Source organism: Microbacterium sp. NPDC089695 (genome assembly GCF_044749085.1).
Classification (GTDB): domain Bacteria; phylum Actinomycetota; class Actinomycetes; order Actinomycetales; family Microbacteriaceae; genus Microbacterium.
On sequence record NZ_JBIVHG010000002.1, the window covers coordinates 168,542 to 223,985 of the forward strand.

Sequence of the window (55,444 nt, forward strand, 5' to 3'; positions counted from 1 at the left end):
CCACGGACTGCGCGGCATGCGAGAGCGCGTGGAGCTGCTCGGTGGAACGTTCTCGGCCGCTCCGACGTCCGACGGCGGGTGGGAGGTCTCCGCCTCACTGCCGACGACCGGCCCCTCCACCGCGACCGACTCTCCGACCGATACCGAGGACTCCTCATGACGATCTCCGTGCTCATCGCCGACGACCAGGCCATGGTGCGCGCCGGCTTCGCCGCGCTGCTCGACGCCCACGACGGCATCCGGGTGGCAGGGCAGGCGGCGACCGGAGCGGAGGCCGTCACCGTCGCCGCCCGCGTCGATCCCGACGTGATCCTCATGGATGTGCGGATGCCGGAGCTCGACGGCATAGAGGCCACCAGACGCATCCTCGGCCCCGGCTACCCCGCGGCGCACGTGCCTCGCATCCTCATGCTCACGACCTTCGACATCGACGACTACGTCTACGACGCGCTCGAGGCAGGAGCGAGCGGCTTCCTCCTCAAGGATGCTCTGCCGGAGGAGCTCGTGCATGCGGTTCGGGTCGTCGCCGCCGGTGACGCCCTGTTGGCCCCGAGCGTCACCCGGCGGATGATCGAACAGTTCGCGGGGCGTCGCCCCGCGGCCCCGCGCTCGCAGACGGTCCTCGCCGATCTCACCGAGCGCGAGCGCGAGGTGCTCGTGCAGATCGGCCGCGGACGCTCGAACAGCGAGATCGCCGCAGAGCTGTTCATCGCCGAGCAGACCGTCAAGACGCACGTCGGAAAGGTGCTGTCGAAGCTCGGCCTCCGCGACCGTGTGCACGCCGTGATCCTCGCGTACGACACCGGGCTCGTCGAACCCGCCTCATAGGACGCCGACGGTCTGCAGATCACCCCACGGTAGGGGGTGGAACGGCTCCGTAGGGTGATCCTCCAGCCGATACCCTCTCCATACGCTCCTCGGACACCCCGAACCGAGGAGGACACATGCCCATCGTCGAGGCACCACCGGCATCCGCACCGCTCGCATCCGCACCGCGGGGTCGAGACACCGGCATCGACCTCCTCCGCGCTCTGTGCGTCACCGGGGTCGTGCTGTTGCACGCGATCATGGTCGGGGTCACCGTGACCGCCGACGGTCCCGTGTTCGCGAACGCGAGCGAGGGGGCGTGGTGGATCGTCCCGGTGAGCTGGGCTCTGCAGGTCATGCCGCTCTTCTTCATCATCGGCGGTTTCGCGGGGTACCTCGCGCATCGGCGAGGGCGCGAGCGTGGAGAGACGGATGCCACGTTCGTCGCCGCCCGCATCCATCGCCTCCTGGGGCCGACTGTCGTGGTAGTCGGCGTCGTCGGCGCCCTGTTGGCGGCGCTTCTGCTGGCCGGTGTCCCCGGTGATCTCGTGGCGACAGCCGGCTTCCGCTTCGCGCAGCCGCTCTGGTTCCTCGGGGTCTTCCTGCTGTGCCAGGCGCTGCTGCCCACCTTCGCCGCAGCCCACTGTCGCGCGCCGCTCGCCGCGCTCGGCCTGTTCGCCGGCGCAGCCGTGCTCGTCGACGTGCTCCGCGCCCACACCGGCATCGACGGCCTCGGGTTCCTCAACCTCGCGTTCGTCTGGCTGACTCTCCAGCAGGCGGGCTTCTTCCTCGCCGACGGCACGATCGACGCGATGAGCCGCCGCGCCCGAGGATTCATCGTCGGAGGTGCCCTCGCCGCACTGATCGGAGCCTTCGCGACCGGCGTCTACTCCCCCGATCTGGTGGCGAACATCAACCCTCCCACGGCCGCGCTGCTGCTCGTCGGCGTCGTGCACCTGGGGCTCGTGTCGCTGCTGCGCGATCGCATCGCCCGGTTCAGCCGACGGCCGCTCGCCGCGGCGTTCTCGGCATTCGTGAACCGCCGCACCATGACGATCTACCTCTGGCACATGCCCGTGCTGCTCGCGATGGCGGGCGTCACGGCGCTGGTCGCGCTCGGCACGGGTGCCGATCTCCCCGAGCCGAGCAGCCCCGCCTGGTGGGCAGGGCGTCCGCTGTGGCTGCTCACGGCTCTGGCCCTGAGCGCCGTGCTCGCCGTCGCCCTCGCCCGTGTCGAGGATCGTCGGACTCCTGAGGCGACGACGTCCGCTCGACGGCTCGCGTGCGCGACGGCACTGGGCATCGCGATGATCGCGATGCTCCTCGTCGTCGGCACGACGGTCGTCACCGCCGGGATCGCGGTCGCGGGGATGTGGACGGCACTGCGCCTCGCGCGACGGTCAGACGAGTCCGCGCGCGGCGAGGGCGTCGCCGACGTCGTCCGCGTGGCGTAGCGTGCGCACCAGCAGGGGAACGACGGCGCGGACACCGAGCCGTGCGCCGCGGGCGCGATGCGCGTCGGCGATCTCGGCCGCGAAACCCGCCACGACCGGGATCATCGCGATCGTGAGCGACACCGTCATCGCGACGGCGTCCACGTCGACCCACCGCCGTAGCGGCATCAGCATCCGGCGGAGTACGAGCAGCAGGTCGCCCATGCGCGTCGTGATGGTCAGCAGGCTCGCCAGCAGGATGAGCGCGACCACGCGGCCGGTGTTGATCCAGGCGACCTGCGGCGACACGAAGATCCAGAGCGCGAGACCCAGCACCAGCACGAGCCAGCGCAGCCGCCACGCCTCCGCGGCGAGGACTCGCAGCGGAAGACCGGCGACGACGAAGAGCACGGCGACGACCGCGAGGGTCACAGCGATGCTCCGGACATCATGCGGATAGGCGGAGAGCACGATCGCCGAGAGCGCGAGCGCGAGGAGCTTCCTCCCCGCGGGGAGGCGATGCAGGCCGCTCGCCCCCGGCCGGTAGAGCTGGATCATGCGCAGGATCTCCTATAGGCCGCCACGATCTCGGCGGGCTCTCCGGACACGGCGAGTCGCCCCTCCTCGAAGAACACCGCGTGGTCGCAGCGCGCCGCGAGGTCGAGGTCGTGAGTCACGATCACCACCTGGGCCTCCTGCGCGAGGAGGAGGTCTCCGATCCGTCGCGCGTTGCGCAGGTCGAGAAGGGTGGTCGGCTCGTCGGCCACGATGAGGGACGGCCTGGTGACGAGCACCGAGGCGAGGGCGAGCATCTGCTTCTGCCCGCCGGAGAGAGCGGATGCCGGCACATCGGCGTGATCCTGCAACCCGTGCTCGGCGAGCACCTCCCGCACCCTGGCGTCGGCCTCGCCCCGGGAGGCGCCGCGGATCGAGAGCGCAAGGTCCTCGGCCGGCGTCGGCATGAGGATCTGCGACTGCGGATCCGTGAACACGAAGCCGACGCGGCGCCGCACCTCTCGAGTCTCCCTGTGCACATCGAGGCCGTGCACCGACACGCGTCCGGCAGTCGGCGTGACGAGACCGTTGAGCAGCCTCGCGAAGGTCGACTTGCCCGATCCGTTCGCTCCGATGACGGCGATCCGCGGCGCATCGAGGGTGACGGTGACCTCGTTCAGGATGTCGCGTCCGTCGCGCCGCACGCTCACGCCGTCGAGCGTGATGAACCCGGTGGTCGTGTCAGGCCGCACGTGCGGGAGCGCGCTGCGCGAGGCGGGGCCCGAACGCGGGCGGATACGCGCGCCGCAGCGCGAGCGTCAGCGCCGTGGCGGCGGCCGCCTTGAGGAGGTCGCCGGGGAGGAACGCGAGGCTGGACAGCGCGGTCGGTGCGAGCTCGACACCCAGCACGAGCGCCTGGACGGGGATACCGAACGCGTAGACCACGATGATGCCGCCGACGACAGCAGCGAGCGCGGTGCGCCACCACGTGATGCGCGCGCGGTGCGCGATGAGTCCGATCACGACCGATCCGACGACCCATCCGAGCAGGTACCCGGCCGTGGGTCCGGCGAAGACGCCGAGTCCTCCCCGTCCGCCCGCCAGGACGGGCAGCCCGATCGCGGCGAGCACGAGCACGAGCAGCACGGCGAGCGGAGCCCGGCGGGCGCCCAGCACCGTGCCCGCCAACATCACCCCGAGGGTCTGTGCGGTGATCGGCACTCCCCCGGGCAGCGGAACGGTCACCGTGCCGAGCACGACGATGAGGGCGGCGAAGAGCGCGATGCGGGCGAGATCGCGACCGAGGTCGACTCGACGGTCAGTCATCATGGTTCCTTCTTCCTGAACGGTGTTCACGTGAACGGTGTTCACTATAGTGATCGGATGGCCTCTCCGCACACCTCGATCCGACACGACCGCGACAGCGTGGCGCGCACCGCGCTCGCGCTCCTCGACGAGGTGGGCCTCGCCGATCTGTCCATGCGTCGCATCGCCGCGCGTCTCGACGTGCAGCCGAGCGCGCTCTACTGGCACTTCGCGAGCAAGCAGGAGCTCCTCGCCGAACTCAGCGACCGCATCACCGCGACGATCGACGCTCCGGGCCCCGACGTGGTCGCGACGGCACGTGCGATCCGCGACGCGCTGTTCACCCATCGCGACGGCGCCGAACTCGTGCTCAGCACCTACGCGCTGCGCCTGGGATCGTCCCGCGCACAGTCCGCCCTCGCGCGCGCTCTCACGGATGCCGGAGCCGACGACGCCGACGACCGCGCCGCCGCCCTCCTGCAGTTCGTCCTCGGTCACGCCACGCTCGTGCAGCAGCGCATGCACGCCGACAGCTACGGCGCCCTGCCCGCCGACGGCCCCCACGACGCGACCGCGGGACTCGATCGCATCTTCGACCTCGGGGTGAATGCTCTCGCAGGCGTCACGCACTCCCCCACGCTGCGCGACTGACCCTCGGCGCTGTGCGCCGCCGGTGCGACGGTGCGGATCAGCCCCGTTCCGCCTCCGCGGCGTGCCCCAGGCGCAGCCCCGGAACCAGGCCCACGAGCGCGAGCGCGATGCAGAGCGCGAACACGACTCCGAAGGCGTCCGCCCCTCCACCGAGCGTCGCGACCGCGAGGCCGGCGACCGCGATCACGACGGCTGCTCCCGTCGAGTCCGAGATCGACAGCGCCGAGGAGTTGAACCCCTGGTTGCGCGGGGTCGAGTACGCGAGCGTCAACACTGTGAGGCGCGGATACAGCAGCCCCATGCCCGCACCCGCGAACGCCCACCCGACGATCACGAGAGCGGGTGACACCGCGCCGAGAGCGGCGACCAGCACCGCGATCGTCGCGACGAGCAGACACGAGAGGCTGATGAGCGTGATCCGCGTGTTGCCGAGACGGTCACCGTACCGGCCCTGCATCTGCGACGCACCTGCCCAGGCGAACGCCGCGAGCATGAGGGCGATGCCCGCCCAGGTCGCGCTGAAACCGTAGCGCTCGATGAGCAGATAGGGGATGTACGCCTCGGCCGCGAAGAACGCACCCGCAGCGATGCCCCTCATGAGCACGACGCTCGGCAGGCCACGCCCGGCGCGCAGGGTGCGGCGTGGGAGCAGCGGCAGCACGGCCACCGCGATCACGGCGATCGCGCCGACGGCGACGGGCCAGCCGAACGCCACCGGCATGTCGGCGCTGAACCCGACGACCACCGCGAACAGGGCGACCACGACTGCGAGCGCGAGGCGCACGATCAGAGCTCGGCGATCCTGCGGCTCACCATGCCCCAGGTCGAGGTTGCGCAGACGAACCGCGATGATCAGGAACGCGATCGCCGTCAGCACGGCGACGCCGAGGAACGCCCATCGCCAGTCGAGGTACTCCGCGACGGCGCCGGCGAGGAACGGACCCACCATCGACGGCACGACCCATGCGGCCGCGAAGGCTGCGAACACCCGTCCGTGCAGGTGCGCGGGGTACAGGCGGGCGACCACCACGTACAGGGCGACGGTCTGACCGCCGGCGCCGAGCCCCTGAACGAGACGCCCGGCGAGGAACTGATGCATCGTGACCGCGAAACCGGACAGCAGCAGGCCGACGATGAACAGCGAGACCGCGACGTAGAGCGCTCCGCGCGGACCTCGGGCATCCGCCCAGGCACCGGCGGCCACCATGCCGATCACGCTCGTCGCCAGAGTGCCGGCGAACGCGACCGCGTACAGCGCCTGGCCGTCGAGCGCTTCGCTCACGATCGGCATGACGGTGGTGACGGCCAGCGCCTCGATCGCGGCGAGGAAGATCAGTGCGACGGACCCCGCGGTGACCCAGAGCCTCTGCCGATCCCAGATCGACGCGGTCGCGGCGGTGTCGCTCATCGGCCGACGAGCGCGGCGATGCGCTCGATGGCCTCGGTGAGGATCTCGGGGCTCGTCCCGAAGTTGAGCCGCACGTGCCCGGCGCCCTCGGTGCCGAACGTCGGCCCCGAGCTCACCGCCACCCGCGCGTCCTTCAGGATGCGCCGCGCGGGCGCGTCGCCCCATCCGAGCGCGGACAGGTCGATCCACGCCAGATACCCGGCATCCGGGATCCGGTATCGAGCCTGCGGGATGCGCTCCGAGAGGAGATCGCCGACGAGCATCCGATTCGCGTCGAGCGTGTGCAGCAGTCCGTCGAGCCAGGCGTCGCTGGCCTCGGAGAATGCGGCTGAGGCGGCGATCGAGCCGAACTGGCCCGTGCGCCACTCGACCTCGATCGGGAGCGACCGCACGACCGCGCCGGTCGTGTCGTCCGCCGTCACCATGAGTGCGCACTTGAGTCCGGCGAGGTTGAACGCCTTGCTCGCACTCACGACGGCGTAGCCGACGCGGCGAGCGGCATCACCGGCCTCGAGGAACGGCGTGAACCCTGTTCCCGGCTGTGCGAGCGGCGCGTGGATCTCATCCGAGACGACAGCCACGCCGAACTCCTCGGCGACCTCGCCGAGCGCCGTGAGCGCCTCGCGGGCGTGCACCGTGCCGGTCGGGTTGTGCGGGTTGCAGAGCAGCACGGCAGACGCGCCGTCCTCCAGAGCCGCGCGGATGCCGTCGAGATCCATCTCCCACGCCGCTCCGGTGTCGCGCAGCGGGACGCGCACCACGTCGGCGCCCGCTTCCTCGACGAGATCGAAGAAGGGAGGGTAGATCGGCGGCATCACGACGACGCGCTCCCCCGGCTGCGTCACGCGGCGGAGGATCTCGACGATCCCCATGCTCACGTCGGCGGTGGTGCGGATCCGCTCAGGGTCGACCTGCCACCCGAAGCGCCGCTGCGCGAATGCCGCGTAGGACGCGGCCAGCGGGGTGCGCGATGCGACGTATCCGGTGTCGCCCGCGTCCAGGGCGCGCTGCAGCGCCGCCGTGATCTCCGGGGCGAGCGGGAAGTCCGTCTCCGCGACGAACAGCGGCAGTACGTCGTCCGGGTACTCGCGCCACTTCTCGCTCGTGCGCTCCCGCAGTTCGTCCAGCGGGAGCGCGGTGACCTCGAGCATCCTCAGATCGCGAAGCCGAGCGCGCGCATCATGTCGCGCCCGTCGTCCGTGATCCGCTCGGGGCCCCACGGCGGCATCCACACCCAGTTGATGCGGAAGCGGTCGACGACCTTGTCCAGCGCCTGGGCGGTCTGGTCTTCGAGCACGTCCGTGAGCGGGCAGCCGGCGCTGGTGAGCGTCATGTGGATGACGAGGGCGTCGTTCTCATCGTCCCAGGCGAGATCGTAGATGAGTCCGAGGTCGACGACATTGATCCCGAGTTCGGGATCCATGACGTCTTTGAGAGCCTCGGTGACCTCGTCGTACTTCGCGTCGGTGAGGGTGGCTGTCATACGATCAGCCTACGCCTCGATGGGGGCTGCGGGGTCGAGGAAACGGTCGTATCCCTCGTCCTCCAGCCGGTCGGCGAGCTCGGGGCCGCCCTCCTCGACGATCTTGCCCGCGACGACGACGTGCACGAAGTCGGGACGGATGTAGCGGAGGATGCGCGTGTAGTGCGTGATGAGCAGCACACCGAGACCGGTGGACTCCTTCGCCCGGTTCACGCCCTCGGAGACGATCTTCAGCGCGTCGACGTCGAGACCGGAGTCGGTCTCGTCGAGAACCGCGAACTTCGGCTTGAGCACCTCGAGCTGCAGGATCTCGTGGCGCTTCTTCTCGCCGCCCGAGAAGCCCTCGTTGACGTTGCGCTGCGCGAACTTCGGGTCCATGCGCAGGTTCGCCATCGACGCCTTGACGTCCTTGGTCCACTGACGGATGGCGGGGGCCTCGCCGTCGAGCGCGGTCTTCGCGGTGCGCAGGAAGTTGGTCACGGTGACGCCGGGGATCTCCACCGGGTACTGCATGGCGAGGAACAGGCCGGCGCGGGCACGCTCGTCGACGCTCATCTCCAGCACGTCCTCGCCGTCGAACGTGATCGAGCCCGAGGTCACGGTGTACTTGGGGTGACCGGCGATCGTGTAGGCCAGCGTCGACTTGCCCGAGCCGTTGGGGCCCATGATCGCGTGGGTCTCACCGGTCTTCATGGTGAGGGTGATTCCGTTGAGGATCGGGGTGGTCCCGGCCTCGGTCTCGACCGTCACGTGCAGGTCGCGGATTTCGAGAACAGACATTCAGACTTCCTTCGTCACAGTCGGGTCGATGAGCACGTCGTCGCCGTCGATCTCGACGACGTAGACCGGCACGGGCTCATAAGCAGGGAGGTTCTGGGGCTTGCCGGTGAGCAGGGAGAACGCGGAGCCATGGGCCCAGCACTCGACAGTGTCACCCTCGACGAACCCCTCGGAGAGGGAGATGTCACCATGCGTGCAGGTGTCGCCGATGGCGTGGATGACGCCCTCGGAGTCCTTGATCACGGTGATCGGCACGCCGTTCGGCTCGACGCGGATGGGCGTGTCGAGCTCGAGCTCGTCGACGCCGCAGACGCGCTGAGCGCTCACGCGTCGACCTCGGCCAGCTCGGCCTCGATCGCGGCGAGGAGCTCTTCCTCGAGTGCCGGGATGCCGAGGCGCTGCACGATGTCGCTGAGGAAGCCGAGCACGACCAGACGGCGGGCCTCCTCCTCGGTGATGCCGCGGGCCTGCAGGTAGAACAGCTGCTCGTCGTCGAATCGACCGGTCGCGCTTGCGTGTCCGGCGCCGACGATGTCGCCGGTCTCGATCTCGAGATTCGGGATCGAGTCGGCGCGTGCGCCCTCGGTCAGCACGAGGTTGCGGTTCGCCTCGTAGGAGTCGGTACCCGTGGCATCAGGGCCGATCAGCACGTCGCCGATCCACACCGAGTGGGCGCTCTCGCCCTGGAGCGCGCCCTTGTAGAGCACGTCGCCCTTGGTGTGCGGGCCCTTGTGGTGCAGGTAGACCTGGCTCTCGAGGTGCTGTCCGGCATCCGCGTAGGACAGGCCGTACATGTACCCCTCGGAACCGGCGCCCGTGAGCTCGAGGCTCGGGTTCACGCGCACGACACCGCCGCCGAAGCTGATCACGAAGTGCTTGAGCGTCGCGTCGGCACCGACCGTGGCCTGGTGCGCCGCGGCGTGCACGGCGTCGTCGTCCCAGCGCTGCAGGCTGATGACCGTGAGGCTCGCACCGTCGCGGACGACGATCTCGACGTTCTGCGCATATTGCGCCGAACCGGAGTGATCGAGCACGACCGTCGCACGCGAGTGCGGCTGCGCCTCGATGAGGATCTGACCGAAGCCGCGCTTGTCCGCGCCCGCGCCCTCGATCGGGACGAGGATCGGCTCGCCGAGCTCGGCCTCGGCCGGGACGCGGATGTGCAGCCCGCGCGCGGCATGCTTCCACGCCAGGGCGCTCGGGAGGTCTTCCGGACGGAAGAACTCGCCGTAGGCGTCTCCTTCGCCGGGCTGCAGGAGCGCCTCGACCGCGTCGAGACCGTAGGTCACGGCATCCGGGTCACCGGGCTCGTCGGAGAGCAGACCCGCGAGCTTCGCGACCGGGGTGTGCTTCCAGTTGACCTCGCGTCCGGTGGGCGCGTCGAAGTCCGAGGGCTCGAACGAGTGCGGGCGCTCGGACCGGGTCTGCACCGGCACGAAGCCGGCATCGGCCACCTGGGCGGCGGGGTCCACGTGCGCGCTCGAATAGTGCGACGCGGTCGGCGTCGTCGTCTGGGCCGTCATCTCAGCCGACCGATCCTTCCATGCCCATCTCGATGAGCTTGTTCAGTTCCATCGCGTACTCCATGGGCAGCTCGCGCGCGATCGGCTCGATGAAGCCGCGCACGATCATCGCCATCGCCTCGTCCTCGGGCATGCCGCGGGACTGCAGGTAGAACAGCTGCTCCTCGCTGACCTTCGAGACCGTCGCCTCATGCCCGAGCTGCACGTCGTCCACGCGGATGTCGATCGCGGGATACGTGTCGGACCGCGACTTCGTGTCGACGAGCAGCGCGTCGCAGCGCACGGTGTTCGCCGAGTGGTGGGCGTTCGCGTCGACGCGCACCTCACCGCGGTAGCCGGCTCGGCCTCCGCCGCGAGCGATCGACTTCGAGACGATCGACGACTGCGTGTACGGAGCCATGTGGATCATCTTCGCGCCGGCATCCTGGTGCTGACCGGGGCCCGCGAAGGCGACCGAGAGCGTCTCGCCCTTGGCGTGCTCGCCCATCAGGTAGATCGACGGGTACTTCATGGTGACCTTGGAGCCGATGTTGCCGTCGACCCACTCCATGGTGGCCCCCTCGTGCGCGACCGCGCGCTTGGTCACGAGGTTGTAGACGTTGTTCGACCAGTTCTGGATCGTCGTGTAGCGCACGCGGGCGTTCTTCTTCACGATGATCTCGACGACGGCCGAGTGCAGCGAGTCCGACTTGTAGATCGGGGCCGTGCAGCCCTCGATGTAGTGGACGTAACTGTCTTCGTCGGCGATGATCAGGGTCCGCTCGAACTGGCCCATGTTCTCGGTGTTGATACGGAAGTACGCCTGCAGCGGGATCTCGACGTGCACGCCCTTGGGGACGTAGACGAACGAGCCGCCCGACCAGACGGCGGTGTTCAGCGCGGCGAACTTGTTGTCACCGGCGGGGATGACCGTGCCGAAGTACTCCTCGAAGAACTCGGGGTGCTCGCGCAGCGCGGTGTCGGTGTCCATGAAGATGACACCCTGCTCCTCCAGATCCTCACGGATCTGGTGGTAGACGACCTCGGACTCGTACTGCGCGGCGACACCGGCGACGAGACGCTGCCGCTCCGCCTCGGGGATCCCCAGGCGCTCGTAGGTCTCGCGGATCTCCTCGGGGAGGTCCTCCCACGACTGCGCCTGCTTCTCGGTCGAGCGCACGAAGTACTTGATGTTGTCGAAGTCGATCTCGCTGAGGTCGGCGCCCCAGGTCGGCATCGGCTTGCGTCCGAAGAGCTGGTATCCCTTGAGGCGGGTCTTCAGCATCCATTCGGGTTCGCTCTTGAGCGCCGAGATCCCTCGCACGACCTCCTCGGAGATCCCTCGTTGCGCGACGGCGCCTGCGGCGTCCTCATCGTGCCAGCCGAATTCGTACACCCCCAGGCCGTCGAGTTCCGGGCGGTCGATCAGCACATCCGACATCACACACTCTCCTCACAGGTCCCAAAACGGTGTCATCCGCCCCGGCACACCTGATCCCCGTCGAGTCTGCGGGAGCGGGTGCCGTTGGTGGGCCCTCATCACCGGCGCTTCCATCGCGCCTAAACTGTTGACGATGCTTCAGCGCGGTCAGCGCTCATCGCAACAATCCGATTCTACAGGTTCCGCCTGACGACAGGGCCGCTCGCCGTGTCCGCCGCGGTTCGGAGACACCAATGCCCGACACCACCATCGCGTCCTCCTCCCCCACCTCCGCACCGGCGTCGTCGCGCGCCGATGTCTGGGGTCGGATGCTGCGGATCTTCGCGTGGCTGTCGTTCCTGGCCGAGACGATCATCATCGGCACCGGGGGCGCGGTGCGCCTCACCGGATCGGGTCTCGGATGCTCCGAGTGGCCGCTCTGCACCCCGGAGTCGCTCGTGCCGATCTACGCCGATCAGGGCGTCCACGGACTCATCGAGTTCGGAAACCGCCTGATGACCGGAGTGGTCGGAGTGATCGCTCTCGCGGTCGTGCTTCTGGTGCTGTTCACGATCGGCGGCGCCCGAACCCTGGTGCGCACGCTCTGGTTCGCGGTCGGCGGCATCGTCGCCGCAGCCGTCGCCTATCTGATCGTGTCGCAGTTCTTCGAGCACGCCTTCCCCGTCGCCACCGGCGTGCTGCTGCTCGCCGTGATCGCCGCCGCCGTGTATTCCACGCGCACGGCCACCGACAGACGAGACCTGCACGCGCTCGCCTGGATCGTGCTCGTCGGCGTCGTGGCACAGGCCCTGGTCGGCGGCATCACGGTGCTCACGGGCCTCAACCCCTTCATCGTCGGATTCCACTACACGTCGTCGCTGCTGCTCGTGTGCGTCACCGCGGCGTTCCTGTCGCGCCTGTACGCCGTTCCCGGGCCGCGCGAGCGCGTGGTGCCCGCCTGGTTCGCGATCCTCAGCCACGTCACCGGCCTCGCCCTCGCGGTCACGATCGTGTTCGGCGTGCTTACCACCGGGTCAGGCCCGCACTCGGGCGACGCCGAGGTGCTGCGTCACGGCTTCGACGCGACCGTGCTGGCGCACGTGCACTCCTGGCCCGGCTACATCCTCGCGGCACTCGTGCTCGCCATGACCGTCGCTGCGTGGGTGCTGAAGCTCGAGCCGCGGAAGTGGCTGCTCGTGCTCGTCATCGCTATCGCCGTGCAGGTCGGCGTGGGCGTGTGGCAGGCGCGAGAGGGCCTCCCGCCGCTGCTCGTCGGCATCCACATGGTGCTGGCGTCGCTCTCGGCCGCGACGTACACGATCGTCGTGCTGCACCTCAAGAAGGCGACCGCCGCGATCGACCGGGTCGACGCCTGAGCACAGGTGATGCATAGGCGGCACACCAGCGCCTCATCAGTGACTCCTGCATCGTGGCGGGCATGAACAAGTCACTCACCCGCAGCATCGGCTTCTGGCTCCTCCTCGTGCTCTCGCTCGTCTCGACGGGCATCGGCGGCTGGCTCATCGCCGGCCAGGTGGGCTCGATGACCAGCACGCTGCTCGACAACACCGCCACCGGCGTCGACGTCTACGTGGGTCAGTCGCTCATCGTCGTGGGCTCGGCGCTGCTCGGCGCCGGCATCATCGGCATCCTGATCTCCGTCGCGCTCACCGCCGTGCAGGCGATGCTCCCCGCCGCCGCGCCCGTCGTCGTCGAGCCGATCGACTGGACGGCCGAGGAGCCCGCGCCCGAGATCGCAACCGACGCTCCGGTCGCCGAAGAGACGGTCGCCGACGACGCGTCCGCCGACGGTTCAGCGGAGGAGGTCGCCGAGACCACCGACGAGGACGACGCTCAGAAGGGCAGCAGCGGGTCGACCGCGACCGCGACGAAGATCAACGTCAAGTAGGTGATCGAGGCGTGGAAGACCCGCATGGGCCGCGCCTCGTTCCCCCGCACGGCCTGGTTGTACAGGCGGTGCGACTCGTAGATGAACCATCCGCCGAACACCAGGGCGGAGACGGTGTAGACGAGGCCCATGCTCGCGATCGGGATCAGCAGCAGTGAGCAGGCGACGGTCGCCCAGGCGTAGAGGATGACCTGGAGGCCGACCTGCGAGGCGTTGCGGGTCACACCGAGCATGGGCACGTCGACGTCGTCGTAGTCGTCCTTGTACTTCATCGACAGCGGCCAGTAATGCGGCGGCGTCCAGAGGAAGATGAGGGCGAAGAGGATGAAGGCCGGCCAGTCGAGCGAACCGGTCACGGCCGACCAGCCGATCAGCACCGGGAAGCATCCGGCGATGCCGCCCCAGATGATGTTCTGCTCGGTGCGGCGCTTGAGGATCATCGTGTAGATCACGACGTAGAAGAAGATCGCGGATGCCGAAAGCGTGGCCGCGAGCCAGTTGGTCGTGAACCACAGCCACACGGTCGAGACGATGGCGAGAGTCCACGAGAAGATGAGCGCGCCGCGCGGCGTGATCTCGCCCGTCACGAGCGGACGGTTCTCGGTGCGGTGCATGTGCGCGTCGATGTCGCGATCGAGGTACATGTTGAAGGCGGCGGCCGACCCGGCGCTCAGGGACCCGCCGATGACGGTCGCGAGCACCAGCCACATGTTCGGGAGGCCGCCCTGTGCGAGGAACATGACCGGGACGGTCGACACGAGGAGCAGTTCGAGGACGCGCGGCTTGGTGAGGGCGACGTACGCCTTCACGGTACGACCGAAGGACTTCTTCACAACGGTCTGATCAGACATCGTCGAGATCTCGATCGCCTCCTCCACACGCGTCACGACAGCTTTTCCAGTCTACGACACGCGGACGGACCTCCCGAGCACGTGCGCACACCCGACGGGCCGATCCGGGCCTGTGGATAGATCGCTCGCGCGAACCGTCGATCCGGCTACGGTGACCGGATGCTCCATCGCCGCCCTCCCCTCCTCGCCCTCGCGGCGCTCGCTGTCGTCGGCACGCTCGCCGGGTGCGCCGCGTCGCCCGCACCGACGCCGACCCCCACGCCCGCCTTCGCGAGCGACGAGGAGGCCTTCGCCGCCGCCGAGGAGGTCTACCGTGCGTACAACGATGCGGGCAATGCGCGAAATGCAGGTGAACCGGAGCCAAACCCTCAGGACTTCCTCGTCGGCAACGCACTTGAGGGAGACATTGAGGGCGTGAGGCTACTTGAAGAGGGCCAGTTGACCGTTGACGGCGAGGTCAAAGTTGATTCGGTCGCACTTGAAGAAGCACCCGTCCGGAGCCAACAAACAAAGGTCGTCGTCCTTGTCTGCTTGGACGTGTCGCAAGTTCGACTGATGGACGCGAATGGAAACGATGTCACTCCACGGGGGCGCGCAGACGTCGTCGCGCAAGAAGTAACCTTCACCAGCGATGGCGATGATCTGCGAATCTCATCCGAAGCATCTGCGGACGTAAGTCAGTGCTGACGCGAGCTGCCGCCATCTCGCTCGCGGCACTAACACTCGGAACGACTGTCCTGGCCCCGACAACTGCAATGGCGCCCGCCTGCACGCGAACCCTCGAAACCGTGGGCGGATGCAGCTTTACGAACGACGGCACCACCCTCACGATCACCGACACCCGCCAGCAGCCGGGCACCACCACGCCCGGCGACCGTCGCCGCACCGACTCCGGGCCGACGACGCCTCCGCCGCCGAGCAAGCGCGCGCAGGAGCTCGCGGAGTGTCTGAACGACCTCGGCACCACGCGGTGCGCCGAGTTGATGCGGCCCGACGATCCGACACCCGCTCCCCCGGGGCTTCCGACGGTGACCATCGCCGATCTCGCCAGTTTCGCTCCGGCGCCCGTCGTCGTCGCCGCAGAACCCGGAGACATCGCGATCGTCGGGATGCCCGCGAACTTCGTGAGCGCCGCATCCGCGCACACCGCGGCCGGCACACTGTTCGGCGTGCCGATCTCGGTGCGGTTCACGCCGGTGGCCTACGACTACACCTACGGCGACGGCTCCACCGCCACGCTCGCCACGCCCGGGCGCACATGGTCGTCGCTCGGTCAGGCCCAGTTCACGGCGACCCCGACGAGTCATGTGTACCGCGAACGGGGCACCTATGTCGCCGACGTCGACGTACGGTACTCGGCCGAGGTCGATCTCGGTCTCGGATGGGTTCCGGTGGCGGGCGAGCTGCGCTCCGACGGCCCCGGTCGCGAGATCCGTGTACTCGAGGCGCGCACCGCTCTCGTGGCCCACACCTGCGCGGAGAGAGGCGACGCGCCCGGGTGCTAGACATCCCGTTCCACACGTCATGGAACGGGATGTCAGCGTGCCCGGAATCACCTCCGGTCGGAGGGAATTACACGCGCCCCGTCACGTTGTAAAGGGAGGAAATCGGGTCGAGCCCCAACGCTATGCTGGGGGGACTCGCGCGCCCAGCGCACATTCACCTTCCTCCGTGACGATGCGGACCGATGCTGCGGCCAGGGCGCTATCGAACTGTTGAAGAAGGGCTTCACCGTGTCGGAATTGCAGTGGGATGAGATCGATCGGCGCGCGGTGGACACCGCTCGCGTGCTGGCTGCGGACGCCGTGGAGAAGGTCGGCAACGGCCACCCCGGCACCGCGATGAGCCTGGCCCCCGCCGCCTACCTCCTCTATCAGCGGGTCCTGCGTCACGACCCCACCGACACCGACTGGCTCGGCCGCGACCGCTTCATCCTCTCCGCCGGCCACTCCTCGCTCACGCAGTACGTGCAGCTCTACCTCGGCGGTTTCGGCCTCGAGCTCGGCGACCTCGAGGCGCTCCGCACCTGGGGCTCTCTCACGCCGGGCCACCCCGAGTACGGCCACACCAAGGGCGTCGAGATCACGACCGGCCCGCTCGGCCAGGGTCTCGCCTCCGCCGTCGGGTTCGCCTACGCCGCCCGCTACGAGCGCGGCCTGTTCGACCCCGAGGCCGCAGAGGGCACCAGCCCGTTCGACCACTTCATCTACGTGATCGCCGGCGACGGCGACCTGCAGGAGGGCGTCACCAGCGAAGCCGGTTCGCTCGCAGGCCACCAGCAGCTCGGCAACCTCATCGCGATCTACGACTCGAACCAGATCTCGATCGAGGACGACACGAACGTCGCCTTCACCGAGGACGTCGCGAAGCGCTATGAGGCCTACGGCTGGCAGGTGCAGACGGTCGACTGGAAGAAGACCGGCGAGTACGTCGAAGACGTCGCCGAGCTCCACGCCGCGATCGAGGCCGCCAAGGGCGAGACCTCCAAGCCGTCGCTCATCATCCTCAAGACCATCATCGGCTGGCCGTCGCCCGGCAAGCAGAACACCGGCAAGATCCACGGATCCGCCCTCGGCGCCGACGAGCTCGCCGCCACGAAGAAGGTGCTCGGCTTCGACCCCGAGAAGAACTTCGTCGTCGCGGACGACGTCATCGAGCACACCCGCGGTCTGGCGGCGCGTGCCGCCGAGGAGCGCGCCGCGTGGCAGCAGTCGTTCGACGCGTGGGCCGCGGCGAACCCCGAGCGCAAGGCCCTCCTCGACCGCCTCGAGGCCGGCGACCTCCCTGAGGGCATCGCGTCCTCGCTCCCCGTGTTCGAGAGCGGCAAGGACGTCTCGACCCGCGCCGCCTCCGGCCAGGTCATCAACGCGCTCGCCGCCGAGCTCCCCGAGCTCTGGGGCGGTTCGGCCGACCTCGCCGAGTCGAACCTCACCACCATCAAGGGCGCCAAGTCGTTCATCCCCGCCGAGTGGTCGACCCATGAGTGGTCGGGCAGCCCCTACGGTCGCGTGCTGCACTTCGGCATCCGCGAGCACGCCATGGGCGCGATCGTGAACGGCATCGTCCTGCACGGCAAGACCCGCGCGTTCGGCGGCACGTTCCTCATCTTCAGCGACTACATGCGCCCGCCGGTGCGTCTGGCCGCCCTGATGAACGTTCCCAGCATCTTCGTGTGGACGCACGACTCCGTCGCCCTCGGCGAAGACGGCCCCACGCACCAGCCGATCGAGCAGCTCGCGACGCTCCGTGCGATCCCGAACTTCACGCTCGTGCGCCCCGCCGATGCGAACGAGACCTCGGCCGCATGGCTCGAGATCCTCCGTCGCACCGAGGGCCCGGCCGGTATCGCGCTGACCCGCCAGAACATCCCGGTGTTCGAGCGCGGCGAGGGCGCGGCATCCGGTGACGTGTTCGCGTCGGCGGAGAGCGTCGCCAAGGGCGCGTACGTGCTCGCCGAGGCGCCGAACGGCACGCCCGATGCGATCATCGTCGCGACCGGTTCCGAGGTGCAGCTCGCGGTCGCCGCGCGCGCCGAGCTCGCGAAGGAGGGAGTCAACGTCCGCGTCGTCTCCGCTCCCTCGCTCGAGTGGTTCGACGAGCAGGATGCCGCCTACCGCGAGTCGGTGCTGCCGAAGAGCGTCACCGCCCGCGTCTCCGTCGAGGCCGGCTCCGTGCTGAGCTGGCGCGGCATCGTGGGCGACCGCGGCCGTTCCGTCGGCATCGACCACTTCGGCGCCTCCGCCGACTACAAGACCCTGTTCGAGAAGTTCGGGATCACCACCGAGGCCGTCATCGCGGCCACCCGCGAGACCCTGGCCGACAACGCCAACTGATCAAGGAGAACTCATGAGCACCCCCACCGCAGACCTCGCAGCCGCCGGCGTCAGCATCTGGCTCGACGACCTGTCGCGCACGCGCATCTCCTCGGGCAACCTGCAGAGCCTGATCGACACGAAGAACGTCGTCGGCGTCACCACCAACCCGACGATCTTCGCGAACGCCATCACCGACAAGAACGACACGTCGTACGACGCCCAGGTCACCGAGCTCGCCGCGTCGGGCGCGACCGCCGAGGAGGCCGTGTTCGCGGCCACCACGCAGGACGTCGCCGCCGCCCTCGACGTCTTCCGCCCCGTGTGGGAGGCCTCGAACCACGTCGACGGCCGCGTGTCGATCGAGGTCTCCCCCGACCTCGCGCACGACACCGCCGGTACGGTCGCCTCGGCCAAGGAGCTGTGGGCCAAGGTCGACCGTCCGAACCTGCTCGTCAAGATCCCCGCGACCAAGGCCGGGCTTCCGGCCATCGCCGAGGCGATCGGCGCAGGCATCAGCGTCAACGTCACGCTGATCTTCAGCCTCGAGCGCTACGCGGAGGTCATCGAGGCCTACCTCACGGGACTCGAGACCGCGAAGGCGGCCGGTATCGACCTGTCGACGATCCACTCCGTGGCGTCGTTCTTCGTGTCGCGCGTCGACACCGAGACCGACAAGCGTCTTGCGGCGATCGGCACCGAGGCGGCCGAGGCGCTCAAGAGCAAGGCCGGACTCGCCAACGCGCGCCTCGCGTACGAGCTCTTCGAGAAGACCTTCGCCGAGGATCGCGCGCAGGCTCTCGTGGCCGCCGGCGCCAACGCCCAGCGTCCGCTGTGGGCGTCGACCGGCGTCAAGGACCCCGCCCTCCCCGACACGCTCTACGTGACCGAGCTCGTCGCCGACGGCGTCGTCAACACGATGCCCGAGAAGACGCTCGACGCGACCTTCGACCACGGCGTCGTCACGGGCGACACCATCACGGGCGGCTACGAGGAGGCCCGCGAGGTCTTCGCCGGCCTCGCCGAGCTGGGTATCGACTTCGCCGACGTCACGCAGGTGCTCGAAGACGAAGGCGTCGCGAAGTTCATCGACTCGTGGCACGACCTCCTCAGCCAGGTGGCCGAGGGCCTGGAGGCCCAGCGATGACATTCGCGATCCACGCGTCGGGACCGGCGCGTGTCGCGATCGATGAGACCGTTCCGGGTCTCGTCAGAGATCTGATCGCCTCCCGCCTCACGAACGGGGACCCCACGCTGTGGGGCCCCGCCGCTGAGGCGGAGGCATCGATCCGGCTCGGGTGGGTCGAAGCGGTCTCCGTCTCGCGCCCGCTCGTCGCCGAGATCGTGGCCCTGCGCGACGAGCTGCGCGCCCAGGGCGTGAGCCGAGTCGTGCTCGCCGGCATGGGCGGATCGTCGCTGGCACCCGAGGTCATCGCGCAGACGGCGGGAGTGCCGCTGACGATCCTCGACTCGACCGCTCCGGGTCAGGTGCTCTCGGCACTCGACGACGGACTGCGTGAGACCGTTCTGGTCGTCTCGTCGAAGTCCGGGTCGACGGTCGAGACCGACTCGCAGCGGCGCACGTTCGAGGCGGCGTTCCGCGATCTGGGCATCGATCCGGTCTCGCGCATCGTCGTCGTCACCGACCCCGGATCACCCCTCGAGACGTCGGCGCGCGAGGCGGGGTACCACGTGTTCACCGCCGACCCGAACGTGGGCGGTCGCTACTCGGCCCTCACCGCGTTCGGCCTGGTCCCCGCCGGGCTCGCGGGCGTCGACATCGACGAACTCCTGAACGAGGCCGAGGCTTCGTTGCTCCCCGTCGCGGTCGACTCCGCCGAGAACCCCGCCCTGCGCCTGGCCGCCGCGATCGCCGCGACCTCGCCGCGCCGCGACAAGCTCGGCCTGATCACCGACGGCACGCACATCAAGGGACTGCCCGACTGGATCGAGCAGCTCATCGCCGAATCGACCGGCAAGGACGCCACCGGCATCCTGCCCGTCGTCCTGCTGCCGGTCTCCCCTGAGCTCGACTCTCGGCCCGCCGATCTCCAGATCGTGCGCCTGGTCGACGACGCGGAGGAGTTCCACCTCCGTGAGCGCCACCAGGACGAGATCCTCGTCAGCGGCTCGCTGGGCGCCCAGCTCATCGTGTGGGAGTTCGCGACGGCAATCGCCGGTCGACTGCTCGGCATCGACCCGTTCGACCAGCCCGACGTCGAGTCGGCGAAGGTCGCCGCGCGCGGTCTCCTCGACGAGCGCCCGCAGCCCACGGCTCCCGTGTTCGTCGAGAACGGCGTCGAGGTGCGCGTGTCCGACCCCGCTCTGGCCGCGTCCGGCACGATCGAGGGCGTGATGGATGCGCTCTGGGCGCGCCTCGCGGACGACGGCTACGTGTCGATCCAGGCCTACGTCAACCGCCTCGATCTCCCGCAGCTCCAGGGACTCCGCGAACTCGTGGCCGCCGACTCCGGTCGTCCGACGACGTTCGGCTGGGGCCCGCGCTTCCTCCACTCGACCGGCCAGTATCACAAGGGCGGTCCTGCGCAGGGTGTGTACCTCCAGATCCTGGAGCGCACCGACGTGGATCTCGAGATCCCCGAGCGTCCGTTCACCTTCGGACAGCTCATCGAGGCGCAGGCGGCCGGAGACGCGGCCGTCCTCGCCGAGCACGGCCGTCCGGTCGTCTCCCTGACGATCACCGATACTTCGGCCGATGTGCTCACCCTCTTCGAAGCAGCTCAGAAGTAACACCCAGGAGAATTCCCCACTGATGTCCGTTCCCATCTCGCGCGCGCACAACCCGCTGCGCGACCCCGACGATCGCCGTCTCAACCGCATCGCGGGGCCCAGCGCCCTCGTGATCTTCGGTGTGACCGGAGACCTCTCCCGCAAGAAGCTCATGCCGGCCGTGTACGACCTGGCCAACCGCGGTCTGCTGCCGCCCGGGTTCGCACTGGTCGGATTCGCCCGCCGCGACTGGGAGGACCAGGACTTCGCGAAGGTCGTCTACGACGCTGTGAAGCAGCATGCGCGCACCCCGTTCCGCGAGGAGACGTGGGCGCAGCTGCTGCAGGGGATCCGATTCGTCTCGGGCGAGTTCGACAACCCCGAGTCGTTCGTGAAGCTCCGCGAGACCGTCGAGAAGCTCGACGTCGAGCGCGGCACGATGGGCAATCACGCCTACTACCTGTCGATCCCGCCGAAGGACTTCCCGCTCGTGGCGAAGCAGCTCAAGGACTCGGGTCTTGTCGGAGAGAACGCCGACGACGACGAGCACTGGCGCCGTGTCGTGATCGAGAAGCCGTTCGGGCATGACCTCGAGTCGGCGCGTGAGTTGAACGCAGCCCTCGAAGTGGCCTTCGCGCCCGACTCGATCTTCCGCATCGACCACTATCTCGGCAAGGAGACGGTGCAGAACATCCTGGCGCTGCGCTTCGCGAACGAGCTGTACGAGCCGATCTGGAACCGCAACTACGTCGACCACGTGCAGATCACGATGGCCGAGGACATCGGTGTCGGCGGCCGTGCCGGCTACTACGACGGCGTCGGCGCCGCGCGCGACGTGATCCAGAACCACCTGCTCCAGCTGCTCGCGCTGACCGCAATGGAGGAGCCCATCAGCCTCTCGGCCGAGCACCTGCGTTCCGAGAAGGAGAAGGTGCTCGCGGCCGTCCACGTACCCGACGACCTCTCCCTCGCCACTGCTCGCGGCCAGTACGCCGGCGGCTGGCAGGGCGGCGAGCAGGTCACCGGATTCCTGGACGAGGAGGGCATGAACCCCCAGTCCGCGACGGAGACCTACGCGGCCATCAAGCTCGAGATCGACACGCGCCGCTGGGCCGGTGTGCCGTTCTACCTGCGCACGGGCAAGCGCCTCGGACGTCGCGTGACCGAGGTCGCCGTGGTCTTCAAGCGCGCCCCCGAGCACCTGTTCGGTCGCTCGAACGCCTCGGAGCTCGGTCAGAACGCCCTCGTGATCCGTGTGCAGCCCGATGAGGGCGTCACGATCCGATTCGGCTCGAAGGTGCCCGGCAACGGCACGAACGTGCGTGACGTGACGATGGACTTCGGATACGGCCACGCCTTCACCGAAGCCAGCCCCGAAGCCTACGAGCGCCTGATCCTCGACGTGCTCCTGGGCGACCCGCCTCTGTTCCCGCGTCACGAAGAGGTCGAGCTCTCCTGGAAGATCCTCGACCCGGTCGAGGAGTACTGGGCTTCCGAAGGCGGCCCCGTGGATCAGTATGCACCGGGATCGTGGGGTCCGGCATCGGCCGACGACCTCTTGGCCCGCGACGGACGAGTCTGGAGACGACCGTGATCATCGACCTTCCCGACACGACCGTCAGCCAGGTCGCGAAGCAGCTCGTCAAGGTGCGCGAAGAGGGTGGCGCCGTCGCTCTCGGTCGCGTGCTGACCCTGGTGATCTCGGCGCGCAACGGCGTCGCCGAGGCCGCGATCGACGCGGCGAACGACGCCTCCCGCGAGCACCCGATGCGCGTCATCGTGCTCACCACGGGAGAGGGCGACGCTCGCCTCGACGCGCAGATCCGCGTCGGCGGTGACGCCGGAGCCAGCGAGGTCGTCGTGCTGCACGCTTACGGCGCCGCCGCCAGCAACGAGGAGAGCATCGTGACCGGTCTGCTGCTGCCCGATGCACCGGTCGTCGCGTGGTGGCCCGAGGAGGCCCCCACGTCGCCTGCGACCTCGCCGCTCGGCAAGATCGCCCAGCGTCGCATCACCGATGCGGCGACGTCTCCCGACGTGCGCGACCGCCTTGCGCTCCTCGGCCGCACCCACGCTCCCGGCGACACGGACCTCGCCTGGACCCGTCTGACGCACTGGCGCGAGCAGCTCGCCGCCGTTCTCGATCAGCCGCCGTTCGAAGAGGTCACCGGCGTCGAGGTGCGCGGCGCGTCCGCGTCGCCGTCGACCGCCCTGCTCGCCGCGTGGCTGCAGATGGCGCTCGAAGTGCCCGTGAAGTGGTCGTACGAGAACCCGAAGGACTGGGAAGAGGGCATCAAGTCGGTGCGCCTGACCCGCCCCTCGGGTGACATCCTGCTCGAGCGGCCCTCTCCGGGCGACGCCGTGCTCACGCAGCCCGGCCAGCCCGACCACGACCTGCACCTGCCGCGTCGCACGCTGCGGGAGTGCCTCGCCGAGGAGCTCCGTCGCCTCGATCCCGACGTCCTGTACGGTCGAGTGATCACCGAGGGCTGGGAGAAGCTGGGTCCGCCCGAGACAGGAGCATGATGTCGTCGCAGTCAGCGCCCGCAGAGAAGCGGGTGGTGGTCGAAGCCACGCCCGGAGCCGTCGCCGAGAGGGTCGCTGACCGCTTCCTGACGCGTCTTCGTGCGCGCACGCGCAACGGCCGCATCGCCCACGTCGCCCTCACCGGGGGGTCGATGGGCGGTGCGGTCCTGCGCGCCACGCTCGAGCATCCGCGGTCGGCTTCCATCGACTGGTCCCTCGTGCACTTCTGGTGGGGCGACGAGCGCTTCGTGGCGCGCGACGACGCAGACCGCAACGCTGTGCAGTCGCGTGCCGCGCTGCTCGATCACATCGACGTGCCTGCGGAGAACGTGCACGAGGTCGCCGCCGCCGGCGAGGGAGTCACGCTCGACGAGGCCGCTGCGGCGTACGCGGCGGAACTGGCACGTTACGGCACCGATGAGCAGCCATGGCCGTCTTTCGCGGTCTGTTTTCTCGGCGTCGGGCCCGACGGCCACATCGCCTCGCTCTTCCCGGATCGCCCCGAGGTCACCGTGACCGATGCCGCCGCGCTACCGGTGCGCAACTCCCCGAAGCCGCCGCCCGAGCGTGTGACGCTCACTCGCCCGGTGCTGAACGCATCCAAGCGCGTCTGGCTGGTGCTCACGGGCGCCGACAAGGCCTCCGCCCTGGGACTCGCATTGGCCGGGGCCAGCTACTCCAGCGTGCCCGCCGCCGGCGCGAAGGGACGCAAGCGCACCGTGTTCTTCGTCGATGACGCGGCGGCGTCGGAGGTCTCTCCCGACCTCATCGATCCCGCCTACTGAGAGAGACCCGCGCTCAGTGCTGGTCGCCCGCTGAGGGGCGCTCGGAATCCGCGTCGTCGACGGTCGGGGTGTTGTCGGACGACGCTGCACGGTCGGGAACGCCCGCTCCATCGCTGCCGCGGGTGATGCCCAGCTCCTGGCTGTCGCTGAGCACCTGCGGGTGGTACCGCGCGAGGCCGACGACTCCCCAGACGGCGATCGCGCCGGCGACGCCGAAGATCACGAGGACCCACGGTGGAGCCGCCGCGGCCTCGCCCAGCACGACCATGCCGATGAGCACGGCGACCAGCGGGTCGACGACGGTGAGTCCGGCGATGACGAGGTCGGGCGGTCCCGAACTGTATGCGGTCTGCACGAAGTACGCGCCCACGGCGGCGGCGGCGATCAGGGCGATCACGCAGACGAGGGTGATCCACTCGAAATTGCCCGCCTCGATGCGGCTGATGACCGCCTTCGCGAGGGTGGCGACGAAGCCGTAGAGGATGCCGGCGCCGATGACGTAGAACAGGGCGCGCATGCGGCGACGCAGCACGAGCCAGCAGGCACCGAGCACGATGATCACCACGAGAAGGATCGCGAGGATCGTGAAGAGCTCGCTGTCGCCGATCTTCTTCTCCGTGGCGAACAGAGCGGCGAACGAGACGAACAGGAAGATGCCGCCGACGCAGCAGACGATCGCGGTGATCGACTGCCGGGTGGGCGAGTGGCCGGAGATGCGGGCGTTCAGCAGCGTCGTGATGACGAGCGCGATGGCGCCGAGGGGCTGCACGACGATCAGCGGCGCCTGCGAGAGCGCGGCGAGCTGGCAGACGATCGCGAGTCCGAGCATGAGAGTGCCCGCGAGCCACGACGGGCGGGTGAGAAGCGCTTTGAGCTGCCCGCCGCTCAGTCCGCTGGTGCCCTGTGCGCCGCTGAGGCGCTCGACCTTCTCGACGCCGCGGTGCTGATACTGCGCGCCGAGCGACATGAAGACGGCCCCGGCCAGAGCCAGCGGAATGCCGAGCAGGAGTTTGGGGTTCTGAAAGACACCGACCAGCTGGTCGGTGATGTCCTCAGCCCCAGTCATCCACACCGCAATGCTCACATCACGACCCTACCCGCCGATGCGCGCCGAGTAGGGTTATGGCGTGGCTGTACTTCCGATTCGTATCATGGGCGACCCCGTTCTGCACTCCCCCGCCTCACCCGTCGAGAACATCACCGACGACGTCCGCATGCTCGTGGCCGACATGTTCGAGACCATGGACGCGGCTCCCGGCGTCGGTCTCGCCGCACCCCAGGTCGGGGTGCCGCTGCGGATCTACACGTACGCCTATGTCGATGATGAGGACCAGCCCTGGCGCGGCGTGCTCATCAATCCGGAGCTCTGGATGGTCCCGCTCGAACCGGGGTCCCCCGACGACGAGATCGAGTCGGAAGGCTGCCTGTCGTTCCCGGGCGAGCGCTTCGCCCTGCGGCGCTCCGAGCGCGTGCGGGTGACCGGCATGGATCTCGACGGGCAGCCCGTGGAGATCGCGGTGGACGGATGGCGTGCACGCATCATGCAGCACGAGTTCGACCATCTCGACGGCATCCTCTACATCGACCGTCTGTCGGACGGCGACTGGAAGACCGTGCAGAAGATCGCGAGGAAGCGCGGCTGGGGGCGTCCCGGCGCGAGTTGGATGCCGGGCGTCGACGACCTCGAGAGCTGACTCCGCGCTCCTCCCTCCCAGCCAGACCACAGGGTCTTCGGAGTTGCATCACAGACTCTCCCGCCGCTAGCGTGCTCCCGGGGGATATACCGATATTTCCCTGTGGACGTTTCTGGGAGGGAAATCATCATGACAACACTGCGCATGCGACGCGCACTCGCACTCGCCGGTGCGGCTGTGGCGCTCTCGGTCGCTCTGACCGGCTGCAGCGCACTGAACAGCATCCTCGCAGGAGGCGCAGGAGACGCGGATCGCGACGAGGAGACCGGCCAGGTCACCGAGAGCGCGAACATCGACATCTTCTCGCTCGCGCTCGGAGACTGCACCGTGGGCAGTTCCACCGGTCTGCTCGAGGACATCGACGTCGTGCCGTGCTCCGAGCCGCACGACCAGGAGGTCTTCCACGAGATCACCATGCCCGACGGCGACTTCTCGCAGGACGATGTCGACGCTGCCGCTCTCCAGTGCTTCGAAGACGCGTACACGAGCTTCGTCGGCGTGGCCTACGCGGACTCGATCCTCGACGCGTCGACGATCACTCCGACCAAGGACACCTGGGAGCAGCTCGACGACCGCATCGTGCAGTGCGTGATCTACGACCCCGAGGGCCAGACCACGGGTTCGCTCGCCGGCTCGGCCCGCTGATCCGTCGACAGCACGAGAGAGGGCCACGCCGGTTTCGGCGTGGCCCTCTCTGTGTTCTCACGTCTCCGTGTCGTCGGAGCGACGCTCCGGAAAAGGGAAAACCCCTGACTCTCGATGAGAATCAGGGGTATTGGCTCCCCGGCTTGGACTCGAACCAAGAACCTGCCGGTTAACAGCCGGCTGCTCTGCCAATTGAGCTACCGAGGAATGTGCTCCGCTGCGCGGGCAACTCGTCAATCCTAGCAAACTCCCGAGCGTGCTCGTGACACGGGCGGGACATCGGGCGTGTCGACGGTCCTGCGTCTCAGGGCTGGGAATCGGCCTCGGCGTTCGGTGCCCAGAGCAGGTCTTTGCCGACCCCGCGAGCGACCACGTGGCCGCTGCGGAGCATGAGCGTCTCGGCGTTCAGCTCGCGGATGAAGTCGGCGTCGTTCGTCACGAGCAGTGCCCCCATCCCCTGCTCCTTGCGACGACGGGTGATCGCATCGAACACCACGGGGCGCACCTCGAGATCGAGGTTCGCGAGGATCTCGTCGGCGATCAGCACACGTGGCTCGAGCACGAACGAGCGTGCGATCGCGACCCGCTGACGCATCCCGGCGCTGAGCTCGTACGGGAACTTGGCCGCCGTGCCGAGCGGCAGGTGCAGTTCGTCGAGCAGCGTGGCGATGCGGATCGAGAGCGCCTTGGTGTTCACCCGCTTCTCGCGGATGAGGATCGGCTCGGCGATCACCTCGTTCACGGTGAGCTGCGGCGGCAGGTCGGCACCCGCCCCCTGCGGCACGAAACCGGTGCGGTACGTGAGCAGACGGTGCCGCCGACCGGGGCGCCGGATGTCGACGTCGCACACCTGGGCACTACCACCCACAACCCGCACCGAGGGGTCTGTAGAGCCTGCCAGAGCCGCGACGAGTGTGGACTTGCCCGATCCCGTCGGACCCGCCACGCAGATCAGCTCACCCGGCGGGAGCCGGAAGGTCACGCCGTCGATCGCACGGGTCGGACCGCTGTGCCCGATGCGATCGATGACCAGATCCGAGCAGTCGATCGCGTAGGTCGATTCGGGCCGAGAGAACATGTCTCCATCCTGCCCTGCGCCTCGCCACGCGAGCCGTTACGACTCGGTGAAGCGCTGCCGTTCGACGTCGAGGTCGCGCAACCGCATCCGCAGGGCGCGTCCGCCGTCGGAGTCCGCAGGCACTCGCTGGACGGCGCCGAGGAGCTCCTGCTTCTCGTGCTCGAGACCGCGCAGGATCAGGCGCCGAGCGAGATCCGTCGCCGATGCGACGGCGCCGTCCTCATCGCGCGCAGGGAACGGGGTCATCAGCAGCTCACCCGCGAGCGATCGGTACGGCTCCCGCACCGCGTTGACGGCCTCGGTCACCCATCCCGCTCTGGTGCGGTCCGGGGCTGCCGCGACCGCTTCACGCACCGCATCGAGCCCCGGCGTGCGGAACGGAGCGCCGAGGGCACGCGAGAGCAGGGCTTGATCGAGCCGATGGCCGTACTGCAGAACGCCCATCAGCGCATCGCGCTCCACCGCGACATCCGCATTGCGCGGAAGGCTCGCGAGCGTGACCGGTGCGAAGCCCGAGCCACCCTGAACCGACTCCACCGACACGGGATCGTGTCGGTTCGTCTCCGGACGCGGGCTCGACGAGCCGGTGCGCGCGGCACGCTCGACCTCTCCGTGGACTTCGGTCGGATCCATGCCGAGGCGCCGCGCGAGCACGCGCTCGTACCCGGGACGCAGCAGCCGGTCACGGATCTCGGCCACGATCGGAGCCGCCGCGCGCAGGGCGCCGACGCGACCCTCGACCGTCGAGAGATCGAACCCGCCGAGCTTGCGGTCGATCGCGAACTCGAACATCGGCTGCTTGGAGTCCATGAGCGAGCGCACGGCCGCATCGCCCCGCTGCAGGCGCAGGTCGCACGGGTCGAGACCGTCGGGCGCCACCGCCACGAATGTCTGGGCATTGAAACGGTCGTCCTCGGTGAACGCGCGGAGCGCCGCCTTCTGCCCGGCCTCATCGCCGTCGAACGTGAACACGACCTCTCCCGAGGCGTTGTCGTCGCCCATCACGCGCCGCAGCACCTTGATGTGCTCGGTACCGAAAGCCGTGCCGCAGGTCGCGATCGCGGTGGTGAGCCCGGCGAGATGACAGGCCATGACGTCGGTGTACCCCTCGACCACGACGACCCGACGAGGGTCACCGCGAGAGATGTCGCGCTTCGCCAGATCGAGCCCGTAGAGGACCTGTGCCTTCTTGTAGATCGGGGTCTCGGGGGTGTTGAGGTATTTCGGCCCCTGGTCGTCATCGAAGAGCTTGCGCGCTCCGAAGCCGATCGTCTGCCCCGAGACGTCGCGGATCGGCCACACCAGCCGTCCGCGGAACCGGTCGTAGACACCCCGCTGCCCCTGCGACACGAGGCCCGCCGATACGAGCTCGTCCCGGGTGAACCCCTGGGCGCTGAGCGCCTTCAGCATCCCGTCCCATCCGCGCGGTGCGAAACCGACGCCGAAGTGCGCCGCCGCCCCCGCGTCGAAGCCTCGCTCCCCGAGGAAGCGGCGCCCGGCCTCGGCATCCGGCGTCAGCAGCTGTGCCCTGAAGAACTCGGCCGCCGCGGTGTTAGCCGCATACAGGCGGCTCCGCCCGCTGGTCTCGGGTGCCGCTCCGCCGTCTTCGTAGTGCAGGGTGTAGCCGATGCGGCCGGCGAGGCGCTCGACGGCCTCGGTGAAGCTCACGTGGTCCATCTCGCGCAGGAACGAGTACACGTCGCCCGACTCCCCGCAGCCGAAGCAGTGGTAGTACCCGACCTGCGGGCGCACGTGGAAGCTCGGGCTCTTCTCGTCGTGGAACGGGCAGAGGCCCTTGAGCGAGCCGACGCCGGCGGACTTCAGCGCGACGCGCTCCCCCACGATGTCGGCGATGTTCGTGCGGGCCTTCACCTCGTCGACGTCGGCCTGCCGGATGCGGGGCATCAGCGCGCGCCTTCGATGACCGCGGCCGGCGGTGTGTGCACCCGAGCGCCGGGGCGCGCGTGACGCGGCGTCCAGATGCCCACCTCGGCGGGGTCGATCTCTCCCACGAGGCGGTTGTGCCAGTCGATCGCGCTCTGGTCTGTCAGGCTCGCGATCTGGTCGACGACGACCCGTGCACGTTCGGCGTCCGACTTCGCCGCGCGGAAGTCAGCCGAGAAGGCGGGCTCGAGCACGTCGGCGCCTGCCGACCACAGAGCGTCGGTCGACCACAGCGCGTCGGCGAGGCGCGTGAGCACCCGACGCTGCTCCTTGTAGACGCCCTTGCGCGCCTCGATCGTCACGATCGCCTGGCCCATGATGCCCTTGAGCACGGCGATCTCGGCCTCGACGACGCGCGGCACCACGACGTGGGCGTTGTAGCGCACGAGCACCGGCCCCGCGTAGGCGTCGCGCGTCGCGGAGACCGCGGCGCGGGCGAAGCGGCCGATCAGGTCACTCGTGAGGTTCTTGAGATTGGCGAGATCGCGGCGCGACCGGTCGAACGAGGTGAGCCACATGGGCTGCGACGACAGGCGGTAGAGCGCGTCGGCGAGCTCGTGACGGGTGAAGTCGTAGCCGACCCACTGCTGGATGCGGTCGATCAGCGCCTCGTGCGCTCGCGGATCCGCCAGCTGGGCGACGTCGACATAGCCGTTGACGATCGCGTCCTCGAAATCGTGCACGGAGTAGCCGATGTCGTCGGAGAGATCCATGATCTCGGCCTCGATGCAGCGGAGCCGTTTGGTCGCGCCCTCACGCATCCAGCGGAAGACCGCCTCATCATCGGGGTAGACGCCGAACTTCAGCCGTCCACCGGGATCGGGCACCGGGCTGTCGACGGTCCACGGGTACTTGCACGTCGCGTCGAGGCTCGCCCGCGTGAGATTGAGACCGACCGAGTGGCCGTCGTCGTCGATGACTTTGGCCTCGAGACGCGTGAGGATGCGCAGCGACTGCGCGTTGCCCTCGAAGCCGCCGATGGGCTCGGCCCATTCGTTGAGCGCGCGCTCGCCGTTGTGCCCGAAGGGCGGATGGCCGAGGTCGTGGCTGAGACACGCGGTGTCGACGACATCGGCGGACACACCGAGCGCCGACGCGAGTTCACGGCCGACCTGAGCGACCTCGAGCGAGTGCGTGAGACGGTTGCGGGCGAAGTCCGCGGTGCTGGCGGGGCTCAGCACCTGGGTCTTGGCCGCGAGGCGGCGCAGAGCCGCGGAGTGGAGCACGCGGGCGCGGTCGCGCGCGAAGTCGTCGCGCTCGGATCGATGGGTCTCCGCGAAGAAGCGCTCCGCGTCGCGATCGTCGTACCCGTCGGCCCGCACGGACGCCGAGACCTCAGCCGCCACTGTTCTCGATCTCCGCACCTCGCATCATCTCGGATGCCGACGCCGCGAGCTCCCGCGACTCCAGCCACTTGTCCGGCAGGGCAGGACGCTTGGGGCGACCGGACCGGCCGCGCTGCCCCTCGGCATCCGCGCCGGGATAGGGGGCCGAGTGATCGAGCTGTCCGAGCAGATCGTCGATCTCCTGCAGGCTGGACGCCGTCGCGAGCCCCGTGCGGATGTCGCCGCCGACCGGGTAGCCCTTGAAATACCACGCGACGTGCTTGCGGACGTCGCGGCATCCGCGATCCTCGTCCTCGAAGAACTCGACGAGCAGTTCGGCGTGGCGCTTGAACGCATCCGCGACGAAGCCCAGGGTCGCGTCGACCGTCTTGCCCTCCCCGCCGAACGCGTTCGCGAGCTCTCCGAACAGCCACGGGCGTCCGAGGCAGCCGCGCCCGACGACCACGCCGTCGCAGTCGGTCTGCGCCATCATGCGCACGGCGTCGTCGGCCGACCAGATGTCGCCGTTGCCGAGCACGGGGATGCTGGTGACGGCCTGCTTGAGCTCGCCGATCGCGTTCCAGTCGGCGAAGCCCGAGTAGAACTCGCTCGCGGTGCGGGCGTGCAGCGCCACCGCCGCGGCGCCGGCGTCCTCCGCGGCCCGGCCGGCATCGAGGAACGTCAGGTGATCGGGGTCGATCCCCTTGCGCATCTTGACCGTGAGCGGGATGTCACCCGCGGCCTTGACGGCCTGCGTCACGATGTCGGCGAAGAGCGACGACTTCCACGGCAGCGCGGCGCCGCCGCCCTTGCGGGTGACCTTGGGCACCGGGCATCCGAAGTTGAGGTCGATGTGGTCGGCGTGGTCCTCGGCGACGATGATGCGCACCGCATCCGCGATCGTCTTGGGGTCGACACCGTAGAGCTGAATGGACCTCGGCGTCTCGGACTCGTGGTGACGGATCAGACGCATGGTGGTCTCGTTGCGCTCGACCAGTGCGCGCGAGGTGATCATCTCGCTCACGTAGAGCCCGGCGCCGTACTCGCGGCACAGGCGGCGGAAGGCCGTGTTCGTGATCCCCGCCATGGGCGCGAGCACGACGGGCACGTCGAGCGCGATCGGGCCGATGCGGAGCGTGGGAACGGGGGCGGTTGCGACAGTCATGACCCGTCCATTCTCCCAGACACGGAGCCCGGGGCGGCGCATCGACCTAAGCTGTGAACATGACCGATTCCGCAGTGCGTTCCATCCCCTTCCTCGACGCCGACGGCAACGAGAAGACGCTCGACGATCTGGGCGAGGTCGTGCTCGTCGTGAACGTCGCGTCGAAGTGCGGACTCACTCCGCAGTACGAGCAGCTCGAGGAGTTGCAGCGCCTCTACGGCGACCGCGGATTCAGCGTGATCGGGTTCCCCTGCAACCAGTTCTTCGGCCAGGAGCCGGGATCGATGGAGCAGATCCTCGACTTCTGCTCCACCACGTACGGCGTGACCTTCCCCATCAACGATAAGGTCAAGGTGAATGGCCGCAACGCCGCCGACCTCTACAAGGCGCTGAAGCAGACCGAGGATGCCGGCGGCAAGGCCGGGCGCGTCGAGTGGAACTTCGAGAAGTTCCTGGTGCTCCCCGACGGCGACGTCATCCGCTTCCGTCCGAAGCAGAAGCCCGACGCCCCCGAGATCGTCGGTGCGATCGAGGCCGCGCTGACGCGCTGATCATCCACTGCTTGCCCCCGGTCGAATCGCGTGCACGACGAGGACGAGCTGACCGGCGGCAACGCTCTCTGCCGCGACGTCTGGCTCGCCGCGCTCACGGCGCCGGAGTCGCGCCGCACTCGCTGATCAACTCGTCTAACCCTCGCTACCCCACCGCGTTCACCCGGGCTTCACCCTCGCACTCGGCGCACCGGTCGACGAAGGCGGCGCCGCATTCACCCGCCGGTCGGTTCGCGGCCATGTGTCCTGCCTAGTCTCGCCGGGCGATATCCGTTCGAAGACAAGGAGAACGACCATGCCCGACCGCGTGCCGATCAGCCGGCGAACCGTCCTCACCGCAGGTGCGCTCGGTGCGCTCAGCACCGCCCTCCCACTCGGTGCTGCCTCGGCGCACGCCTCTGCCCCCGCCGACGCCTGGTCGTCTGCGCGTCCGACGAAGCCCGGCAAGGTCGGGCGCCTGCAGTTCCGTGCGGACGGAACCTTCAAGATCGTGCAGTTCAACGACACGCAGGACGACGAGCTCACCGACCGTCGCACCGTGGAGCTCATCGAGAAGGTGCTCGATCAGGAGACACCGGACTTCGTGGTGATCAACGGCGATGTCATCACGGGCGGATGCGAGACCCGCCTCGCCGTCAAGCAGGCCATCAACAACGTCGTCTGGCCGATGGAGTCCCGGAAGATCCCGTGGGCGGTCACCTTCGGGAACCACGATGAGGACTCGCTGCCGGAGTCGGGCGTCGACGAAGCGGGGATGCTGGCGATCTACCGCTCCTACGACTACAACATGAACGCCGAGAACACCCGCGGCGTCACGGGCACCAGCAACACCCTCGCGACGATCGCCTCGTCCGCGAAGAAGAACCGGGAGGCCTTCGCGCTGTGGCTGATGGACTCCGGTCGCTACGCCCCCGAGGTGCTGAGCGGCCAGGACTTCGCCGGCTATCCGACCTGGGACTGGCTGCGCATGGATCAGGTCGCCTGGTATCGCCAGCAGTCGCAGGAGCTCGAGAAGCGTCGTGGCAGGAAGCTACCGGGACTGATGTTCCTGCACATCGCCCTGTCGGAGCACCGCTTCATGTGGTGGGGCGGCGTCGACACCCGCACCGAGGCCGACGCCGCGCGCGGACGGCTCCGCCACGGCATCATCGGCGAACGGAACGAGGACGAATGCCCCGGACCCTTCAACTCGGGGATGTTCAACGCGATCCTCGAACGCGGCGACGTGAAGGGCGTGTTCGTCGGGCACGACCACATCAACGACTACGTGGGCGACTACTACGGAGTCAAGCTCGGGTACGCGCCCGGCACGGGCTTCGGGGCATACGGCCTCGACGGCGCCGACCGCAATCGCATGCGTGGCGGCCGCGTGTTCGAGCTCACGGAGACGGGTGACGACGTGGCGATCGCGACGCGCGTCGTCTACGCCCGCGATCTCGGCATCGACCTCACCGCGAATGACCAGCCGATGGAGCCGCTTCCGCTGGCACCCGCACAGGAGCGCATCTGACGCCCCGAGACGCGTCGAGGCGGCGGGAGCGTGACTCCCACCGCCTCGACGTCTGATGGCAGCGGCTCAGGCCTGAGCTGCCGACTTGTCGTCTTCGGGGGCGCCGCGCTGGGCCCACAGGTCGCGCAGCACGTTCTCGAAGGCTGCGGGAGGCTGGGCGCCGCTGATGCCGTACTGGCCGTCGATCACGAAGAACGGCACGCCCTGGATGCCGTAGGCCTGGGCCTGCGCCTGGTCCTGGCGGACGTCCTGGAGGTGCCGGGAGGTCTCGAGCGCCTCACGCACGGCCTCCGCCTCGAGGCCCACCTCGACGGCGAGCTCGACGAGGTCATCGACGCGACCGACGTGCTTGCCCTCGGTGAAGTACGCGGACATGAGCCGCTCCTCCATCTCGTGCTGCAGGTCGTTCGCCTTCGCGAAGTGCAGCAGCTCATGGGCCTTGACGGTGTTGGTGTGCTGCAGCAGATCGAACCGGTATGCGAGGCCGGCGTTCTCGGCGACGCCGGTGACGTGCGACAGCATCTCCTCGACCTGTGCGCGCGGCATGCCCTTGTGGCCCGACAGGAAGTCGATCTCGTCGCCGTCGAAGTCGACGGGGGTGTCGGGTGCGAGCTCGAAGGAGTGGAACGTGATGTTCACCTGTGGGGCGTCATCATCGCCGGCGACGGCTTCCAGCCCCTTCTCGAGGTTGCGCTTGCCGATGTAGCACCAGGGGCAGGCGATGTCGGACCAGATGTCGATGGAGATGGCGTCAGTCACAACATGATCCAACCGCATCCTCGTCCGGCCTATTCCGCTGGGTAGGATTCTCGGATGCTCTCCGCCGATGATCCGCTCCCCCGCGTTCCCGAACGGGTGCTCGTCGCGGGCGTGACCGGGTCGGGCAAGACGACGCTGTCCCGGCGCGTCGCCGCTGTCTGGAACCTGCGCCACACCGAGATCGACGGGCTGTTCCACGGCGAGAACTGGACACCGCGGCCGACCTTCATCGACGACGTGCGCGCGTTCGCCGCCGAGGACCGCTGGATCACCGAATGGCAGTACACGAGCAAGGGCACCGACCTGATCCTCACGCCCCGCGCGCACCTCGTGATCTGGCTCGACTATCCGTATCGCGTCGTGCGCTCGCGCCTCCTGCGGCGGACACTGAGCAGGAGCATCCTGCGCACGAGGATGTGGAACGGCAACGTCGAGAAGCCGATCTGGCGCATGTTCCGCGGCACCCCCGAAGACAGCATCCTGGCCTGGCAGACCGCGACGCTGCACAAGTGGACCGAACGGATGCCGGTGGCCGAGGCCGAGTTCCCGCACCTGACGATCGTGCGCCTGCGCCATCCCCGCGAGACCGAGCGGTGGCTGCGCGCTCAGGCCGGGGCGTCGGGTGTGTCGATCGCGCCGCCGAAGCGTCGGTCGCGCGACAGGTAGAGGCCGATGGCCCGCCACAGCTCCTCGCGCGAGAAGTCCGGCCACAGGGTGTCGAGGAACACCATCTCGGCGTAGGCCGACTCCCACAGCAGGAAGTTCGAGGTGCGCTGCTCCCCCGAGCTGCGCAGGAACAGGTCGACGTCCGGCATGTCGGGCACGTAGAGGTGGCGACGGATCATCTTCTCGGTGATCGCGGTCGGCTTGAAGCGTCCGGCGGCGACATCCGCGGCGATCGATCGCATCGCGTCGACGAGCTCGACCCGTCCGCCGTAGTTCACGCACATCGTGAGAGTGAGTCCCGTGTTCCGCTTCGTGAGCTCCTCGGCGCGCTGCAGCTCGGTGATCACGCTGCCCCAGAGCCGCGGCTTGCGGCCCGCCCAGCGGATGCGCACGTTCCACTCGTTGAGCTGATCGCGGCGGCGGTGGAGCACGTCGCGGTTGTACCCCATGAGGAAGCGGACCTCCTCGGGCGATCGCGCCCAGTTCTCCGTGGAGAACGCGTACACCGACAGGTGCTTCACGCCCGCCTGGATCGCTCCGGCGACGACGTCGAGCAGCACCTCCTCGCCGGCCTTGTGCCCCTCGATGCGGGTGAGTCCGCGGCGGTTGGCCCAGCGCCCGTTGCCGTCCATCACGATCGCGACGTGCTCGGGCACCGCCGGGAAGGCCGGCGGGTAGACGCCCGTCCAGTCGAGCGGACGGTAGGCCACGGCATCCTTGTGCGTGTACGGCTTGGGACTCACCGTGCTCCTTCTCGGGGGTCGTCTTTCACGTGCGCGAGCGAGCGGATGCCGCGCTCGAGGTGCCACTGGACGTAGGCGGCGATGAGGCCCGACGCCGCCGAGGTCTCGGCCGTCGATGCCGCGTCGATCACGTCCCACTCCCCCGCCATGAGCGAGCGGAGCAGCTCGAGCGTGCGGTCGGCGATGCGCGGGCTGCCGGCCGGGGCGTCGTTGCGGCACACGAGACCGCCGAGCTGGGCGACGAACGTCGTGTGCGGGCCCGGTGCACCGCAGCGGGCGCAGTCGCCGAGCGACGGGGCCCAGCCGGACAGCGCCATCACCCGCAGCAGGTACGAGTCGAGGATGCTGCGGGGCGCGTGCTCGCCGCGAGACAGCGCACGGAGTCCGCCCACGAGCAGGAGGTACTGCTCCGGCGTCGCCTCGGAGTCGCTGAGGCGGTCGGCCGTCTCGACCATCGCGCTCGCGGAGGTGAAGCGATCGTAGTGCGAGGCGATGTCGGCGCCGTACGCGCCGAGCGATTCCGCCTGCTGCACGATGTCGAGCGAGCGCCCCTGGTACAGCTGCACATCCGCGACCATGAAGGGCTCCAGCCGCGAGCCGAACTTCGACGAGGTGCGGCGCACGCCCTTCGCGACCGCGCGCACCTTGCCGTGGCGTCTGGACAGCATCGTGACGATGCGATCGGCCTCACCCAGCTTGTGGGTGCGCAGGATCACCGCTTCGTCTCGATACGTGGGCACCCCTCGATTATCCTCCGTGCGCGACAATGGACGGGTGACCGAACCGCTCTTCATCATTCCGTTCTGGGCGGATCTCCTCGGCGTCGGCCTCGGCGGGGTCCAGGGGGCGCTCTTCGCCTCCGGGTTCCAGGGCCAGCGGCGCCTCGACTGGCTGGGCGTCGCCATCATCGGGATCATGATCGGCATGGGCGGCGGTCTCATCCGCGACATCCTGCTCGGTCAGACTCCGGCGACGCTGCAGAACCAGTGGTATCTGGTGACCGCGACGGGAGCCGCGCTGTTCGGGATGCTGCTCGCCGGACTCTTCACGCGACTGAACAAGGTCATCGTCGGACTCGACGCGATCGTGATCGGCATGTTCGGCGCCTTCGGCACGAGCAAGGCGCTCGCGCTCGGCATCCCCGAAGTGCCCGCCGTGTTCATCGGCGTGTGCGCGGCCGTCGGCGGCAGCGTGCTGCGCGACATGCTCATGGGCCTGCCGACCGCCATCATGCACGTCGGCTCGCTCTACGCGGTGGCTGCGGGCGGAGGGTCGGCCTTCATCGTGATCGCGCACGCGCTCGGGATGTCGATCCCCCTCGCTGCCGTGATCGGCATCGCGGTGACCGCGGTGATCCGCGTGCTCGCCGTGAGCTTCGACGTGTCGCTCCCCGAGCAGCGCCGCCTCTACCGACGCAAGGTCGCCGCCGAGACGGGCGTCATCCCCATCGTCAAGCCCGGGCTCGACTGAGGTCGGCGCAGCACGTTTCGTCTCCTCACTCCGCTCCTCGCTCAACGACCGGGAGGGGGTCCCCCGGTCGTTGAGCGAGCGAAGCGGTTCAGACCGCGGCGAGCTCGTGCTGGCGCGTGCGGATCGAGCGGTTCACGCCCGAGACGATCGCCTTGAGCGACGCGGTCGAGATGTCGCCGTCGATGCCGACGCCCCACAGCCGCTGGTCGCCGACCTGCAGCTCGACGTAGGCCGCGGCCTGCGCGTCACCGCCGGAGCTGAGGGCATGCTCGACGTAGTCGTACAGCGTGATGTCGAAGCCCTGGGCGCGCAGGACCTCGATGAACGCGGCGATCGGACCGTTGCCCGAGCCCGTGACCGAGAACTGCTGCTCGTCGTCGCGCAGGGTCACGTCGAGCTCGACGTCACCCGACATGTCGCTGCGCGTCTGCGTCGCCAGGAGCTCGAACCGACCCCACTTGGCAGCCGTGTCGGCGGCGGGCAGGTACTCGTCGTTGAAGACCGACCAGATCTGCTCGCTCGTGACCTCGCCGCCCTCGGCGTCCGTCTTCGCCTGCACGACGCCCGAGAACTCGATCTGCAGCTTGCGGGGCAGGTCGATCGCATGGTCGGCCTTCAGCAGGTACGCGACTCCTCCCTTGCCGGACTGCGAGTTCACGCGGATCACTGCCTCGTATGATCGTCCGAGGTCCTTCGGGTCGACCGGCAGGTACGGCACCGCCCACTCGATCTCGTCGACCGTGACGCCCTTCACGTCGGCGGTGACGGCCATCGCCTCGAAGCCCTTCTTGATCGCATCCTGGTGCGATCCGCTGAACGCCGTGAACACCAGGTCGCCGGCCCACGGACTGCGCTCGGGGACGGGCAGCTGGTTGCAGTACTCGACCGTGCGCTTGACCTGGTCGATGTCGCTGAAGTCGATCTGCGGATCGATGCCCTGCGTGAACATGTTGATGCCCAGCGCGACGAGGTCGACGTTGCCGGTGCGCTCGCCGTTGCCGAACAGGCATCCCTCGATGCGGTCCGCGCCGGCCATGTAGCCGAGCTCGGCGGCCGCGATCGCGGTGCCGCGGTCGTTGTGCGGGTGCAGCGACAGGATGACGTTCTCACGGTGCGCGAGGTGACGGCTCATCCACTCGATCGAGTCGGCGTACACGTTGGGCGACGCCATCTCGACCGTCGCCGGGAGATTGATGATGACCTTGCGGTCGGGCGTCGGCTCGAAGATCTCGATGACCTGGTTGCAGATGTCGACCGCGAACTCGAGCTCGGTTCCCGTGTAGCTCTCGGGCGAGTACTCGTAGTACACCTGCGTGTCGGGGATCGTCTTCTCGAACTTCCGGCACAGGCGCGCGCCTTCCAGCGCGATGTCGATGATGCCCTGCTTGTCGGTGCGGAACACGACCTCGCGCTGCAGCACGCTCGTCGAGTTGTACAGGTGCACGATCGCCTGCTTCGCTCCGGCGATCGCCTCGTACGTGCGCTCGATCAGGTGCTCTCGTGCCTGGGTCAGCACCTGGATCGTGACGTCATCGGGGATCAGGTTCTCTTCGATGAGCTGACGCACGAAGTCGAAATCGGTCTGACTCGCCGACGGGAACCCGACCTCGATCTCCTTGTAGCCCATGCTGACGAGCAGCTCGAACATGACGCGCTTGCGCTCGGGTGACATGGGATCGATCAGGGCCTGGTTGCCGTCGCGGAGGTCGACGGCGCACCAGCGCGGGGCCTCGGTGATGCGGGCATCGGGCCACGTGCGGTCGGGCAGGTGCACCGAGATCTGCTCGTGGAACGGCCGGTACTTGTGGATCGGCATCGCGGACGGACGCTGAGTGTTCTTCATGAGGGGCTTCTTCTCTCGTCAGAAATGTGTTCGGGCCAACACGAGCGCCGCGACGAGGAAGGCCCTAGCTCTCAGGACTCGTCGCGGCAGCTAAGAAGAAGCAGACCGCCGAAAGGCATGCGGCCATGCTAGCAGGATGCTCGGGGCGGATCGACACGATCTGAGACGATCCCGGTTCCGTCGACACTCTCGGTCATGAGCATCTCGCAGCGTCGCCTGTCTCTCGCCGCCGGCCTCGTGCCGGGGCTGATCCTGCTGTCGGCGTGCGCGTCGGGTCCGGGAGATTCACCCGCCCCGACGAGCACCGCGACACCCGTCTGGGGAGCGATCGAGGTCTCGCCGTCCGAGGGGCGGGTGATCGGCGTCGGCACGGTGCTCGATGAATCCGGCAGCGTGCAGCTCTGCCTCGGGGCGGTCATGGAGTCCTACCCGCCGCAGTGTCTCGGCATCCCGGTCGACGGGTGGACATGGGACGGCGTGGACGGGAGCGAATCGAGCGGCGCGACGCGGTGGGGATCGTATGCCGTCTACGGCACATACGACGGCGAGCGGTACACGATCACCGACCCGCCCATCATGCTCGCTCTGTACGACACCGTCGCGCCGGAGGATCCGACCGGAGGGATCGACGGGACGACCGCGGACGACGAGCTCGCCCGGATCCAGGACGAGGTCTCCGCAGGATTCGGCGACGACGCGCTCACGCTCGGCATCGAGCGCGGGTACCTGTGGGTGCAGGTCGTCTGGGACGACGGGACGCTCCAGGATGCGGCGGACGATGCCTACGATGAGGGCGTCGTGATCGTGACCTCGGCGCTGCGCGAGATCGACTAGACGCGTCGACGGCGGGACGAACGGCTCACGGGATGAGTGCGAGCTTGCCGCCGGGGTGACCGGTGGCGAGGATGTGATGCGCCTCGACGGCCCGGTCGAGTGCGAAGGTATGCGCCACCGGTACGACGAGGTGGCCGCTCTGCGCCAACGCCACGAGCTCGCCCCGCACCTCGTCGCGGAAGCGCGCGCTGTCGGGCATCGATCCCGCGATCGCGAGGATGCCGGCGGTCTCGGCTCGACCGAACGCGGCGATGGTGACGATGCGGCGTCGATCGGCCACCAGTTCGAGAGAGACGTCGACGGCTTCGTCGGTGCCGACGGCGTCGAGGGCGGCGGCGATCTCCGCGCCGGCCGCGTCGCGCGCACGGCCCGCGAGACCGGCGCCGTACGGCACCGGGATGCCGCCGAACTCCCGCACGACGTCGGCACGTTCCGCGCTGGCGGTGCCGATCACCCGGATGCCGCGCAGACGCGCCTGCTGGAGCACGCTCACCCCGACCGCGCCCGAAGCACCGTGCAGCAGGATCGTCTCCCCCGCGGCCGCGCCGGTGACGGCGAGCATCTCCGCCGCCGTCGTGCCCACGAGAAGCAGGTTCGCCGCTTCGGGGTGGGTGAGTGTCGACGGCTTCGCGAACACCTTCTCCGCCGGGACCGTGAGCGCGGTCGCATAGCCTCCGCGCACGCGGAAGGCCACGACCTCGTCTCCGACGCGCGCCTCCCCGGACCCGATCGAGGTGTTCGGACCGATCGCCGCGATCTCACCGGACACTTCATAGCCGATCGCCACCGGATACTCGACCCCGCCTCGGGTGGAGGCGACATGCTTGGCGTCGGCGGGGTTCACGCCCGCGGCGTGCACACGGATCGTCACTTCCCCTTCGACGGGTTTCGCGGGATCGTATGAGGTGAAGTCCCAGGTCTCGGGTGAGCCCGCGGCCCGTGCGATCCAGTGCTGCGCCATCTCGGGACCCCGCTCAGAACCCGAGTCGACCGAGCTGCTTGGGGTCGCGCTGCCACTCCTTGGCGACCTTCACGTGCAGTCCGAGGAACACGCGGGTGCCGAGGAGTCCTTCGATCTCGGTGCGCGCCCGCGCGCCGACGTCGCGCAGGCGACTGCCCTTGTGACCGATGATGATCGCCTTCTGGCTGTCGCGCTCGACCACGATCGAGGCGTGCACGTCGGTGAGGTCGCTGTCCTCACGCGGAGCGATGTCGTCGACGACGACGGCGATCGAGTGCGGGAGCTCGTCGCGCACACCGTGCAGGGCGGCTTCGCGGATGATCTCCGCGATGCGATCCTCGATCGACTCGTCGGTGGTGATGTCCTCGGGGTAGAGCGCAGGGCCTTTCGGCATCAGCGTGAGGATCTCGTCGGTCAGCACCTCGAGCTGGTCGCGGGTCAGCGCCGACAGCGGGATCACTGCCGCCCAGTCCTCGCGCAGCGCATCGGCTTCCATGAGGCGCTCGGTGATCTCGTCGCGCGACGCGGCATCCGTCTTCGTCACGATCGCGATCTTCTTCGCGCGCGGGTATCCGTCGAGCGACGCCGCGATCCGCCGGTCGCCCGGACCGATCTTCTCGGTCGCTGGCACGCAGAAGCCGATCACGTCGACGTCGCCTAGCACCTGCTCGACCAGGTCGTTCAGACGCTCGCCGAGCAGCGTGCGCGGTTTGTGGATGCCGGGGGTGTCGACGATCACGAGCTGCCCGTCTGGGCGGTTCACGATCCCGCGGATGGCCCGACGCGTGGTCTGCGGCTTCTCGCTCGTGATCGCGATCTTCTCGCCGACGAGAGCGTTCGTGAGCGTGGACTTCCCGACGTTCGGTCGCCCGACGAACGTCACGAACCCGCTGCGTGTGTGCTCAGTCATCGTTCCGCTCCCTGTCGTGATCCTCTGTCGTATGCGGCGCGGCCCTCTCGACGAACACCGTCGCGATGCCGCGGCCTCGTCCGCGGGACGCGCCTCCGGTGAGCGCGAGACCGTGCACCGTGGCCGTCGCGCCCGGCTGCGGAACCTGTCCGAGCGTCTTGCCGAGCAGGCCGCCGATCGAATCGACGTCCTCGTCCTCGAGCTCGAGGCCGAACAGATCGCCGACGTCCTCCAGCGAGAGCCGCGAACTGACACGGTACTTGCCCTCGCCCAGCTCGACGACTTCCGTCGCCACCTGATCGTACTCGTCGGCGATCTCGCCCACGAGCTCCTCGATGAGGTCCTCCAGGGTCACGAGACCCGAGATGCCGCCGTGCTCGTCGATCACCAGGCACACGTGCACGGCATCGCGCTTCATCTGCTGCAGCAGCGTCTCGGCGCGCATCGACTCCGGAACGAAGGTCGCCGGACGCGAGATCGGGCGGATCGACGCCGCACGCCAGGCGTTGTCGTCACGGTACGCGAACTGCACGAGGTCTTTGAGATAGAGGACGCCGACGACGTCGTCGGCCTCGTCGTCGACCACCGGCATGCGCGAGACACCGCGCTGCAGGAACAGCGTCATGGCCTCGTCGGTGGTCGCGGTCGCGTCGACCGTCACCAGCTCGGTGCGCGGCACCATGACCGCACGCACGAACTGGTCGGTGAAGTCGAACACGGAGTGGATGAGATCGCGGTCGTCGGCCTCGATGAGGTCGTTCGACGCGGCCTCGTCGACCATGCTGAGCAGCTGCTCCTCCGAGGTGAACGAGCTGCGTCCGGTGCCGGGGGTCACCTTGTTGCCGAGGAGCACGAGTCCCTGGGCGAGCGGACCGAGGATGATCCGCAGCCCTCGTACGATCGGCGCATTCGCCCGCAGGAGGCCGTCCGCGTGCTGCCGACCGAACGACCGGGGACTCGCTCCGACCAGCACGAAGGTGATACCGGTCATGAGCACGGCGGCCGCGAGCATCGCGAGCCAGTTGTTCTCGATGAGGATCGTGAACGCGACGGCCACGAAGACGGCCGCGGTGACCTCCGCGAGCACGCGAATGAAGGCCACCGAGTTGACGTGCGCGTCGGGGTCCGCCGCGATGCGCGCGAGTTGGCGGGCGTTGCGCCCCTCACCCGCCATCTCCTCGATGTCCGAGCGCGAGGTGACGCCGAAGGCGGCGTCTATCGCCGCCATGAGACCGCCGAAGGCGACCAGCAGGAGGGCGCCTACCAGCAGGAGAACAGCGGTCATCGGCGACGTTCGGCCGCCGCGAAGCCCTGGATGAGCTCCTTCTGCAGGCCGAACATCTCACGCTCCTCGTCGGGTTCCGCGTGATCGAAGCCGAGGAGGTGCAGCAGCCCGTGCGTCGTGAGCAGGATGAGCTCGTCCATCAGCGTGTGACCGGCGGCCTGCGCCTGCGTCTCGGCCACCTGCGGGCAGAGCACGATGTCGCCGAGCAGACCGGGAGCGGTGGGTCGATCCTCGGTGCCGGGGCGCAGCTCGTCCATGGGGAAGCTCAGGACGTCGGTGGGGCCCGGCTCATCCATCCACTGCACGTGCAGCGCCTCCATGGCGCCCTCGTCGACGAGGACGATCGCGACCTCGGCATCGGGGCTCACGTGGAGCTGGGCGAGGTTGAAGTCGGTGAGACGCTGCAGCACGGTCTCGTCGACGTCGATCGCCGACTCGTTGTTGATCTCGATCATGACTGCGCTCGTTTCTTCAGGGCCTGTGCTCGTGTCATCAGGAGAGGCCTCGCTTCGGCATCCGGTCTCGGGGTCCCGGTCGTTGCGCGCCGCGACGCTCGGCCCGGTTCGCGAACTCCGCCGCCTGCTCGCGCTCGTGCCGCTGCGCCGTCCGGCGCTCGTCGTACTCGCTGTACGCGTCGACGATGCGTCCGACAAGCGAGTGGCGCACGACGTCGTCGCTCGTGAGCCGGGAGAAGTGGATATCGTCGATGCCGTCGAGCACGCGCGTGACGAGTCGAAGCCCGGATGCGCCCTGCGGCAGGTCGACCTGCGTGATGTCGCCGGTCACGACCATGCGCGTGCCGAAGCCGAGGCGCGTGAGGAACATCTTCATCTGCTCTGGCGTGGTGTTCTGCGCCTCGTCGAGCACGACGAACGAGTCGTTCAGCGTGCGGCCGCGCATGTACGCCAGAGGAGCGACCTCGATCGTGCCTGTGGCCATCAGGCGCGGCACGATCTCGGGATCCATCATCTCGTTGAGCGCGTCGTAGAGGGGACGCAGATACGGGTCGATCTTGTCGGTCAGCGTGCCGGGCAGGAACCCGAGCCGCTCCCCCGCCTCGACGGCCGGGCGCGTGAGGATGATCCGCGTGACCTCCTTGCGCTGGAGCGCCTGCACGGCCTTCGCCATCGCGAGGTAGGTCTTGCCGGTGCCGGCCGGGCCGATGCCGAAGACGATCGTGTTCTCCTCGATCGCGTCGACGTACTCCTTCTGGCCGAGCGTCTTGGGACGGATGACCTTGCCGCGTGTCGACAGGATCGCCTCGCCCAGCACCTCGCTGGGTCGGGGTCCGCCGTCCGCCCGGAGCATGCGCGCCGAGCTCGCGACGTCGCTCGGGGCGAGGTCGTGTCCGGCCTTCGTCATGGTGAGCAGCTCGTCGACGAGGTTCTTCGCGCGCGCCACGGCGTCGGGCGCGCCGCTGAGGGTGATCTCGTTGCCGCGCACGAGCACCTGCACATCCGGATGCTCCTTCTCGAGCATCCGGAGCAGGCGGTCCTGCGGGCCGAGCAGCTGCACCATGGCGACGCCGTCGGCGTAGATGCGCTCCGAAACGTCGCGGTCGGTGGGGGTGTTGTCGTCGTCAGAAGCCAACGAGCTTGTTCTCCTCGATGTTGCCGAGCACATGGGCGTGCACGTGGAAGACGGATTGGGCGGCGCTCGCGCCGTTGTTGAAGATGAGGCGGTACTCGCCGTTCGCATGCGCGGTCGCGAGCTGCTTGGCGGCGGCGACCATCTCGGCCAGGAGACCGGGATCACCGGCGGCGAGCTCCGTGACGTCACGGTACTCCGCGGTCTTGGGGATCACGAGCGCATGCAGCGGCGCCTGGGGGTTGATGTCGCGGATCGCGAACACCCGGCCGGTGTCCAGCAGGATCTCACCCGGGATGTCGCCGTCGAGGATGCGCGTGAAGATCGAGGGTTCGGACATGCTGTCAGTCTACCGACCGTGCACCCGCCGGGCCCGGAGCGCGATCACCAACGTCCGAGGGCCACCGAGAGCACGGCGATGGCCGCGGGTCCGGCGGTCGACGTCCTCAGCACGGTGTCGCCGAGGAGCACACGCTCCGCGCCCGCCTCGACGAGCGCTGCGAGCTCGGCGTCGGAGATCCCGCCCTCCGGGCCGACCACCAGGACGATGTCCCGGCCGTCCGGCACCAGCGCCGACAGGCGCGCGGGAGCCGTGGGGTCGAGGACCAGCACGCGCTGCGCCGCCGCGCGCGCCGCGAGGTCCTTCGTGGACGCCGGCGCAGCGACCTCCGGCACCCAGGGCCGATGCGCCTGCTTGGCGGCCTCGCGGACGATGCTCGCCCAGCGCTCGCGCCCCTTGACGGCCTTCGGACCCTCCCATCGCGACACGCTGCGACTCGCCTGCCAGGGCACGATCTCGTCGACCCCGAGCTCGCACGCCGCCTGCACCGCGAGTTCGTCGCGGTCGCCCTTCGCGAGTGCCTGCACGAGCACGAGGCGCGGGGATGGTGCAGCGTCGACCCAGCGTGCGGACACGCGCACGTCGACGAGCGACGGCGACACGGCTTCTGCCGTGCCCGTCAGCCACACTCCGGAGCCGTCGCCGACCGTGACCTCCTCGCCGACGCGGAGGCGCCGCACGACGGCGGCGTGCTTCGCCTCGGCGCCGGTCAGCGACACGAGGTCGCCGACGGCGGCATCCGACGAGGTCTCGACGAGGAAGTGCAGGGCCATGTGGTCGTCCCGGTCAGTGCGAGCGGAAGCGGTCGCGGAGCTTCGAGAACAGCCCCTGCTGGAACTGGGCGAGCTGCGGCTCCGGCGCCTTGGTCTTCTTCGCGAAGTCCTCGATCAGCGCGCGCTGCGCCGAATCGATCTTGGTCGGCGTCAGAACCTGCACGCCGACGCGCAGGTCGCCGCGCTGGCTGCCGCGCAACGGCGTGATGCCTCGACCCTTGATCGTGAGCACGTCGCCCGACTGCACGCCGGCGCGGATCTCGAGATCCACCTCGCCGTCGAGGCCCTGGATGGTCGTCTCCGTGCCGAGGATGGCGTCGGTCATCGCCACCTCGAGCGTCGCGAGCAGATCGTCGCCGTCGCGGCTGAACGCGGGATGCGGGTTCACCGTCACCTCGACGTAGAGATCGCCGTTCGGGCCGCCGGCCTTGCCGACCTCGCCCGAACCGGGGAGCTGCAGCCGCAGACCGGTCTCGACGCCCGCCGGGATGTCGAGCGAGACCGTACGACGCGAACGCACGCGCCCCTGACCGCCGCAGGTGCCGCACGGGTACGGGATCGTCGTGCCGTATCCCTCGCACGTGCCGCAGGGCTGCGAGGTGACGACGTTGCCGAGCAGGCTGCGCACCTGGCGCTGCACGTGACCGCTGCCGCCGCAGATGTCGCACGTGACGGGCGAGGTGCCCTCCTGGCAGCACGAGCCGTTGCACGTCTCGCACAGCACGGCCGTGTCGACCTCGATGTCCCGATGCGCACCGAACACGACGTCGCCGAGGTCGAGCGTGACCCGCACCAGGGCATCCTGACCGCGCTCGCGACGGGAACGGGGCCGAGCGCCCCGACCCCCGCCCTGAGCCGCGCCGAAGAACGTCTCGAAGATGTCGCCGAACCCGCCGAAGCCCTGGAAGTTGCCGGACGCGCCGTCGCCGCCGCCCATGTCGTAGCGGCGCCGCGAGTCGTCGTCGCTCAGCACGTCGTACGCGTGCGTGACGAGCTTGAACTTCTCGGCCGCTTCCTCGCCCGGGTTCACGTCCGGGTGCAGCTGCCGCGCGAGTCGCCGGTACGCCTTCTTGATCTCGTCGGTGGAGGCGTCGCGTGAGACGCCCAGTACCTCATAGTGGTCCGCCACGATGGCCCTTCTGCGTGTGTTCTCTGGGCGCCCGCGTCAGCGGGACGCCTCGTCCTCGTCGAGCATCCGCGAGAGGTAGCGGGCCACGGCCCGCGCCGCCGCGAGATTGCTCGGATAGTCCATGCGCGTGGGGCCCATGACCCCGACGCGTGCCGTGCCGCTGCGCGCCGCGTAGTTGCTCGCGACGATCGACGCCTCGTCGAGCCCGAACGACGCGTTCTCCGCGCCGATGCTCGCGGCGAGGCCGTGCGCGTCGGCCTCCATCTCGCTCATCAGGCGGATGAGGGTCACCTGCTCCTCGATCGCCTCCAGGAGCGGATGGATGCTGCCGCGGAAGTCGTGTTCGCGACGAGCCAGTGTCGCCGCTCCTGCCATGACGAGGCGTTCCTGGCGGAACGTGCCGAGTTCCTCGACGATCACGGCGGCGACGGCCCGCAGCACGGCGTCGTTCGCATGCTCGTCTCCGCCGAGCAGCGCGTCGAGTCGCTCCGCCGCTTCGCTGACCGCGCGGCCGGCCAGCAGCGACGACAGCCGTGCACGCAGCAGCGCCATGTCGGACTCGTCGATGTCGGCGGGAAGCGGAGCCATGCGCTGCGACACGCCGCCGGCGTCCGTGACGAGCACGATCAGCAGCCGGTTGGGTGCCAGCGCCACGAGCTCGATGTGCGTGAGCCGCGCACGCGCGAACGACGGATACTGCGCAAGAGCCACCTGCCCCGTGAGCTGCGTCAGCACGCGGACGGTGCGCGCCATCAGATCGTCCAGGTCGGCGGGATCGGTCAGGAAGGACTCGATCGCGGTGCGCTGCGCGACCGACAGCGGGCGCAACTGGGCGAGGTGATCGACGAACACCCGGTAGCCCTTGTCTGTGGGGACGCGTCCCGACGACGTGTGCGGGGCCGCGATGAGCTCTTCGTCCTCGAGGAGGGCCATGTCGTTGCGGATCGTGGCCGCCGACACCCCGAACGAGTAACGGTCGACGATCGACCGGCTGCCGACCGGTTCGTGCGTCTCGACGTAGTCCTGCACGATGGCGCGGAGCACCTGGAGGCCTCGTTCGCTGACCATCGCTTCTCCCCTCGTCCGTTGCATGTGTCTGGCACTCACGTGCGTCGAGTGCCAATTCTACCCGCCGCAGCCGCCGACACGCGGAAGGCCCCTACGATGACGACCATGAGCGATGCCGTCGACGCCACTCTGACCGCGGGGACCGTGCGTGGAGAGGAGGTCGACGGCATCCGTCTGTTCCGGGGCATCCCGTACGCCGCGCCGCCCTTCGGAGACCACCGGTTCCGTTCCCCGCGTCCCGCGGATCCGTGGGACGGCGTGCGCGAGGCGCGAGCGTTCGGGCCGACCGCCCCGCAATCGCCGTACCCCGGCGCCATCGGCGATCTGCTGGGTTCGGTCGAGATCCCGGGTCGCGACATCCTCACCGTCAACGTCTGGGCGCCGCGCGACGCGCGCGATGCTCCGGTCGTGCTCTGGATCCACGGCGGAGCGCTGGAGCGCGGCACCGCAGCCCTCTCGCTCTACGACGGCAGCGGATTCGCCCGTGCGGGCATCGTGTTCGCCTCGATCAACTACCGGCTCGGCTCCGAAGGGTTCTCTGTGCTCGACGGCGCACCGCGCAATCTCGGGCTGGAGGACGCGGCGGCCGGTCTCGCATGGGTGCACAGGGAGATCGCGGCGTTCGGCGGCGATCCGGCGCGCATCACGGTCATGGGCGAGTCGGCGGGCGGGGCGATCGTGGCAGGACTCCTCGCGAGGTCGGAGTCACGGGGCCTGATCGCCCGGGCGATCATCGAATCCGGCCCCCTGGAGGCGCAGACGTCGACGAAGGCCGGTCGCGTCACGGTGCAGTTGGCGAAGCGGCTCGGCATCGCGCCCGAGCGGTCGGCCTTTCTCGGGGTGAGCCCGGAGCAGTTGCTCGATGCGCGTCGGCAGCAGGCGGCGGGATCGTCGCCGCTCGGCGGGGCGCCGGGGTTCCAGTTCGCGCTCGACGAGGAGTCGCTCCCCCGCTCTCCGCACCAGGTGATCCCCGACATCGACGTCCCGCTGCTTATCGGCACCAACACCGACGAGTACCGCCTCTGGTTCACCCCCGAGGCGCTCGCCGGGATCAGCAGGCTGAAGCTCCTTCTCGCACGACTGGCCCTGCGCATCCCCCGCCGCGCGGTCGCCGCCTACCGGGCCGCCTTCCCCGGTGCATCCACGGGCGAGATCTTCGGCCAGCTCGCGACCGACATCATGCTCCGTGCTCCCCTGACCCGGGTGGCGCGTGCGCGACGCGCTCCGACCTTCGTCTACGAGTTCGCCTGGCGCAGCCCGGTGCGCGACCTGCGCGCCGCGCATGCGCTCGAGCTCGGATTCGTATTCGATCGACTCGACGACCCCGAGACCCGGCGGCTGGCCGGCGACGACGCGCCGCAGCGCCTCGCCGACGAGATGCACGCGGCGTGGATCTCGTTCATCACGACAGGCGACCCCGGATGGCCCGCGTACGGCGCCGAGCGGACGACACGGCTGTTCGACGCCGAGAGCGCCACCGTGCCGCAGCGACGCACGGTCGCGCTCGATCTTCTTCCCTGACGGGCCGTTCGATTCAGTCCGTGAGCTCGCGCACCACGGCGTCCGCCAACAGGCGCCCCCGCAGCGTGAGCTGCACGCGTCCGCGCACCGCGGCCGACGCATCCACGAGGCCGTCGGCGATGAGGCCGGCGACCCGCTCGCGCCGCTCCGGCGGGAGTTCCGAGGTCGCGATCCCCTCACGGATGCGGCTGAGCAGCAGGATGCGCTCCAGCATCCGGGATTCGGCGTCCGGCCGTTCGGTGCCCGCCGCCGGCGACTCGGATGCCGCGAGGCGCTGTGCGTACGCAGCGGGATGCTTCACGTTCCACCACCGCAGACCCGCGACATGGCTGTGTGCCCCCGGACCGAAACCCCACCAGTCGCTCCCCCGCCAGTACGCGAGGTTGTGCCGTGATCGCTGATCGAGGCTCCGCGACCAGTTGCTGACCTCGTACCACTCGAACCCGGCCGCGGCGAGGCGCGCATCGGCCAGCTCGTACATGTCGGCCTGGAGGTCGTCGTCGGGCGTGGGCACCTCACCGCGGCGGATCTGCCGCGCGAGCTTCGTGCCGTCCTCGATGATGAGCGCATACGCCGAGATGTGGTCGGACTCGAGGTCGAGCGCCGCATCGATCGACGCCTCCCAGTCGGCGAGCGACTCGCCGGGGGCACCGTAGATGAGGTCGACACTGACCGCGAGCCCGGCATCCTTCGCGGCCGCGACCGCCGTGCGCACATTCTCGGGCCGGTGCGTGCGGTCGAGGGTCGCCAGCACGTGCGGCACGGCGGACTGCATGCCGACCGACATCCGCGTCACGCCCGCGTCCGCGAGAGTGCGCGCGACCTCGGGCGTCACGGTGTCGGGGTTCGCCTCCACCGTGACCTCGGCACCGTCGACGAGTCCGAACGCCTCGGTCGCGGCGCCCAGCATCCTGGCCAGGTCACCGGCGGGAAGCAGGGTCGGCGTGCCGCCTCCGAAGAAGACCGTGTCCATGGGGCGCACGGCGCCGGCATCCGACATCACACGTCGCGCGAGCTCGATCTCGGAGATCAGGGTCGAGGCGTAGTCCTCCTGCTTCGCGCCGCGGAGCTCGCTCGAGGTGTAGGTGTTGAAGTCGCAGTACCCGCAGCGCACGCTGCAGAACGGGATGTGCAGGTACGCCGAGAACGGCACGGTCGGATCGATCGGAAGGTCGTGCGGCAGGCGCCCGTCGGCCGGAGCCGGATCACCGAGAGGGAGGGGACCCGCCATCTCAGACGGGAGTCGCGTAGAGCGGTGAGATCGAGCGCAGGTACCGCGCGAACAGCTCGCGCCGACGCCGCTTCACGAGCGCGGGGACTGTGCGGTACAGCAGTGCGTTCGGCGCGTCGAACGCGCGCACGGTGAACCACACCTCGTCGTTGTCCTCGCGCCACTCGACGTCGAACGACTCCTCGCCGCGCACGACCGAGCCGCCGACCGTGCCCAGCACGAGACCGATGCGACGCTTCTCCTCCGTGACCGAGATCACGCGCAGCTCGGCGTCCGCGCTCATGCCGGCGATGCGTCCGCGCAGCTTCAGCGTCATGCCGGGGCCCGCGTACGGCGTGCCCTCGGTGTCGAAGCGCTGCTCGACCTCGTTCTTGCTCGGCGCGATGGGGGTGCCCTCCGCGTCGAAGCTCACACCTGCATACGCGGGGCCCGGTGCGGGACGCACGTCCTCCACGCTCAGACCCGATGCGCGCTGCGCCGTCCACGACAGCAGCGACTCGCCCGCGGTCTGGAAGCGTTCCGCTCCGCTGCCGATGCGCCACGAGTTCTCCGCCGGGATGCTGCGCTCCGGCGGGTACTGCATGAGATCGGGCGCGTGGGTCGCACCCACGGCCGCATAGTCCACCGTGTCGTCTCGGAAAGTCCCGCGCCGCATGATGACCAGCCTACCGGGGGTCACCTGGACGGGGACCCGACCGATGGCCACGCGTGCTCGGACGCGAGTCGCGGAGCCGCGTCACCTACTTCTTGTCCTTGCCCTCGACGTCTCCCGACAGCGCGGCGATGAACGCCTCCTGCGGGACCTCGACGCGACCCACCATCTTCATGCGCTTCTTGCCCTCCTTCTGCTTCTCGAGGAGCTTGCGCTTGCGGGTGATGTCACCGCCGTAGCACTTCGCGAGGACATCCTTGCGGATCGCCCTGATGGTCTCGCGGGCGATGATCCGCGCGCCGATCGCCGCCTGGATCGGCACCTCGAACTGCTGGCGAGGGATGAGCTTGCGCAGCCGCTCGGCCATCATCGTGCCGTAGGCGTAGGCCTTGTCGCGGTGCACGATCGAGCTGAACGCGTCGACCTTCTCACCCTGGAGGAGGATGTCGACCTTCACGAGGTCGGCCTCCTGCTGCCCGGCGGGCTCGTAGTCGAGTGAGGCGTAGCCCTGGGTCTTGGACTTGAGCTGGTCGAAGAAGTCGAACACGATCTCGCCGAGCGGCATCATGTACCTCAGCTCGACGCGCTCCTCCGAGAAGTACTCCATGCCGAGCAGAGAGCCGCGCCGCGACTGGCACAGCTCCATGACCGTGCCGACGTAGTCCTTCGGCAGCAGGATCGCGGTCTTCACCATGGGCTCGGCGACCGAGCCGATCCGTCCGTCGGGGTACTCGCTGGGGTTCGTGACCGTTACGGTCTCGCCCGTGTCGGAGGTCAGCACCTCGTAGATCACACTGGGCGCGGTCGTGATGAGGTCGAGTCCGAACTCCCGCGAGAGACGCTCGGTGATGATCTCGAGGTGCAGCAGCCCGAGGAATCCGCAACGGAAGCCGAAGCCGAGCGCCACCGAGGTCTCGGGCTCGTACTGCAGCGAGGCGTCCGACAGCTTGAGCTTGTCGAGCGCCTCGCGGAGCTCGGCGTAGTCGCTGCCGTCGATCGGGTAGATGCCCGAGAAGACCATGGGCTTGGGGTCGGTGTAGCCCGCGAGCGCCTCGGTCGCGGGCTTGCGTGCCGCCGTCACGGTGTCGCCGACCTTCGACAGACGCACGTCCTTCACGCCCGTGATCAGGTAGCCGACCTCGCCGACGCCGAGACCCTTGGTGGGGATCGGCTCGGGGCTCGACACGCCGACCTCGAGCGCGTCGTGGTTCGCGCCGGTCGACATCATCTGGATGCGCTCGCGCGGCGACAGGTTGCCGTCGACCATGCGCACGTAGGTGACGACCCCGCGGTACGCGTCGTACACGGAGTCGAAGATCATGGCTCGAGCCGGAGCATCCGCATCGCCCACCGGGGCCGGGATCTCCTGCACGAGACGGTCGAGCAGCTCCTCGACGCCGACGCCGGTCTTGCCCGAGACGCGCAGTACGTCCTCCGGCTTGCCGCCGATCAGCGAGGCGAGTTCCTTCGCGTACTTGTCGGGATCGGCCGCGGGGAGGTCGATCTTGTTGAGCACCGGGATGATGTGGAGGTCGTTCTCGAGCGCGAGATACAGGTTCGCGAGAGTCTGCGCCTCGATGCCCTGCGCGGCGTCGACCAGGAGGATCGCGCCCTCGCACGCCGCGAGCGAACGGGACACCTCGTACGTGAAGTCGACGTGCCCCGGGGTGTCGATCATGTTGAGCGCGAAGGTCTCCCCCTCGAGCTCCCACGGCATCCGCACGGCCTGGCTCTTGATGGTGATGCCGCGCTCGCGCTCGATGTCCATTCGGTCGAGGTACTGCGCGCGCATGTCCCGATCCGACACCACGCCGGTGATCTGGAGCATGCGGTCGGCGAGCGTCGACTTGCCGTGGTCGATGTGCGCGATGATGCAGAAATTGCGGATCTGCGTCGCTGGCGTCGCGGCAGGCTGAAGCGGAGTGAGAGCGCGTGGTGACATGTCCCGACGATTCTACGGTGAGGGGAGGCTAATGCCCGATTCGGGCGATCCGGTGATATTCTCGCGAAGTTGCCCGGGAGCCATCCGTGACACCGGATCCCGTGAGCGATAAGACTCCGTCACAGACCAGGTGCAGGTGTCGTGTCGCGCAGAACGGCAGATGGTGATTGACTGTCCTCCGGCTCAGCGTTGCGTCGGCAGACCCCGCGCGCGTCTGTAGAAGAGAAAGAATCATCACCTTGATCAAGTATCTCGTGCGCCGCCTGCTGGGGTGGTTGATGATGATCGTCATCGCGACGAACATCACCTACTTCCTCGCCTGGCTGTATCTCGATCCCGAGAACAACTACGTCGGCCGACGCCCCCCGCTCTCCGCCGATCAGATCGACAATCTCCTCCGTCCGCGCAACCTCAGCGAGTCCGTTCCGCTCATCGAGCGCTGGTGGACGTGGTTCTCGGGGATCATCTTCCGCTGGGACTGGGGCCTGGGCCCGACCGGCGAGTCCGTCAACGAACAGGTCGCGTACCGGGTCTGGGTCAGCGCTGAGCTGGTGCTCGGTGCGACCATCATCACGACTGTGCTCGGCATCGCGCTCGGCGTGTACACCGCGTCGCGGCAGTACAAGCTCGCCGACCGCATCGGCCAGGGCACGAGCATCATCACGATGAACATCCCGACGGTCGTCGCGGGCTTCGCTCTCGTGCTGCTCGCGATCGGCTTCAACAACGCCGTCGGCACCACCGTCTTCTACGTCACCGGCTCCTCCAGCCCGGGTGTCCAAGGCTTCTTCCCCGTGCTCCTCGATGTGATCCAGCATCTGACCTTGCCGACCTTGGGCCTCGTGATCACGGGGTACGCGCAGATCCACTTCCTGCAGCGCTCGCTCCTGCTCGACAACATCAAGGCCGACTACGTGCGCACCGCCCGCGCCAAGGGCCTCACCAAGCAGCAGGCGATCCGCAAGCACGCGCTGCGAACGTCGCTCATCCCGGTCACGACGCAGGTCGCCTTCACGATCCCGGCCGTCTTCACCGGCGCGGTCCTGACGGAGACGATCTTCAACTGGAACGGCATGGGTCGATACTTCATCACGACCCTCAATAACAACGACATTCACGGCGTCGTCGCGGTCGCGGCGTTCGGCGCCCTCATGACAGCCATCGGCGCGATCCTCGCCGATGTCGCGGTCGTCGTCCTCGATCCGAGAGTGCGGGTGAGCTGATGTCCCTGGAAGCCATCGGGGTGTCCCCCGAGATCGCCGAGAAGCCTGACAAGCCGAAGAATCGCAAGCGCACCACGATGCTGTCGCTGTACACGCGACGCTTCATGCGCAACCGCGGCGCCGTGATCGGAATCGTGATCCTCGTCGCGCTCGTGCTGTTCGCTGTCGTCGGGCCGCTCATCGCGCCCTACAGCCACACCGAGCTCGACTTCCTCAACCTGCGCAAGGGACCATCGGCCGACCACTGGTTCGGCACGAACGGTTCCGGTAATGACAACTTCGCGCAGGTCGCCGTGGGGCTGCAGCGCTCCATGATGATCGCGGCACTCGTCGCTATCGGCACCACGGTCGTGTCAGCGATCGTCGGAACGACGGCTGCGTACTTCGGCGGGTCGTACGAGCGCATCATGCTCGCGATCATCCACTTCATGATGGTCGTGCCGAACTTCCTGATCCTCGCGATGATCTCGAACGACGCCGGCGGCAATTGGCTCGTGATCTCACTCGTGATGATCTTCGTCGTGGGCTGGTTCTTCCCCGCCCGAATCATCTGGACGCTGTCGTTGTCGATCCGCGAGCGCGAGTACGTGCACGCGGCCCGCTACGCCGGCCTTTCGGGTATGCGCGTCGTCATCCGGCACATGCTGCCGAACATCGGATCGCTTCTCGTGATCAATTTCACCCTGGGTGTCGTTTCC

56 protein-coding genes and 1 tRNA gene (2 of these 57 cut by a window edge) are annotated in these 55,444 nt (G+C 68.8%); 24 read left to right on the plus strand and 33 right to left on the minus strand.

The window, feature by feature from the left end; all coding sequences use genetic code 11:
• The 3 genes from ACIPYT_RS13935 to ACIPYT_RS13945 form a co-directional block, all read left to right on the plus strand.
• Window positions 1–160, plus strand: the 3' end of a protein-coding gene (locus ACIPYT_RS13935) for a sensor histidine kinase (protein ID WP_401075347.1). 1,097 nt of this gene lie to the left of the window's left edge; the window shows 160 of its 1,257 coding nt (coding positions 1,098–1,257); its start codon lies beyond the left edge, outside the window; its stop codon occupies window positions 158–160.
• Window positions 157–828 (plus strand): response regulator, encoded by a 672-nt coding sequence (locus ACIPYT_RS13940; protein ID WP_401075349.1) that lies wholly within the window; start codon window positions 157–159, stop codon window positions 826–828. Before ACIPYT_RS13935 ends, ACIPYT_RS13940 begins: the two co-directional genes overlap by 4 nt.
• A gap of 116 nt (window positions 829–944) precedes the next feature.
• Entirely contained in the window at window positions 945–2,261 is a 1,317-nt protein-coding gene (locus ACIPYT_RS13945; protein ID WP_401075352.1) for an acyltransferase, read from the plus strand.
• Here ACIPYT_RS13945 and ACIPYT_RS13950 read toward each other — a convergent pair.
• From ACIPYT_RS13950 to ACIPYT_RS13960, 3 genes are read right to left on the minus strand one after another with little or no spacing between them, the layout of a single operon-like run.
• Window positions 2,208–2,798, minus strand: a complete 591-nt coding sequence (locus ACIPYT_RS13950) for an energy-coupling factor transporter transmembrane component T family protein (protein ID WP_401075356.1) — start codon at window positions 2,796–2,798, stop codon at window positions 2,208–2,210. The two genes, ACIPYT_RS13945 and ACIPYT_RS13950, sit on opposite strands and share 54 nt — an antisense overlap.
• Complete coding sequence (locus tag ACIPYT_RS13955) at window positions 2,795–3,487, minus strand: energy-coupling factor ABC transporter ATP-binding protein (RefSeq protein ID WP_401075359.1); 693 nt, start codon at window positions 3,485–3,487, stop codon at window positions 2,795–2,797. The genes ACIPYT_RS13950 and ACIPYT_RS13955 overlap by 4 nt, the downstream gene beginning before the upstream one ends.
• Complete coding sequence (locus ACIPYT_RS13960; RefSeq protein ID WP_401075361.1) at window positions 3,477–4,061, minus strand: biotin transporter BioY; 585 nt, start codon at window positions 4,059–4,061, stop codon at window positions 3,477–3,479. Before ACIPYT_RS13960 ends, ACIPYT_RS13955 begins: the two co-directional genes overlap by 11 nt.
• 57 nt (window positions 4,062–4,118) lie before the next feature.
• Between ACIPYT_RS13960 and ACIPYT_RS13965 the strand changes: the two genes are divergently transcribed.
• Window positions 4,119–4,691, plus strand: a complete 573-nt coding sequence (locus ACIPYT_RS13965) for a TetR family transcriptional regulator (protein ID WP_401075364.1) — start codon at window positions 4,119–4,121, stop codon at window positions 4,689–4,691.
• Window positions 4,692–4,728: 37 nt separating this feature from the next.
• Here the strand turns inward: ACIPYT_RS13965 and ACIPYT_RS13970 are convergent, their stop codons facing one another.
• The 7 genes from ACIPYT_RS13970 to sufB are packed head-to-tail and all read right to left on the minus strand — an operon-like array spanning window position 4,729 to window position 11,305.
• Window positions 4,729–6,099: an MFS transporter gene (locus tag ACIPYT_RS13970; RefSeq protein ID WP_401075366.1), complete on the minus strand. Its 1,371-nt coding sequence runs from the start codon at window positions 6,097–6,099 to the stop codon at window positions 4,729–4,731.
• Window positions 6,096–7,250 carry a MalY/PatB family protein gene (locus tag ACIPYT_RS13975; protein WP_401075369.1) on the minus strand — a complete coding sequence of 385 codons (1,155 nt, stop codon included), beginning with the start codon at window positions 7,248–7,250 and terminating at the stop codon, window positions 6,096–6,098. Before ACIPYT_RS13975 ends, ACIPYT_RS13970 begins: the two co-directional genes overlap by 4 nt.
• Window positions 7,251–7,252: 2 nt before the next feature.
• Complete coding sequence (locus tag ACIPYT_RS13980) at window positions 7,253–7,582, minus strand: metal-sulfur cluster assembly factor (RefSeq protein WP_050720744.1); 330 nt, start codon at window positions 7,580–7,582, stop codon at window positions 7,253–7,255.
• Between the two features lie 9 nt (window positions 7,583–7,591).
• Window positions 7,592–8,362 (minus strand): Fe-S cluster assembly ATPase SufC, encoded by a 771-nt coding sequence (gene sufC, locus ACIPYT_RS13985; RefSeq protein ID WP_401075372.1) that lies wholly within the window; start codon window positions 8,360–8,362, stop codon window positions 7,592–7,594.
• Window positions 8,363–8,689 carry a non-heme iron oxygenase ferredoxin subunit gene (locus ACIPYT_RS13990; protein ID WP_400820535.1) on the minus strand — a complete coding sequence of 109 codons (327 nt, stop codon included), beginning with the start codon at window positions 8,687–8,689 and terminating at the stop codon, window positions 8,363–8,365.
• Window positions 8,686–9,885, minus strand: coding sequence for a Fe-S cluster assembly protein SufD (gene sufD / locus ACIPYT_RS13995; protein ID WP_401075375.1), 1,200 nt, complete (start codon window positions 9,883–9,885; stop codon window positions 8,686–8,688). The genes ACIPYT_RS13990 and sufD overlap by 4 nt, the downstream gene beginning before the upstream one ends.
• Window position 9,886: 1 nt before the next feature.
• On the minus strand, window positions 9,887–11,305 hold the full coding sequence (gene sufB, locus ACIPYT_RS14000; RefSeq protein ID WP_050720740.1) for a Fe-S cluster assembly protein SufB: 1,419 nt from the start codon (window positions 11,303–11,305) through the stop codon (window positions 9,887–9,889).
• Window positions 11,306–11,538: 233 nt separating this feature from the next.
• On the opposite strand from sufB, the gene ACIPYT_RS14005 reads away from it, so the two are divergent.
• A complete protein-coding gene (locus ACIPYT_RS14005) occupies window positions 11,539–12,660 on the plus strand; it encodes a heme A synthase (protein WP_401075379.1) in 1,122 nt (373 codons plus the stop codon).
• A gap of 62 nt (window positions 12,661–12,722) precedes the next feature.
• Window positions 12,723–13,193 (plus strand): hypothetical protein, encoded by a 471-nt coding sequence (locus ACIPYT_RS14010; RefSeq protein ID WP_401075382.1) that lies wholly within the window; start codon window positions 12,723–12,725, stop codon window positions 13,191–13,193.
• Here ACIPYT_RS14010 and ACIPYT_RS14015 read toward each other — a convergent pair.
• Window positions 13,139–14,053, minus strand: coding sequence for a heme o synthase (locus ACIPYT_RS14015; protein ID WP_401075671.1), 915 nt, complete (start codon window positions 14,051–14,053; stop codon window positions 13,139–13,141). The two genes, ACIPYT_RS14010 and ACIPYT_RS14015, sit on opposite strands and share 55 nt — an antisense overlap.
• Before the next feature lie 150 nt (window positions 14,054–14,203).
• Here ACIPYT_RS14015 and ACIPYT_RS14020 point away from each other — a divergent pair, with 150 nt between their 5' ends.
• The 8 genes from ACIPYT_RS14020 (at window position 14,204) to pgl (ending at window position 23,897) form a co-directional block, all read left to right on the plus strand.
• Window positions 14,204–14,731 (plus strand): hypothetical protein, encoded by a 528-nt coding sequence (locus tag ACIPYT_RS14020; protein WP_401075385.1) that lies wholly within the window; start codon window positions 14,204–14,206, stop codon window positions 14,729–14,731.
• A 101-nt stretch (window positions 14,732–14,832) separates the two neighbouring features.
• The gene (locus tag ACIPYT_RS14025) at window positions 14,833–15,549 is read left to right on the plus strand and encodes a hypothetical protein (RefSeq protein ID WP_401075388.1); all 717 of its coding nucleotides are present in this window, start codon (window positions 14,833–14,835) and stop codon (window positions 15,547–15,549) included.
• Window positions 15,550–15,777: 228 nt separating this feature from the next.
• Complete coding sequence (gene tkt / locus ACIPYT_RS14030) at window positions 15,778–17,877, plus strand: transketolase (RefSeq protein ID WP_401075390.1); 2,100 nt, start codon at window positions 15,778–15,780, stop codon at window positions 17,875–17,877.
• A 13-nt stretch (window positions 17,878–17,890) separates the two neighbouring features.
• A complete protein-coding gene (gene tal / locus ACIPYT_RS14035) occupies window positions 17,891–19,003 on the plus strand; it encodes a transaldolase (RefSeq protein WP_401075393.1) in 1,113 nt (370 codons plus the stop codon).
• The gene (locus tag ACIPYT_RS14040; RefSeq protein WP_401075395.1) at window positions 19,000–20,607 is read left to right on the plus strand and encodes a glucose-6-phosphate isomerase; all 1,608 of its coding nucleotides are present in this window, start codon (window positions 19,000–19,002) and stop codon (window positions 20,605–20,607) included. The genes tal and ACIPYT_RS14040 overlap by 4 nt, the downstream gene beginning before the upstream one ends.
• 22 nt (window positions 20,608–20,629) lie before the next feature.
• Window positions 20,630–22,180, plus strand: a complete 1,551-nt coding sequence (gene zwf / locus ACIPYT_RS14045) for a glucose-6-phosphate dehydrogenase (RefSeq protein ID WP_401075398.1) — start codon at window positions 20,630–20,632, stop codon at window positions 22,178–22,180.
• Complete coding sequence (locus ACIPYT_RS14050) at window positions 22,177–23,112, plus strand: glucose-6-phosphate dehydrogenase assembly protein OpcA (RefSeq protein ID WP_401075401.1); 936 nt, start codon at window positions 22,177–22,179, stop codon at window positions 23,110–23,112. Before zwf ends, ACIPYT_RS14050 begins: the two co-directional genes overlap by 4 nt.
• Window positions 23,112–23,897: a 6-phosphogluconolactonase gene (pgl, locus tag ACIPYT_RS14055; RefSeq protein WP_401075404.1), complete on the plus strand. Its 786-nt coding sequence runs from the start codon at window positions 23,112–23,114 to the stop codon at window positions 23,895–23,897. Before ACIPYT_RS14050 ends, pgl begins: the two co-directional genes overlap by 1 nt.
• 13 nt (window positions 23,898–23,910) lie before the next feature.
• On the opposite strand, the gene ACIPYT_RS14060 is transcribed toward pgl, so the two are convergent.
• A complete protein-coding gene (locus ACIPYT_RS14060; protein WP_401075407.1) occupies window positions 23,911–24,963 on the minus strand; it encodes a DMT family transporter in 1,053 nt (350 codons plus the stop codon).
• A gap of 61 nt (window positions 24,964–25,024) precedes the next feature.
• Here ACIPYT_RS14060 and def point away from each other — a divergent pair, with 61 nt between their 5' ends.
• On the plus strand, window positions 25,025–25,591 hold the full coding sequence (gene def / locus ACIPYT_RS14065; RefSeq protein ID WP_401075410.1) for a peptide deformylase: 567 nt from the start codon (window positions 25,025–25,027) through the stop codon (window positions 25,589–25,591).
• Between the two features lie 129 nt (window positions 25,592–25,720).
• Window positions 25,721–26,236: a hypothetical protein gene (locus ACIPYT_RS14070; protein ID WP_401075413.1), complete on the plus strand. Its 516-nt coding sequence runs from the start codon at window positions 25,721–25,723 to the stop codon at window positions 26,234–26,236.
• 131 nt (window positions 26,237–26,367) lie between these two features.
• On the opposite strand, the gene ACIPYT_RS14075 is transcribed toward ACIPYT_RS14070, so the two are convergent.
• From ACIPYT_RS14075 to dusB, 5 genes are all read right to left on the minus strand, one after another.
• Window positions 26,368–26,443 (minus strand) — tRNA-Asn (locus ACIPYT_RS14075).
• Window positions 26,444–26,540: 97 nt separating this feature from the next.
• The gene (locus ACIPYT_RS14080; protein WP_401075416.1) at window positions 26,541–27,314 is read right to left on the minus strand and encodes an ATP-binding cassette domain-containing protein; all 774 of its coding nucleotides are present in this window, start codon (window positions 27,312–27,314) and stop codon (window positions 26,541–26,543) included.
• 36 nt (window positions 27,315–27,350) lie between these two features.
• On the minus strand, window positions 27,351–29,219 hold the full coding sequence (gene dnaG / locus ACIPYT_RS14085; RefSeq protein ID WP_401075418.1) for a DNA primase: 1,869 nt from the start codon (window positions 29,217–29,219) through the stop codon (window positions 27,351–27,353).
• Window positions 29,219–30,604, minus strand: coding sequence for a deoxyguanosinetriphosphate triphosphohydrolase (locus ACIPYT_RS14090; protein ID WP_401075421.1), 1,386 nt, complete (start codon window positions 30,602–30,604; stop codon window positions 29,219–29,221). The genes dnaG and ACIPYT_RS14090 overlap by 1 nt, the downstream gene beginning before the upstream one ends.
• Window positions 30,594–31,748 (minus strand): tRNA dihydrouridine synthase DusB, encoded by a 1,155-nt coding sequence (gene dusB / locus ACIPYT_RS14095; RefSeq protein WP_050720728.1) that lies wholly within the window; start codon window positions 31,746–31,748, stop codon window positions 30,594–30,596. The genes ACIPYT_RS14090 and dusB overlap by 11 nt, the downstream gene beginning before the upstream one ends.
• A 59-nt stretch (window positions 31,749–31,807) precedes the next feature.
• Here dusB and ACIPYT_RS14100 point away from each other — a divergent pair, with 59 nt between their 5' ends.
• The gene (locus ACIPYT_RS14100; protein ID WP_401075425.1) at window positions 31,808–32,299 is read left to right on the plus strand and encodes a glutathione peroxidase; all 492 of its coding nucleotides are present in this window, start codon (window positions 31,808–31,810) and stop codon (window positions 32,297–32,299) included.
• Between the two features lie 295 nt (window positions 32,300–32,594).
• Window positions 32,595–33,809, plus strand: a complete 1,215-nt coding sequence (locus ACIPYT_RS14105) for a metallophosphoesterase family protein (protein WP_401075428.1) — start codon at window positions 32,595–32,597, stop codon at window positions 33,807–33,809.
• Window positions 33,810–33,875: 66 nt separating this feature from the next.
• Here the strand turns inward: ACIPYT_RS14105 and ACIPYT_RS14110 are convergent, their stop codons facing one another.
• Window positions 33,876–34,568, minus strand: a complete 693-nt coding sequence (locus ACIPYT_RS14110) for a DsbA family protein (protein WP_401075431.1) — start codon at window positions 34,566–34,568, stop codon at window positions 33,876–33,878.
• 54 nt (window positions 34,569–34,622) lie between these two features.
• On the opposite strand from ACIPYT_RS14110, the gene ACIPYT_RS14115 reads away from it, so the two are divergent.
• Window positions 34,623–35,234 (plus strand): AAA family ATPase, encoded by a 612-nt coding sequence (locus ACIPYT_RS14115; protein ID WP_401075434.1) that lies wholly within the window; start codon window positions 34,623–34,625, stop codon window positions 35,232–35,234.
• On the opposite strand, the gene ACIPYT_RS14120 is transcribed toward ACIPYT_RS14115, so the two are convergent.
• Complete coding sequence (locus ACIPYT_RS14120; RefSeq protein ID WP_401075436.1) at window positions 35,174–35,977, minus strand: isoprenyl transferase; 804 nt, start codon at window positions 35,975–35,977, stop codon at window positions 35,174–35,176. The genes ACIPYT_RS14115 and ACIPYT_RS14120 overlap by 61 nt on opposite strands.
• Window positions 35,974–36,717, minus strand: coding sequence for a DNA repair protein RecO (gene recO / locus ACIPYT_RS14125; RefSeq protein WP_401075439.1), 744 nt, complete (start codon window positions 36,715–36,717; stop codon window positions 35,974–35,976). The genes ACIPYT_RS14120 and recO overlap by 4 nt, the downstream gene beginning before the upstream one ends.
• 34 nt (window positions 36,718–36,751) lie before the next feature.
• On the opposite strand from recO, the gene ACIPYT_RS14130 reads away from it, so the two are divergent.
• Window positions 36,752–37,447: a TRIC cation channel family protein gene (locus ACIPYT_RS14130; protein ID WP_363370577.1), complete on the plus strand. Its 696-nt coding sequence runs from the start codon at window positions 36,752–36,754 to the stop codon at window positions 37,445–37,447.
• Window positions 37,448–37,535: 88 nt separating this feature from the next.
• On the opposite strand, the gene leuA is transcribed toward ACIPYT_RS14130, so the two are convergent.
• Window positions 37,536–39,290: a 2-isopropylmalate synthase gene (leuA, locus tag ACIPYT_RS14135; RefSeq protein WP_401075443.1), complete on the minus strand. Its 1,755-nt coding sequence runs from the start codon at window positions 39,288–39,290 to the stop codon at window positions 37,536–37,538.
• A gap of 195 nt (window positions 39,291–39,485) precedes the next feature.
• Here leuA and ACIPYT_RS14140 point away from each other — a divergent pair, with 195 nt between their 5' ends.
• Window positions 39,486–40,124 carry a hypothetical protein gene (locus tag ACIPYT_RS14140; RefSeq protein WP_401075446.1) on the plus strand — a complete coding sequence of 213 codons (639 nt, stop codon included), beginning with the start codon at window positions 39,486–39,488 and terminating at the stop codon, window positions 40,122–40,124.
• 25 nt (window positions 40,125–40,149) lie between these two features.
• Here the strand turns inward: ACIPYT_RS14140 and ACIPYT_RS14145 are convergent, their stop codons facing one another.
• The 9 genes from ACIPYT_RS14145 to hrcA form a co-directional block, all read right to left on the minus strand.
• Window positions 40,150–41,085: an NADP-dependent oxidoreductase gene (locus tag ACIPYT_RS14145; protein ID WP_401075449.1), complete on the minus strand. Its 936-nt coding sequence runs from the start codon at window positions 41,083–41,085 to the stop codon at window positions 40,150–40,152.
• 13 nt (window positions 41,086–41,098) lie between these two features.
• Window positions 41,099–41,995 (minus strand): GTPase Era, encoded by an 897-nt coding sequence (gene era, locus ACIPYT_RS14150; RefSeq protein ID WP_401075452.1) that lies wholly within the window; start codon window positions 41,993–41,995, stop codon window positions 41,099–41,101.
• Entirely contained in the window at window positions 41,988–43,280 is a 1,293-nt protein-coding gene (locus tag ACIPYT_RS14155; RefSeq protein ID WP_401075454.1) for a hemolysin family protein, read from the minus strand. The genes era and ACIPYT_RS14155 overlap by 8 nt, the downstream gene beginning before the upstream one ends.
• Entirely contained in the window at window positions 43,277–43,735 is a 459-nt protein-coding gene (gene ybeY / locus ACIPYT_RS14160; protein ID WP_017202321.1) for an rRNA maturation RNase YbeY, read from the minus strand. The genes ACIPYT_RS14155 and ybeY overlap by 4 nt, the downstream gene beginning before the upstream one ends.
• A 37-nt stretch (window positions 43,736–43,772) precedes the next feature.
• Window positions 43,773–44,798, minus strand: coding sequence for a PhoH family protein (locus tag ACIPYT_RS14165; protein ID WP_401075674.1), 1,026 nt, complete (start codon window positions 44,796–44,798; stop codon window positions 43,773–43,775).
• A gap of 61 nt (window positions 44,799–44,859) precedes the next feature.
• Window positions 44,860–45,207: an HIT domain-containing protein gene (locus tag ACIPYT_RS14170; RefSeq protein ID WP_401075457.1), complete on the minus strand. Its 348-nt coding sequence runs from the start codon at window positions 45,205–45,207 to the stop codon at window positions 44,860–44,862.
• Between the two features lie 44 nt (window positions 45,208–45,251).
• Complete coding sequence (locus ACIPYT_RS14175) at window positions 45,252–45,980, minus strand: 16S rRNA (uracil(1498)-N(3))-methyltransferase (RefSeq protein WP_401075461.1); 729 nt, start codon at window positions 45,978–45,980, stop codon at window positions 45,252–45,254.
• A gap of 13 nt (window positions 45,981–45,993) precedes the next feature.
• The gene (dnaJ, locus tag ACIPYT_RS14180) at window positions 45,994–47,109 is read right to left on the minus strand and encodes a molecular chaperone DnaJ (RefSeq protein WP_401075463.1); all 1,116 of its coding nucleotides are present in this window, start codon (window positions 47,107–47,109) and stop codon (window positions 45,994–45,996) included.
• A gap of 36 nt (window positions 47,110–47,145) precedes the next feature.
• Window positions 47,146–48,177 carry a heat-inducible transcriptional repressor HrcA gene (hrcA, locus tag ACIPYT_RS14185; protein ID WP_401075466.1) on the minus strand — a complete coding sequence of 344 codons (1,032 nt, stop codon included), beginning with the start codon at window positions 48,175–48,177 and terminating at the stop codon, window positions 47,146–47,148.
• Between the two features lie 105 nt (window positions 48,178–48,282).
• Between hrcA and ACIPYT_RS14190 the strand changes: the two genes are divergently transcribed.
• Complete coding sequence (locus ACIPYT_RS14190; RefSeq protein WP_401075471.1) at window positions 48,283–49,698, plus strand: carboxylesterase/lipase family protein; 1,416 nt, start codon at window positions 48,283–48,285, stop codon at window positions 49,696–49,698.
• A gap of 13 nt (window positions 49,699–49,711) precedes the next feature.
• On the opposite strand, the gene hemW is transcribed toward ACIPYT_RS14190, so the two are convergent.
• The 3 genes from hemW to lepA form a co-directional block, all read right to left on the minus strand.
• Window positions 49,712–50,929 carry a radical SAM family heme chaperone HemW gene (gene hemW / locus ACIPYT_RS14195; protein WP_401075474.1) on the minus strand — a complete coding sequence of 406 codons (1,218 nt, stop codon included), beginning with the start codon at window positions 50,927–50,929 and terminating at the stop codon, window positions 49,712–49,714.
• 1 nt (window position 50,930) lies between these two features.
• Complete coding sequence (locus ACIPYT_RS14200) at window positions 50,931–51,584, minus strand: DUF1990 family protein (protein WP_401075476.1); 654 nt, start codon at window positions 51,582–51,584, stop codon at window positions 50,931–50,933.
• A gap of 85 nt (window positions 51,585–51,669) precedes the next feature.
• Window positions 51,670–53,523, minus strand: coding sequence for a translation elongation factor 4 (lepA, locus tag ACIPYT_RS14205; protein WP_401075479.1), 1,854 nt, complete (start codon window positions 53,521–53,523; stop codon window positions 51,670–51,672).
• Between the two features lie 239 nt (window positions 53,524–53,762).
• Here lepA and ACIPYT_RS14210 point away from each other — a divergent pair, with 239 nt between their 5' ends.
• Complete coding sequence (locus ACIPYT_RS14210; RefSeq protein ID WP_401075482.1) at window positions 53,763–54,746, plus strand: ABC transporter permease; 984 nt, start codon at window positions 53,763–53,765, stop codon at window positions 54,744–54,746.
• Window positions 54,746–55,444: the 5' portion of an ABC transporter permease gene (locus tag ACIPYT_RS14215; RefSeq protein ID WP_401075485.1), read on the plus strand. It continues 228 nt past the right edge of the window; the window shows 699 of its 927 coding nt (coding positions 1–699); the start codon lies at window positions 54,746–54,748; its stop codon lies off the right edge, out of view. The genes ACIPYT_RS14210 and ACIPYT_RS14215 overlap by 1 nt, the downstream gene beginning before the upstream one ends.

Bases quoted from the DNA above. Each gene is read 5' to 3' on its own strand.
- dnaG (WP_401075418.1), bottom strand. From the start codon at position 29,219: ATGCCCCGCATCCGGCAGGCCGACGTCGACGAGGTGAAGGCCCGCACG.
- sufC (WP_401075372.1), bottom strand. From the start codon at position 8,362: ATGTCTGTTCTCGAAATCCGCGACCTGCACGTGACGGTCGAGACCGAG.
- ACIPYT_RS14010 (WP_401075382.1), top strand. From the start codon at position 12,723: ATGAACAAGTCACTCACCCGCAGCATCGGCTTCTGGCTCCTCCTCGTG.
- hemW (WP_401075474.1), bottom strand. From the start codon at position 50,929: ATGGCGGGTCCCCTCCCTCTCGGTGATCCGGCTCCGGCCGACGGGCGC.
- ACIPYT_RS14005 (WP_401075379.1), top strand. From the start codon at position 11,539: ATGCCCGACACCACCATCGCGTCCTCCTCCCCCACCTCCGCACCGGCG.
- lepA (WP_401075479.1), bottom strand. From the start codon at position 53,523: ATGTCACCACGCGCTCTCACTCCGCTTCAGCCTGCCGCGACGCCAGCG.
- ACIPYT_RS14080 (WP_401075416.1), bottom strand. From the start codon at position 27,314: ATGTTCTCTCGGCCCGAATCGACCTACGCGATCGACTGCTCGGATCTG.
- ACIPYT_RS14070 (WP_401075413.1), top strand. From the start codon at position 25,721: ATGACAACACTGCGCATGCGACGCGCACTCGCACTCGCCGGTGCGGCT.
- ACIPYT_RS13970 (WP_401075366.1), bottom strand. From the start codon at position 6,099: ATGAGCGACACCGCCGCGACCGCGTCGATCTGGGATCGGCAGAGGCTC.
- ACIPYT_RS14200 (WP_401075476.1), bottom strand. From the start codon at position 51,584: ATGCGGCGCGGGACTTTCCGAGACGACACGGTGGACTATGCGGCCGTG.
- ACIPYT_RS14100 (WP_401075425.1), top strand. From the start codon at position 31,808: ATGACCGATTCCGCAGTGCGTTCCATCCCCTTCCTCGACGCCGACGGC.
- ACIPYT_RS14170 (WP_401075457.1), bottom strand. From the start codon at position 45,207: ATGTCCGAACCCTCGATCTTCACGCGCATCCTCGACGGCGACATCCCG.
- ACIPYT_RS14060 (WP_401075407.1), bottom strand. From the start codon at position 24,963: ATGACTGGGGCTGAGGACATCACCGACCAGCTGGTCGGTGTCTTTCAG.
- zwf (WP_401075398.1), top strand. From the start codon at position 20,630: ATGTCCGTTCCCATCTCGCGCGCGCACAACCCGCTGCGCGACCCCGAC.
- ACIPYT_RS13950 (WP_401075356.1), bottom strand. From the start codon at position 2,798: ATGATCCAGCTCTACCGGCCGGGGGCGAGCGGCCTGCATCGCCTCCCC.
- leuA (WP_401075443.1), bottom strand. From the start codon at position 39,290: ATGAAGAACACTCAGCGTCCGTCCGCGATGCCGATCCACAAGTACCGG.
- ACIPYT_RS13940 (WP_401075349.1), top strand. From the start codon at position 157: ATGACGATCTCCGTGCTCATCGCCGACGACCAGGCCATGGTGCGCGCC.
- ACIPYT_RS14175 (WP_401075461.1), bottom strand. From the start codon at position 45,980: ATGGCCCTGCACTTCCTCGTCGAGACCTCGTCGGATGCCGCCGTCGGC.
- dusB (WP_050720728.1), bottom strand. From the start codon at position 31,748: ATGACTGTCGCAACCGCCCCCGTTCCCACGCTCCGCATCGGCCCGATC.
- tal (WP_401075393.1), top strand. From the start codon at position 17,891: ATGAGCACCCCCACCGCAGACCTCGCAGCCGCCGGCGTCAGCATCTGG.
- sufD (WP_401075375.1), bottom strand. From the start codon at position 9,885: ATGACGGCCCAGACGACGACGCCGACCGCGTCGCACTATTCGAGCGCG.
- ACIPYT_RS14145 (WP_401075449.1), bottom strand. From the start codon at position 41,085: ATGGCGCAGCACTGGATCGCACGGGCCGCGGGCTCACCCGAGACCTGG.
- ybeY (WP_017202321.1), bottom strand. From the start codon at position 43,735: ATGATCGAGATCAACAACGAGTCGGCGATCGACGTCGACGAGACCGTG.
- ACIPYT_RS14105 (WP_401075428.1), top strand. From the start codon at position 32,595: ATGCCCGACCGCGTGCCGATCAGCCGGCGAACCGTCCTCACCGCAGGT.
- ACIPYT_RS14020 (WP_401075385.1), top strand. From the start codon at position 14,204: ATGCTCCATCGCCGCCCTCCCCTCCTCGCCCTCGCGGCGCTCGCTGTC.
- ACIPYT_RS13945 (WP_401075352.1), top strand. From the start codon at position 945: ATGCCCATCGTCGAGGCACCACCGGCATCCGCACCGCTCGCATCCGCA.
- ACIPYT_RS13975 (WP_401075369.1), bottom strand. From the start codon at position 7,250: ATGCTCGAGGTCACCGCGCTCCCGCTGGACGAACTGCGGGAGCGCACG.
- ACIPYT_RS14115 (WP_401075434.1), top strand. From the start codon at position 34,623: ATGCTCTCCGCCGATGATCCGCTCCCCCGCGTTCCCGAACGGGTGCTC.
- ACIPYT_RS14165 (WP_401075674.1), bottom strand. From the start codon at position 44,798: ATGGTGCAGCTGCTCGGCCCGCAGGACCGCCTGCTCCGGATGCTCGAG.
- ACIPYT_RS14190 (WP_401075471.1), top strand. From the start codon at position 48,283: ATGAGCGATGCCGTCGACGCCACTCTGACCGCGGGGACCGTGCGTGGA.
- ACIPYT_RS13965 (WP_401075364.1), top strand. From the start codon at position 4,119: ATGGCCTCTCCGCACACCTCGATCCGACACGACCGCGACAGCGTGGCG.
- ACIPYT_RS14140 (WP_401075446.1), top strand. From the start codon at position 39,486: ATGAGCATCTCGCAGCGTCGCCTGTCTCTCGCCGCCGGCCTCGTGCCG.
- sufB (WP_050720740.1), bottom strand. From the start codon at position 11,305: ATGTCGGATGTGCTGATCGACCGCCCGGAACTCGACGGCCTGGGGGTG.
- ACIPYT_RS13960 (WP_401075361.1), bottom strand. From the start codon at position 4,061: ATGACTGACCGTCGAGTCGACCTCGGTCGCGATCTCGCCCGCATCGCG.
- ACIPYT_RS14155 (WP_401075454.1), bottom strand. From the start codon at position 43,280: ATGACCGCTGTTCTCCTGCTGGTAGGCGCCCTCCTGCTGGTCGCCTTC.
- ACIPYT_RS14040 (WP_401075395.1), top strand. From the start codon at position 19,000: ATGACATTCGCGATCCACGCGTCGGGACCGGCGCGTGTCGCGATCGAT.
- pgl (WP_401075404.1), top strand. From the start codon at position 23,112: ATGTCGTCGCAGTCAGCGCCCGCAGAGAAGCGGGTGGTGGTCGAAGCC.
- ACIPYT_RS13980 (WP_050720744.1), bottom strand. From the start codon at position 7,582: ATGACAGCCACCCTCACCGACGCGAAGTACGACGAGGTCACCGAGGCT.
- era (WP_401075452.1), bottom strand. From the start codon at position 41,995: ATGACTGAGCACACACGCAGCGGGTTCGTGACGTTCGTCGGGCGACCG.
- hrcA (WP_401075466.1), bottom strand. From the start codon at position 48,177: ATGGTCAGCGAACGAGGCCTCCAGGTGCTCCGCGCCATCGTGCAGGAC.